We start from the raw sequence: 57225 nt of genomic DNA on the forward strand, positions 1-57225 counted from the left end.
ACCACGACTATCGCGGCCGTTACCGTGAAATGGCGACTGCCCTGGGCTTCGACGGACATATGAAGTGGGCCGAGGCGATGGCGTGATGTGATCACCGCGTCGGCCGCCGTGGCTCAGCATGTCTGGCGTGGAACAGCAGACAGGCCTGACAGGCGTGCCCTGCCACCCGACGCCAAGAGTTTGCTGGCCTCGTCCGAATGGATAGGAAACCGGCGGTTGACGAGCTAAGATCGCGTTCTAGGCCGATCGCGTTGTATGCGATAGAGGTGGCATGAAAACGATCGCTACGTTAACGAACAGGCGCGACGACTACGGGGTCCACGAGGGCTATCTGCTTCTCGCCGACATCTCGGGATATACCGCGTTCCTCACTGGCACCGAGCTGGAGCACGCGCACGAGATCATTCATGAACTGACCACGCTCATCCGTGAGCGCCTCGCGCCTCCCATGCGGTTTGTGAAGCTGGAAGGCGACGCTGTCTTCTGCCACGCGGACACAGAGACGTTTCGGGAAGGTGAGCGGCTGGTCGAGCTGATCGAGGCCTGCTACTTCGAATTCTCCAACCGCTTGCTCGACATGACGCGCGCAACGACTTGCCGCTGCGTGGCCTGCGCGGCCATCGGTTCGCTTGGGCTGAAGTTCGTATCGCATTACGGCAGCTATGTGGTCGAGCGTGACGACCGACGCGAAGACCTCGCCGGACCGGACGTCATCTTGGCGCATCGGCTGCTGAAGAACACGATCAGCGACCACGACGGACCGCCGGCATACGCGTTCTTCACGCACGCGTGTCAGCAGCATCTACCTCCGTCGTTCGAACTGCCGTCACATATAGAGATGTACGAGTCGTTCGGCGAAACCAAAGGCGGTGTGCATGATCTCGATCCGGTCCTGAGCAGGATGCGGGAGGAGCGCCGCTTGTACATCAGCGCTTCCGACGCGGACTTCGAGATCCCGATCGATGTGCCGGTGCCACCGGCGGTCGCCTGGCAATACGTCGTTGATCCAATCGAACGACAGCGCTGGGCCTGCCGGCGGTACAACGAGGATCCAGACCAAGATGAGCGGAACCCAGAAGGTCGCCTCGGGCCTGGCGCGACGTCGCACTGCACCCACGGCCCTGGGCATCTCATGGCCTTCCGCGAGTTCATCGACTGGCGTCCCTTCGCTTACTTCACGTCCCGCGTGACAACGACGGTGGCCGGAGGTCTGCCCCGGTCTCTTATCGAGACGGTCGAATTCATTCCCCTGGGTGATCACCGCACACGGATCATCATTCGCTATCGGGCGACGAATCGGTCCCGCATGTCGCTGCTGGTGGGCCGCGCCACACGTGCGTTGGTCACCGGGTTGTGGCAGCGGAGGGGCAGCGACCTGGTCAGCATCGTCGAGGAAGATGTCGCAGCGCTTCGGCTCGGCGGCAGAGGCGATCCACAACCGCGTGAAGCGCGTACACCAACGACTTGGCGCTGATCCGGAGCTCCTCAAGCGACCGCGCCGAATACCCGCCGGCACGGCGGCACTCGGGCGTCAAGCAGTCGGTCGCCAGAAGCCCTGAAAACCCTGACCTGCGTTCGTGGTTCGGATCGACGACAGCTGTACCGGATCCCCCGCCTCAGCCAGTGATCAATAGGGGTGCAGGCGAGAACAGCGTCCCGAGTGCAATTTGGCAGACATGTCTGACCAGCGGTGACACGATACTGACGTGGAAGCCGGTCGGGACGCCCGCGATGATGGCCTGACAGCGGCGCAAGTGCCGTGCGGCTCGTGCGGGACTTATCTGGCCGCGGCGGCGAAGTTCTGTAGTGAGTGCGGCGCGCCCGTAGCAAATGCCATCCCCTTGGCGGAGTACAAGCAGGTGACGGTGCTATTCGCCGATGTGGTGCATTCCATGGAAATTGCCGCCGCTGTGGGTGCCGAGCGGCTGCGGGAGATCATGGCCGACCTGGTTGATCGTGCCGCCGCAGTGGTCACGCGTTATGGCGGGACGGTCGGTAGCTTCACCGGCGACGGGATCATGGCGGTGTTCGGCGCGCCCGCAGCTTTGGAGGACCACGCTGTTCGTGCCTGCCTGGCGGCATTGGCCATCCAGCAGGAGGCGGAACCGCTCGCCGTCGAAGCCCACGATCGAGACGGTATCGAACTCAAGTTGCGTGTCGGGTTGAACTCTGGAGAGGTGATCGCGGGCGAGGTCGGCTCGGGGTCTTTCGGATACACCGCTGTTGGTGAGCAGGTCGGGATGGCTCAACGGATGGAGTCGGTGGCACCGCCGGGAGGTGTGATGCTCAGTGCGTCAACAGCGCGACTCGTCGCAGGGGCTGTCGATCTCAGTGAGCCTGAGATGGTCTCGGTCAAGGGCAGTGCAGAACCGGTGCGGGCGCAACGCTTGCTTGCAGTCACCTCGGAGCGCCAGCGGGCTCTGTCTACGCAGTCGACGCTCGTCGGGCGCGAGCTGGAATTGCACACTATGACTGGCCTTCTCGAGCGTGCGATGAGTGGGCGGGGGGTGGTCGTCGGCGTGGTGGGGCCGCCGGGCATCGGAAAGAGTCGGCTTCTGCGCGAGATCACGGCTATCGCCGAAAGTCGGGGCGTCACGGTGATTTTGAGCAATTGCGAGTCCCATGGCGCGCAGGTCCCGTTCCATGCGGTCGCGCAAATGATGCGCAAAACGTTCCGAGTGTCTGGTCTCGACGGTGGCGACGCAAGGGTTCGATTGCGGCAGCAGCGTCCAGACATTGACCCCGATGATCTGTTGCTGTGGGAAGACCTCTTGGGCATCGCCGATCCGAGCGCCACGCTGCCTCGGATAGACCCAGACGCAAGGCGGCGGCGACTGGCCGCGTTGATTAACACCGCGAATCTGCGTCGCACGCATCCGGCGTTGTACATCTTGGAGGACGTGCACTGGATAGATGAGGCCAGCGAGTCGATGATGGCCGACGTCCTCGCTGTGATCGGTCAGACATACACGATGTCTGTGTCCACTTACCGGTCCGAATATCAGGGCGCGCTGACCCGCGTACATGGCGCGCACACGATCGCGCTGACCCCGCTGACGGATTCCGAGACCTCTGGGCTGCTCGGGGAACTGCTCGGTCCCGACCCGTCGGTCGGCGACGTGGCCGCCACAGTAGTGTCGCGAGTGGGCGGTAATCCATTCTTCGCCGAGGAAATGGTCCGCGAGCTAGCCCAGAGCGGACAGCTGGACGGCGAGCGCGGCGGATACATATGTCAGACCGATGTTGCCGACGTGACGGTGCCCGCCACGGTGCAGGCGACCATCGGAGCCCGCATAGACCGCCTCAACCCGGTGGCGAAGCGCACCCTGAGTGCGGCGGCAGTGATCGGATTGCGTTTCAGCGCGGACCTTCTCACTATGTTGGCCGCCGACGCCGCCGTCGAGGAGCTCGTGGCGGCTGAACTCATCGACCAGGTGAGGTTCACCCAGGACGCGGAGTATGCGTTCCATCATCCGCTGATACGCGCGGTGGCTTACGAGTCCCAGCTGAAGTCAGACCGCGCCGAGTGGCACCGACGGGTGGCTGCTGTGATCGAAACACGCGAACCGGACGCAGCTGGGGATCATGCCGCGCTCATCGCCGAGCATCTCGAAGCCGCAGGCGAACTCCGGGAAGCCTACGGCTGGCATATGCGCGCAGGGAGCTGGTCGACCAGACGCGACATCGCCGCGTCGCGAACGAGTTGGGAGCGCGCGCGACGGATCGCCGATGCGTTGCCGGACAACGAGCCCGAATGCACCACCATGCGAATTGGCCCGCGCGTCAGGCTGTGTGGTAGTGCCTGGCGGGGAGGTCTGTCGAACGTTGCAGGACTCGTCGAGGAGCTCCGCGAGTTGTGCGCGCGGGTGGATGACCATGCCTCACTCGCGGTCGGCATCACCGCGTTGACATTTCAGCTCGGCGCAGACGGACATCTGCGCGAGGCTTTCCAGCTTGCGTCCGAACAGTTGACGATATTCGAATCCGTCGAAGATCCGACGACGGCCATCGGCGCCGCCGCCGCGGCAGCCTCCGTATTGCACCAATCCGGTCAAGCGATGAAGGTGTTGCGATGGTCGCAGTCCGTGATCGATTGGGCGGGTGAAAATTCCGGTGAACGCGATGACAGGATCTCGAGATCGCCGTTGATCGCACTAGCGTGGGTCTTTCGCGGTATGGCTCGGTGGTATCTTGGCCGTCACGGCTGGCGGCAAGATCTAGACGATGCGGGTGCGATGGCCCCGAAAGCCGATCCGGTCACTCATCCCTCTGTCGTCGGGTGGAGGTACCTTGACGCGATTTCCCACGGCGTACTTAGAGCAGACGGCGAATCGGTGCGTGAACTGGAGGGCGCGCTGCGAATTGCCGAGGCATCGGGCGAGGACACGTCTGTCGGAAACCTCAAGTACGCGCTGGGTCGGGCACTCGTAGAGCGGGATTCTTTAGCGGAGCGGGAGCGCGGAATGGCGATGTTGGGCGAGATTCGCGACATGTGTCTCAACCACGGGTTCTTTCGGATCAGAGTGCCCGTCTTGGACTTCTGCGCGGCACGTGAACGAGCCCGCGTCGGTGACTTCGACGACTCCATTCCGGTGATGCGGCGCGTTACCGACGGCCTACTGCGGGATGGCCAGGTACTGCAAGGTGTTTGGATCTTGGCGAGATTGGCGGAAACGATGCTCGGACGCGGCTCCGACACGGATATCGCCGACGTGCAGGACGTGGTCGAGAGTATGGCGAACTTGGCGGACGAGGTTGGTGGCGCGATCCGTGACATTTGGTTGTTGCGTTTGCGGACACTTCTCGCCCTGGCTCGCGGCGACCAGATCGGCTACCGGGATTACCGGGACCGCTACCGGGCGATGGCAGCGTCCTTGGGTTTTGAGGGCCACATGGATTGGGCTGGAGTTATGGCATAGAGGGGCTCAAGCGGTGGGCCGCCAGAAGCCCTGAAAACCCTGGCCCGCGTTCGTTGTCCGGATCGACGACAGCTGCACCGGATCACCCGCCTCGATCATCTGGCCATTGCCGACGACCATCGCCACATGTCCGTCCCACACTGCGAGGTCACCGGGTCGCAGCGCGTTCTGGTTCACCGCCGCGCCGAGATCCTGTTCCTGAGCCAGGCGCGGGAGGTCCAGCCCGGCCTGGTGGTATGCCCACTGGGTCAGTCCGCTGCAGTCCAGTCCGACGCCGGGTGTGGTGCCGCCCCACACGTACGGGACGCCAAGCTGGGTCAGTGCGTGGCGAACGGCGTTGGCCGCCACCGGGTTCGGTGCGCTCACCGTGCTACCGTCCGGCAGGGTGACCGCAATGCCGTCGCCGAACTCTGCGGGCTCGGGCAGCGCGAGGCCCGCGAGCGAGGCCTCGGTCGGCGCGAGGCCGCCGGACGCTCCTGAGCCACCCGATGTACCAACGCCACCGGAAGTACCGAAGCCGCCGGGCGCACCCGAACCCGCGGGAGCGTCGAAGCCTGCCGACGGCGTGTAGCCGGCCGGTGTCGTCGGCGCGCCTGCCGGTGTCGTCGGCGTCGAGATGCCTGCGGCGTTCCCGTCGAGCTCGGTGCGCAGATCGTCGACGACGGCGACCGCCTCACCGAGTGCCCGGCGGGCCTCCTCCCGTAGCTCTTCGGCGGCTCCCGGTTCATCGAGTCGCGCCTCGATGGCGGCCGCTCGCGCTTCGAAGCGATCGACGATGTCGCGAAGCCGAAAGCGGGCGCGCGCCACTGCATCCGCGGCATCGGCGGCGCCTGCCCGCAACTCCTCGATGCGCAGCGACAGCCGGTCGGCCGCGTCGGCGATCGTGGACATGAACTCGGCCGCGCCGTCCGCGCCCGCACCCGACCAGTCCTCAGCGGCTCGGCTCCAGCCGCCGCGCGTCGCCGCGGCGACATCGGCCAGCAGTTCGCGCACCTCGGCGAGCGAGGAGACCGGATCCCCCTGGTCCGCCCACCCCGGCCCAACCGACGCCGCCACCTCGCGAATCGGCGCCGCAAGCGCTGCGATCAGCCCGCTCGGCATCGTCAGAGGAGACGGCTGCCGCGTCGGTCGGCGTCGGTGTACGCGTCGGCCACCACGCCCGTGCGCGACCGCGCCGAAGCCAGCTCCTCGGCGAGGAACGCAATGGCACGCGTCTCCGCAGCGATCGCGTCGACGAGCGTGTCGAGGAACCGGGCGCCGACCGGACCGAAGGCGGCGACGGTGTCGGCACCAGGCATCGACTTCAGGGCATCGGCGGCATGGGACAGGTCATCGGCTTGATTCGAGCAGTGCGCCCCGAGCGCATGAATGGCATTCGTATCGACAAGCATGGCGATACGACGATCGTGCGCGCCGGGCGGTTCCCTGACGTTAGGGTCGGGCCCATGGACGTTCGCGTCGTCGACCATCCGCTCGCCGCAGCTCGGCTGACCACGCTTCGTGACGAGCGCACCAACAACGCGACTTTTCGCGAAGCGCTGCGCGACCTGACCCTGATGCTGGTCTACGAGGCCACCCGCGACGCGGCGACGGAAAGCATTCCGGTCCGCACGCCGCTCGCCGAGACGACCGGATCGCGGTTGGCCAACCCGCCGCTGCTGGTGCCCGTGCTGCGTGCGGGCCTCGGCATGGTCGATCAGGCGCACGCTCTGATCCCGGAGGCACACGTCGGGTTCGTCGGCGTAGCCCGCGACGAGGAAACTCATGCGCCGACACCGTATCTGGAGTCCCTGCCCGACGATCTGAGCGCTCAACCCGTGTTCGTTCTCGACCCGATGCTCGCCACCGGCGGGTCGATGGTGCACACCATCGGACTTCTGCAGGCCCGCAACGCCGTTGACATCACGGTGATATGCGTCGTCGTCGCACCCGAAGGGATCGCGGCCCTCGAGAAGGCCGCGCCGGACGTCAAGCTGTTCACCGCGACGATCGACGAGCGCCTGAACGACATCGCCTACATCGTTCCCGGCCTCGGCGATGCCGGCGATCGGCAGTTCGGGCCGCGCTAGAACTTTCCGGCCAGGTCGGCCAGCTCTTCGGCCAGCTGTCTGGCCTCGGCCCGCGCGGCGTCGAGGTTTCCGTCGACGGACTTCCGACGAACCTCGATGTAGGACTTGACCTTCGGCTCGGTGCCAGACGGTCGCACCGCCACCCGGACGGTGGTGTCGTCGTCTCCGCCCTCGAGGATCACCGCGTCGGTTCTGCGCTCGTAGGGCCGTACCGCCGCCAAGTCCGTCATCGCGACTTCGAAACCGCACAGCTTCCTGGGCGCGCTTGCGCGCAGCCGGGTCATGACTTCCGCGGCCTCATCGGCTCCGGCCACTGGCCGTGAGACCGAGAGCGTGGTGTGCACGCCGTGCGCACGAGCGAGGTCGTCGAGGGCGTCGAGAACGGTGCGGCCCTGATCGCGAAGAGCAACGACCAGGTCGCAGAACAACACCGCCGCGCTGATGCCGTCCTTGTCGCGCACCGAGGACGGGTCGACGCAGTGGCCGATCGCCTCCTCATAGGCGTAGACCAGGGTGCATTCCGACAAGTCAGCGTCGGCCCGCGAGAGCCACTTGAAGCCGGTCAACGTCTGCACATGCCGGGCACCATGCGTCGACGCAATGCGAGCCAGCATCTGAGACGACACCACCGAGCTCGCCACCACGGCGTGTTCGGCGACCTCGCCCGGATCGATCTGAGAAAGGATGTAATCACCGAGCAGCCAACCGGTCTCGTCGCCCGTGAGCATGCGCCAGCCATCGGGTGTCGGCACCCCGACCGCACATCGATCGGCGTCGGGATCAAGCGCGATGGCGACCTCAGCATCGGCCTCGGCCGCGAGCTTCAGAAGCTCGTCGGTCACTCCCGGTTCCTCCGGATTCGGGAACGGAACCGTTGGGAAGTCCGGGTCTGGAGCGAACTGGCTTTCTACTACCTGTACGTCGGAGAAGCCAGCTCTGACGAAAGCATCGAGCGCATATTCGCCGCCGACACCGTGCAGCGCGGTGAACGCCAGCCGCGCCGATCCATGTGTCCGACGCACCCGCGAGGCGCGATCGACATAGCGCTGAATCAGGTCCATGCCCGACGTCGCCACCGGGACCCGCCGGATCTGGTCGGCGTGGGGGGCCTTGCCGACCATTGCCTCGATCTCCCGGTCGGTGGGCGGGACGATCTGCACCCCGCTGTCGAAGTACACCTTGTAGCCGTTGTGCGACGGCGGATTGTGGGACGCGGTGATCTGGATGCCCGCGCTGGCGCCGAGATGGCGGGCGCCGAACGCCACCACCGGCGTCGGGACCGCGGCGAACATCAAGGTGACCATGAAGCCCTCGGCGGCCAGCACCTCGGCGGCGGCGAGGGCGAATTCCTCGGAGCCGCGCCTCGCGTCTCCGCCGACGACCACGCGTGAGCCGGCATGGTCGCGTTCCTTGAGCACCTGCGCGACGGCCCACGTCGTCCGCAGCACGACCGCGAGGTTCATCCCGTCGGGTCCGCCGCGGATCGGTCCGCGAAGCCCTGCCGTGCCGAAGGTCAGCGGGTGGGCGAACCGGTCTGAGAGCTCTTCGTCGCTGCACGCCTCCAACTCGGCGACGGTCACCGGGTCGGGGTCATGGGCAATCCATTCATGTATTTCCGGTGAGCCGTCGCTCGTCATGGCTCGTGTGTTCCCACTTTTCCTTCGGGGTAAGCCAGCTTCCGCAACACGGGCGCAACCAGCATGAGCAGGTCGAATTCGAGGTCGGTGAGGTTTTCCCGCATGGTCGTGTTCAGCCAGGCGTCGCGCTCGGCGCGGTCGTCGGTGAGCAGCGCCACCCCGTCGTCGGTGATCTCGACCAGCTGGCGACGCCGATCGTCGTCATCGGGGCGGCGCGACACCAGGCCCCGGCTCACCAATTCATTGATGCTGTCGGTGAGCGATTGCACGCGCACGTGCAGGCGCGCGGCCACCTCGGCGGGGGTGCTCACGCCGGTCTGTTTCGCTCCTCGCGTGCGCGTGGTCTGTTTCGCTCCTCGCGTGCGCGTGGTCCGGCTGACCTCGCCGAGCACCTCCAGCTGAGACAGCGTCAACCCGTGATCGGGGCGGTGCCTGCGCATCTGCCTGGTCACGGCCATCATCGACTCCCGCAACTCGGTGGCGGGCGATCCGGCGCGCACGTCGGTCATAACCAAGTTATACCTTGGCAATCCTTCGCTGTCATAGCGAGAACAACCGTGTTGCATGCTAATTTTGTCAAGGGCATACTTGTCATAGTGACGAGAGAGCGACTGAAGCGGACAGGCAATTGGGTGCTGCTGGTCATCGCCACCGTCGCCGTCACCGTGCCGCTGACAATGCTCGGCGTTCCGTCGGCCGCGCTGTTCGCCGCGCTCGTCGTCGGCACCGCGTTGGCGCTGCCTTCGCTGGCGCCCAGCCGGATGCCGCGACACGCGGGCATCGCCGCCCAGGGTGTGCTCGGCGTCTACATCGGCACGATGGTCCACAGCGACGCCGTCAGCGCTCTGGGGCCGGACTGGCCGATCGTGGTCGCCGTCGCGGTCGCCACCTTGGTACTCAGCATCACCGCGGGTGCGCTGCTTGGACTGCACCGCGACGTCAGCCCCCTCACCGGCTCGCTCGCGTTGGTCGCAGGCGGCGCGTCCGGACTGGTGGCGATCGCCCGTGAACTCGGAGGCGACGATCGCGTCGTCGCCGTCGTGCAATACCTGCGCGTGGCATTGGTGACCGCCTCGATGCCCGTCGTCGTCACCATGATCTACCACGCGGACCGCACGCACCACTCCGCGGCCGCCGCTCAGAACGGCTCGGCGCCTTGGTATTCGAGCGTGGCGATGATGGCGGTCTGCATCGTCGCGGGTGCGGCGGGCGGCAAGCTTCTCCGCCTTCCCGGTGCGGGACTGCTGGGGCCGCTCGCGCTGACCGTTGCGCTGCAACTCAGCGGGTTGTCGTTCGGCCTCTCGGTACCCAACGTGTTGGTGCAGATCGGCTACATGGTGATCGGCTGGCAGGCAGGCGTCGTCTTCACGCGTGAGTCGCTGCGGGCGGTCGGCCGGATCCTGCCTGCGGCCATTGCGCTGATCGTGCTGCTCGGTGTCGCCACCGCAGGCTTCGGCGTGCTGCTGGCCGACATCGCAGGCAAGACACCGCTCGAGGGTTACCTCGCGACCAGTCCCGGCGGCGTCTACGCCGTGCTGGCGATCGCCGTCGAAACAGGTTCAGGCGTCACCTTCATCATCGCCGCCCAGGTTTTCCGTGTGCTGCTGATGCTGTTCACCGCGCCGTTGCTGGCCCGAACCGTGATCAAGTTGACCGAGCGTCGCGCTCGACGTCAGAGCCGGGAGATCACCGAGGCGAGCAGGGAACCCGTCCGCGTCGCCGACTGACGGCCCGCTTCCAATACCTCTTCGTGATTCAGCGGCTCGCCCGTCATCCCCGCGGCGGCGTTCGTCACCAACGAAACCGCGAGCACCTCGGCGCCCGCCGCTCGTGCGGCGATCGTCTCGTGCACCGTCGACATGCCGACCAGGTCCGCGCCGAGCGTGCGCAACATCCTGATTTCTGCGGGGGTCTCGTAATGCGGCCCCGGCAGGCAGGCGTAGACACCGTCGGCGAGGTCGGGGTCGACCTCGCGGGCCAGCGCCCGCAGCCGGGGTGAATAGGCGTCGACCAGATCCACGAACTGCGCACCGATCAGCGGCGATCGTGCGGTCAGGTTCAGGTGGTCGCTGATCAGCACGGGCTGTCCAACCGTGAAATCCTCTCTCAGCCCGCCGGCGGCGTTGGTCAGAACCAAGGTGTGGACGCCTGCGGCGCACGCGGTACGCACCGGATGCACGACATGGCTCAGATCGTGTCCCTCATAGGCGTGGAGCCTGCCGACGAACACCAGCACGCGATGACCGCCGGTCCGCGCAGAAATGAGGTCGCCGCGATGCCCTTCGGCGGTCGGGGGAGAGAATCCGGGTAGTTCACCCATCGGAACCACCGCGGTCGGAGCACCCAACTCAGCGGCCGCGGGTGCCCACCCCGAACCCAGGATGACGGCGACATCATGGCCGTCGACTCCGGTGCGTTCGCGGATTGCGGCTGCCGCCTGCTGCGCTACCGCGTCCGGATCGGTCACAGTTCGGCAGCTTAGCTCCCAGTGAGATACTGCCAAGATGCCCACCGCCACCGCCTCCGTCAGCGTCGAAGACGCAGTAAACCGGCGAAGTGGCGACCTTATCGAGCTGTCCCACGCCATACACGCCGAACCGGAGCTGGCTTTCGCCGAGCACAAGAGCTGCGCCAAGGCGCAGGCGTTGGTCGCCGAGTACGGCTTCGACATCACCGCTGCGCCTGCCGGGCTGGACACGGCGTTTCGCGCCGAGTTCGGCAGCGGTCCCTTGGTCATCGGCATCTGCGCGGAATACGACGCCCTGCCGGAGCTCGGGCATGCTTGCGGCCACAACATCATTGCCGCCTCAGCCGTCGGCGCGGCACTGGCACTCGCCGACGTCGCCGACGATCTCGGCCTCAAGATCGTGCTGCTCGGTACCCCGGCTGAAGAGGCGGGCGGCGGAAAAGTGTTGTTGCTCAACGCGGGAACGTTCGACGACATCGCCGCGACGGTGATGATCCATCCGGGCCCGATCGACATTGCGCGAGCGCGTTCGCTGGCGCTGTCCCAGGTCGAGGTGACCTACCGCGGCATGGCGGCCCACGCTGCCGTCGCACCGTATCTGGGTGTCAACGCCGCTGACGCGACCACGCTGGCGCAGACGGCCATTGGGTTGCTCCGTCAGCAGTTCGCGCCCGGCCAGATGGCTCACGGGATCGTCACCGACGGCGGCCAGGCCGCGAATGTCATTCCGGCCCGCGCGGTGCTGCAGTACATCATGCGCGCGACCGACGCGACATCACTGCGCCATCTCGAGGACAAAATGGCCGACTGCTTCCTCGCAGGCGCGATCGCGACGGGCTGCGACTACGAGGTGGAAGAGACCGAACCGCCGTACGACGAACTCGCGCCGGACAGGTGGCTGGCCGACGTTTTTCGCGGCGAGATGGTCCGCCTCGGCAGGGCACCGATAGGTGAGGAGATCGAGGCAGCCGTGCCATTGGGTAGCACCGACATGGGCAACATCACGCAGGTGATGCCGGGTATCCATCCTGTTATCGGAGTGGAAGCCGACGGGGCATCGGTGCACCAGCCCGGCTTCGCCGCCGCTGCCGCCAGCCCGAGCGGGGACAAGGCCGTCGTCGAGGGCGCGGTCATGCTGGCGCGCACGGTCGTCGCGCTCGCCGAAATGCCCACGGAGCGGGATCGGGTGCTCGAATTGCATGCTGAGCGGGTGGCGCCGTGACGCTTCTCGAGGCCGCCGACGACTGGCTCGCCGCCCACTTCGATGACGTGGTGGCCTGGCGCAGGCACATCCACACCCATCCCGAACTCGGCCGACAGGAGTTCGCCACCACGCAGTTTGTGGCGTCGCATCTGGCCGACGCCGGGCTGAACCCGAAAGTGTTGCCCGGCGGCACGGGTCTGATCTGCGACTTCGGTCCCGAGCACGGCCCGCGCATCGCGCTGCGGGCGGATATGGACGCGCTGCCGATGTCCGACCGCACCGGGATGCCGTACGCGTCCGAGGTGCCCAACGTCGCGCACGCCTGCGGGCACGATGCGCATACCGCGGTGTTGCTCGGTGCGGCTCTCGCGCTGAACTCGGTGCCCGAGCTGCCGGTCGGTGTCCGGCTGATCTTCCAAGCCGCCGAGGAGCTGATGCCCGGCGGCGCCATCGACGCGATTTCGGCGGGCGCAATCAACGGGGTGTCGCGCATTTTCGCGTTGCACTGCGATCCGCGGCTGGCGGTCGGAAGGGTCGCGGTGCGGCAAGGACCGATCACGTCGGCCGCCGACCACATCGAGGTCACGCTGCACAGCCAGGGCGGACACACGTCGCGACCGCATCTGACCGGCGACCTCGTTTACGGGCTCGGCACGCTGATCACCGGGGTGCCGGGGGTGTTGTCGCGCCGCATCGACCCGCGCACCAGCACGGTGATGGTGTGGGGCGCCGTCAACGCCGGTGTCGCGGCCAACGCAATCCCGCAGACCGGCATGCTCGCTGGCACCGTGCGCACGGCCAACCGCGACACTTGGCTGACGCTGGAAGCCATTGTCGGCGAGACGATTACGGCACTGCTCGCACCGCTGGGCATCGAGCACATGCTGCATTACAAGCGCGGCGTGCCGCCGGTGGTCAACGAGGAGATCTCGACCCGGATTCTGACCCATGCCATCGAGGCCATCGGGCCCGGGGTGCTGGCCGATACCCGGCAGTCCGGCGGCGGCGAGGACTTCTCCTGGTATCTCGAGGAGATTCCGGGTGCGATGGCGCGGCTGGGGGTCTGGTCGGGCCGCGGCCCGCAGCTCGATCTGCACCAGCCGACGTTCGACATCGACGAGCGTGCGCTTGCGGTGGGCGTTCGCACACTGGTGAACATCGTCGAAGAGGCCGCCGCCTTTTAGTGCGTTGAGACTGCAGCCGTGGCGAGGGCTACTCGCACTTCTTCGCCCCTAGTGCAGTCTCGATGAGGCTAGGACGACGTGCCGGGGCCGATGTTGCGGGACGGCCGGTTGCGCAGATCGCGCACGTATTCCTCCGGCGCACCGGCGATTTCGGCCGCGTCGGCCACCACACCGAGATAGCGCGCCGAGGGAAGCCCGCCTTCCCAGGCGTCGACGACGTACAGCCAAGCCAGCACCGGGTCGGTCGTGGTATCCGACGACAGCCGGTCCACGCGGCACCGGATCTTCTTGTGCACACCCAGCTCGCTTCCCTCCCAGCGGTCCAGGTTCCGCTCGTCGGCATCGGTCATGTCGTAGAGCACGACGAACACCTTCTCCAGCGGATCCTCGACGAGCGTGGCCAGCGCGCCTTCCCAGCCGATGTCCTCGCCGCCGAAGGTGAGCCGCCAGCCGTGCAACCATCCGGTGCCCGCCATCGGCGAGTGCGGTGCCCGCTCCTGCATCTGTTCCGGATGCATGTTCGATCCGTACGCGGCGTAAATCGGCACGGAGAAACTCTAAGGCTTCGCCCAGTGGCTGGGCGGCCAACGGCGCGCTTGGCTAGGTTAAGGCGGTGGCAGCTACCCGAATTGTGATCATCGGCGGCGGCCCCGCCGGGTATGAAGCGGCGCTGGTCGCCGCCGCCCGCGGCCGGGACGCCGCCGAGATGACTGTCGTCGACAGCGACGGCATCGGTGGCGCCTGCGTGCTGTGGGACTGCGTGCCGTCGAAAACGTTCATCGCCTCGACCGGCGTGCGGACGGAGCTGCGCCGGGCCCCTGATCTGGGGTTCGATCTCAAATTCGAGAACGCCGAGATTCAGCTGCCGCGGATCAACGAGCGTGTCAAGAGGCTTGCCGCCGCACAGTCCGCCGATATCGCCGACCGGCTGCAAAGCGAGGGCGTCACCCTCATCGACGGACGCGGCGAACTCGTCGACGACGTGCCCGGCATGGCGCAGCACCGCATCAAGGTCAGCACACCCGACGGCTCGACGAACTTGTTGGAAGCCGATGTGGTGTTGATCGCCACCGGCGCCAGCCCACGCGTGCTGCCCGGCGCGATGCCCGACGGCGAGCGAATCCTCAACTGGCGCCAGCTCTATGACCTCGATGCGCTGCCCGACCATCTCGTAGTGGTCGGTTCCGGCGTCACCGGCGCCGAATTCGTCAACGCCTACACCGAACTCGGCGTGACGATCACGGTGGTGGCCAGCCGCGACCAGATCCTGCCGCACGAGGACTCCGACGCCGCCGCGGTGCTCGAAGAGCTGTGGGAGCAGCGCGGCGTCAAACTGGAGAAGAACGCGCGGGCCGAGTCGGTCGTCCGTTCCGGTGACGGTGTTCTGGTGACGTTGACCGATGGCCGCACCGTCGAGGCCAGCCACGCGTTGATGACCGTCGGGTCGGTGCCCAACACGTCGGAACTCGGCCTGGAGAAGGTCGGGATCGAACTCGGCGAGGGCAACTACCTGACCGTGGACAGGGTGTCGCGCACCTCGGCGCCGGGCATTTACGCGGCGGGCGACTGCACAGGCCTGATGCTGCTGGCTTCTGTTGCCGCGATGCAGGGCCGCATCGCCATGTACCACGCGCTGGGCGAGGCGCTGAGCCCAATCAGGCTCCGCACCGTCGCAGCTGCCGTGTTCACCCGCCCGGAGATCGCCGCCGTCGGCGTGCCGCAGGCCAAGATCGACGACGGAACGGTCGCCGCCCGCACGATCATGCTGCCGCTGGAAACCAATGCGCGAGCCAAGATGTCCAGCCTGCGCCGAGGCTTCGTGAAGATCTTCTGCCGGCCGGCAACCGGGGTGGTGATCGGCGGCGTGGTCGTCGCGCCGATCGCCTCCGAACTGATCATGCCGATCGCGATGGCGGTGCAGGACGGTCTACCTGTCGATGAACTGGCGGAGACGTTTTCCGTCTACCCGAGCCTGTCGGGCTCCATCACCGAAGCCGGCCGACGGCTGATGCGGCACGACGATCTGGACTAGCCGCGGGTAGCCTGGAGAATAGCTACTGACGAGTAACAAGAGGAGGGGTCTCCGCGTGAGCGACCCGATCCCCGCTACGACGGGCAAGGGGCAGACCCTGCTGGGTCCCGAGCAGCGGAAAGAGGCATGGGACCGACTCGGCAGCGAGCAGTTCGACGTCGTCGTCATCGGCGGCGGCGTGGTCGGGGCAGGCGCTGCGCTCGATGCCGCGACCCGCGGGCTGAAGGTCGCCCTCGTCGAGGCCCGCGACTTCGCGTCGGGCACGTCGAGCCGATCATCGAAGATGTTCCACGGCGGGCTGCGCTACCTGGAGCAGCTCGAGTTCGGGTTGGTGCGCGAGGCGCTCCACGAACGTGAGCTGTCGCTGACGACACTCGCGCCGCATCTGGTCAAACCGCTGCCGTTCCTGTTCCCGTTGACCAACCGCTTGTGGGAGCGGCCCTATGTCGCGGCGGGCATTTTTCTCTACGACCAGCTCGGCGGATCGAAATCGGTTCCAGCGCAGAAGCATTTGTTCAAGGCGGGCGCCCTGCGGCTGGCGCCGGGACTCAAGCGGAGCTCTTTGATCGGCGCCATCCGCTACTACGACACCGTGGTCGACGACGCCCGCCACACCATGACGGTCGCCCGCACGGCCGCACATTACGGCGCGGTGGTGCGAACCTCGACGCAGGTGGTTTCGCTTTTCCGCGAAGGGGATCGGGTGACCGGGGTCACCGTCCGCGACTCGGAGGACGGGTCCATGACCGAAGTCCACGGTCACGTCGTCGTCAACGCCACCGGTGTGTGGACCGACGAGATCCAGGCGTTGTCCAAGCAGCGCGGTCGATTCCGGGTGCGGGCGTCCAAGGGTGTGCACATCGTGGTGCCGCGCGACCGCATCGTCAGCGAGGTGGCGATCATCCTGCGCACCGAGAGATCGGTACTGTTCGTCATCCCGTGGGGTACGCACTGGATCATCGGCACCACGGACACCGACTGGAACCTCGACCTCGCGCATCCCGCGGCCACCAAGGCCGACATCGACTACATCCTGACCCACGTCAACAAGGTGCTGGCCACGCCGCTCACCCATGACGACATCGACGGTGTGTACGCGGGGCTTCGCCCGCTGCTGGCGGGGGAGAGCGAGTCGACGTCGAAGCTGTCGCGTGAGCACGCCGTCGCCGTTCCCGCGCCAGGCCTCGTCGCCATCGCGGGAGGCAAGTACACGACCTACCGAGTGATGGGCGAGGACGCAATCGATGCTGCGAGCGAATACGTGCCGACGCGCGTGGCGCCGTCGATCACCGAGAAGGTTCCGCTGATGGGCGCCGACGGCTATTTCGCGTTGATCAACCAGACCGAGCACGTGGGGTCGCTCTACGGGCTGCATCCCTACCGGGTGCGGCACCTGCTGGATCGTTACGGCTCGCTGATCGGCGAGGTGCTGGCGATGGCAGTGGGCAGGCCGGACCTGCTGGCGCCGATCGGCGAAGCGCCGGTGTACCTGCGGGTCGAGGCGTGGTACGCCGCGGTGGCCGAGGGCGCGCTGCACCTCGAGGACATCTTGGCCCGCCGCATGCGGATCTCGATCGAATATCCGCACCGCGGCGTGGACTGTGCGCGCGAGGTCGCCGAAATCGTGGCGCCCATTCTCGGTTGGAGCGCCGAGGACGTCGACCGCGAGGTGAACACCTACATCGCCCGGGTGGACGCTGAGGTGCGGTCGCAGCAGCAGCCCGACGACGAGTCGGCCGACGCACTGCGGGCGGCTGCGCCGGAGGCGCGCGCCGAGATCCTCGAGCCGGTGCCACTCACTTGAGGCGTGCCGCGCCGTTGCCTGACCGGGACGGGGTCGGCCCGGCGCGGGTGCGGCTGCGCGGTGGCTCGGTGCTGGTGGAGCTGGCCGATCGATTCGGTGAGGCTGCCGCGACCAAAGTGCTTGCCGGCGAGGTCGTTTGCGCCGACGGATCTGTCGTCATGGCGTCGACCGTATTGCCACCGAACTCGCATGTGTATCTGTACCGCGACCTGCCCGACGAGGTTTTGGTGCCGTTCGACATCCCGGTGCTCTACCGCGACGAGAACATTGTGGTGGTCGACAAACCGCATTTCTTGGCGACGATGCCGAGGGGCGGCCACGTTGCGCAGACGGCGACGGTGCGGCTACGGCGAGAGCTGGATATGCCCGAACTGTCGCCGGCTCATCGGTTGGACCGGCTGACGGCGGGGGTGCTGTTGTTCACGGCGCGGCGCGAGGTGCGGAGCGCTTATCAGAAGCTGTTCGCGCGCGGTGAAGTACGGAAGACGTATCTGGCGCGGGCGGCGGTCGACCCGTCGCTGGAGTTTCCGCTGACGGTGCGGAGCCGAATCGTCAAGGAGCGCGGTCGGTTACAAGCTTTCGAGGAGCCGGGCGAGCCGAACGCCGAGACGTTCGTCGAGCACCTCGGCGACGGCTTGTATCGGCTGACCTCGCGCACCGGCCGGACACATCAGCTGCGAGTCCATATGGCGTCGCTGGGCCTGCCGATCGTCGGAGATCCGTTGTATCCCCATGTGGTCGACGTGGCGCCCGACGACTTCTCGAATCCGCTGCAGCTGCTCGCGCAGAGCATCGAGTTCACCGATCCGACAGGTGGACGCTTACGTCGATTCGTCAGTCAGATCCCGCCGAGGCGCTTACGCGATCTCGACCACTGATACCGAGTCGCCGACCCCGTTGACGACGTATAGGTGCACGCCATCCGCCGCCGGCACAACGGCCCATGGGGTATCGCCGACGGGGAAAGTGAGAATGACCGTATTCGTGGCGGTGTCGATGACCGACACGGTGTCGCTCCCCGAGTTCGTGACGTAAGCACGGGTGCCGTCGGGACTGATCGTAACTCCTACTGGACCCTGACCGACGGGGACGGTGGCCACCACCGTGTTAGTGGTCGTGTCGATTACGGATACCGTGTTGACCGTCCCGTTAGGAACGTACGCGCGTGCACCATTGGGGGTTACCGCCACCTCGAACGGGCGCCCGCCGCCAACGGGGACTGTCGCGATCACAGTATTGGCGTTGGTGTCGATGACCGACACGCTGTTGCCATCAAGATTCGTGACGTAGACGCGATTTCCGTGGACGGCTACCCCGTCTGGGTTAGTCCCCACTGGGATGGTGGCGATGACGGTGTTGTTAGCGGTGTTGATTACAGACACGGTGTTGTCAGCACCATTCGCGACGTAGGCGCGGCTGCCGTCGGCGGTAAACGCAATGCTGCGAGGGTCGTTTCCGACGGGGATGGTGCCGACGACTGTGTTGTTGGCGGTATTGATGACAGAGACATTGTCTGTAACCCGGTTGGTGACGTAAACAAAGGCCCCATTCGGCGTGACCGCCGCGTCGCTGGGCCATGTGCCCACAGCGATCGTGGTCACGAGGGTGTTGTTCGTTGTGTTGATCACTGTTACGGAGTTGCTCAGCACATTCGTAACGTACGCGCGAGTTCCTGCTGGATTGAGCGCAATTCCTTGCGGACTGTCACCCACGGGAATCGTTGCGATGAGGGTGCCGTCCAGGGTGTTGGCGACGGCGAGGGTGAAGGTTTGGGTGGCGGTGGTGTTGGCGGCGTCGGTGGCGGTGACGGCGACGGTGTAGTTGCCCGGGGTGGTGGGGGTGCCGCTGATGGTGCGGGTGGTGGGGTTGAACGTCAGCCCTGCCGGCAGGCCGGTGGCGGTGTAGGTGAGGGTGTCGCCGTCGGGGTCGGTGAAGGTGCCCGCCGGGATGGTGTAGCTGAAGGGGGTGTCTTCGACGGCGTTCTGGTTGGGGGGCGGGGTGCTCGCGGTGGGGGCGTCGTTGGTGTTGGCCACCGCCAGGGCGAGGGTGGTGCTGGCGGTTTGGCCGCTGGGGTCGGTGGCGGTGACGGCGACGGTGTAGTTGCCCGGGGTGGTGGGGGTGCCGCTGATGGTGCGGGTGGTGGGGTTGAACGTCAGCCCTGCCGGCAGGCCGGTGGCGGTGTAGGTGAGGGTGTCGCCGTCGGGGTCGGTGAAGGTGCCCGCCGGGATGGTGTAGCTGAAGGGGGTGTCTTCGACGGCGTTCTGGTTGGGGGGCGGGGTGCCCGCGGTGGGGGCGTCGTTGGTGTTGGCCACCGCCAGGGCGAGGGTGGTGCTGGCGGTTTGGCCGCTGGGGTCGGTGGCGGTGACGGCGACGGTGTAGTTGCCCGGGGTGGTGGGGGTGCCGCTGATGGTGCGGGTGGTGGGGTTGAACGTCAGCCCTGCCGGCAGGCCGGTGGCGGTGTAGGTGAGGGTGTCGCCGTCGGGGTCGGTGAAGGTGCCGGCCGGGATGGTGTAGCTGAAGGGGGTGTCTTCGACGGCGTTCTGGTTGGGGGGCGGGGTGCTCGCGGTGGGGGCGTCGTTGGTGTTGGCCACCGCCAGGGCGAGGGTGGTGCTGGCGGTTTGGCCGCTGGGGTCGGTGGCGGTGACGGCGACGGTGTAGTTGCCCGGGGTGGTGGGGGTGCCGCTGATGGTGCGGGTGGTGGGGTTGAACGTCAGCCCTGCCGGCAGGCCGGTGGCGGTGTAGGTGAGGGTGTCGCCGTCGGGGTCGGTGAAGGTGCCCGCCGGGATGGTGTAGCTGAAGGGGGTGTCTTCGACGGCGTTCTGGTTGGGGGGCGGGGTGCCCGCGGTGGGGGCGTCGTTGGTGTTGGCCACCGCCAGGGCGAGGGTGGTGCTGGCGGTTTGGCCGCTGGGGTCGGTGGCGGTGACGGCGACGGTGTAGTTGCCCGGGGTGGTGGGGGTGCCGCTGATGGTGCGGGTGGTGGGGTTGAACGTCAGCCCTGCCGGCAGGCCGGTGGCGGTGTAGGTGAGGGTGTCACCGTCGGGGTCGGTGAAGGTGCCCGCCGGGATGGTGTAGCTGAAGGGGGTGTCTTCGACGGCGTTCTGGTTGGGGGGCGGGGTGCCCGCGGTGGGGGCGTCGTTGGTGTTGGCCACCGCCAGGGCGAGGGTGGTGCTGGCGGTTTGGCCGCTGGGGTCGGTGGCGGTGACGGCGACGGTGTAGTTGCCCGGGGTGGTGGGGGTGCCGCTGATGGTGCGGGTGGTGGGGTTGAACGTCAGCCCTGCCGGCAGGCCGGTGGCGGTGTAGGTGAGGGTGTCGCCGTCGGGGTCGGTGAAGGTGCCCGCCGGGATGGTGTAGCTGAAGGGGGTGTCTTCGACGGCGTTCTGGTTGGGGGGCGGGGTGCCCGCGGTGGGGGCGTCGTTGGTGTTGGCCACCGCCAGGGCGAGGGTGGTGCTGGCGGTTTGGCCGCTGGGGTCGGTGGCGGTGACGGCGACGGTGTAGTTGCCCGGGGTGGTGGGGGTGCCGCTGATGGTGCGGGTGGTGGGGTTGAACGTCAGCCCTGCCGGCAGGCCGGTGGCGGTGTAGGTGAGGGTGTCGCCGTCGGGGTCGGTGAAGGTGCCCGCCGGGATGGTGTAGCTGAAGGGGGTGTCTTCGACGGCGTTCTGGTTGGGGGGCGGGGTGCCCGCGGTGGGGGCGTCGTTGGTGTTGGCCACCGCCAGGGCGAGGGTGGTGCTGGCGGTTTGGCCGCTGGGGTCGGTGGCGGTGACGGCGACGGTGTAGTTGCCCGGGGTGGTGGGGGTGCCGCTGATGGTGCGGGTGGTGGGGTTGAACGTCAGCCCTGCCGGCAGGCCGGTGGCGGTGTAGGTGAGGGTGTCGCCGTCGGGGTCGGTGAAGGTGCCCGCCGGGATGGTGTAGCTGAAGGGGGTGTCTTCGACGGCGTTCTGGTTGGGGGGCGGGGTGCCCGCGGTGGGGGCATCGTTGACCGGGGTGATGTTGATGGTCAAGGTGCCGGTGTCGGTGTGCGCACCGCCGAACAGCAGCCCGCCAAGGCCGTGGACATGCGGCCGCCAGGCTTTGTCGCTGACGGTGTAGGTGAACACGTCTTGACCGCTGGCGTTGGCCACTGGCGTGTATGTGTAGGAACCGTCGGCGGCGAGAACGAGCGTGCCCTTACTGCTCGTGTAGGTGCCGGGATTGGTGACTGTGAGCGTCTCGAAGGTGCCGTCGGGATTCCCTAGACGGTCGTTGGTCAACACGTTGCCCGTCGCCGGGTTGACTTCGCCAGTTGTGACAACATCCGGGACAGCGTCCGGGCGGCGGTTGCAAAAGCTGAGCTGAATTTCGCGGCGCGCCCATGCCAGCACACCGAGCAGCAGCGGCGGCTCGGGCGGAGCGACGGGGCCGGGAGCGAGGAACGGCGCCAAAGCGGCTGATATGAAGCGCGTCACGACGCCCACCGGATTGATCAGAGGTGGGGTGGGCGGTGCCTGAATATGAGCGACAGAGGGCGCCACGACGTCTTGCTGCCCATTGTCGACAATTGCTTGTCGCTGAACCCCCTCGGGGACAACGGCGTTCGGCGTAAAGATCTGGCGGTTCTGCGGACCTCCACTGGACGGAAGGCTGACCAGTGCCTTGATCTCATTCGCAACGCTGACGGGAAGGGATGTCACGGAGGGCGCGAGCTCGCGGCTCTCGGCGTTGGATGCGAGCCGCGGCGTGACCGACGACCCGGAATCGGCAGTCGGATGCCCCTGTGGTGCAGCGCCTTGCGCGGGTGCGGGATTCTTGGGCAGGTTGTTTGTCACTGCCGATGCGACGTTTTCGATCACTGTCGACAGCCGAGGCAGACGTGGTTGCGCACTGTCCGTGCGTGACCTCTGCGCTCCACCCGTCGCGTTGAAGATCATCTTCGGAACGTCGGCGATTCGCTCCAACGGCGACCGAGGTCGGCTCGAGTTCCCGGGGGCCGCAGTCGGCGAAGGAGAAGGGGGTGTGGTGCCAGCGCCGTCGCCATCGTTGTGGTTCGTGTCGCCATCCTGCGATGTGTCCGGCGACGGGTCCCCTTCGGTGGCATAGGCGACGCCGAGTCCAAGACCGTGCCCGGAAGCCATCGCCGCTCCGATCCCGAGCGCTACCGCCAGCGCGCCGACGCGGCCGACGTACGCCGCGTAGGCCGGATTCTTGTCGCCGGCGTTGATGTGCTCGGTCATGGTGTTCCCCCAGGTGCATGAAGCAGGATCGGTATCGCCTCGTCGGCTCCTAGCCCTGAAGCTGAGTTCAAGCTGAGAAGTTGAGCAAAAACTAACGTATGAGAAATCAGTTCGCTAGCGCTTTAAACGAACAATTGCGAAGTTCGTCAAATTTGTGGGCAACTCAGAGGATTGCCGGTCCATCCATGGTGGCCAGCGGCCTAAAGAGCTGATCTTACAAGCGAGTTTTGTTGCATCGGCAAGATCAACGGCGCCATCGAAGGTAACAAGTGAGGTTGATCTAAGTAACAACGGTGTCGTATGCGACGTTGCTGAGGCATGCGAAATTCAAGATCAGCAATGTGACATGGCCGAGTGTCAAGCAAAGCTTTCAGGTGTTTCTCAGCTAGCCGCCCGGCCCGGTCGTTGACGGTGGACTGACGGCGAACCACTATCGACCAATGACGACTGTTGGCAGGCTGTGGCAATACCCGGTCAAGTCGATGCAGGCGGGGAAGTAGAACATTGAATGCCGTAGTCACCGCCGAGCAGATGGCAGCGCTCGCTGCGCGCCCCGCCGACGCACCGGTCGTTATGGTCAATCTTCTGAAGTTCACGGCCGACGGCGGCCGGGAGAGCTACGCGCGCTACGCACAGGAGGTGGTACCGCACCTCCAGCGGGTGGGCGGCACGGTGCGCTACGCGGGCAGCGCACCGACGCACGTCATCGGCGATGACGAAAAGCCTTGGTGGGATGCAATTCTGGTGGTCGAGTACCCGTCGCCTGCCGCCTTCATCGACATGGTGACCAACGAGGACTACCTCAAGATCCATGACTACCGGGCGGCCGCGCTCGATCGCGGCGACCTGATCGCCACGTCGAACTGGACGATGGCCGACTAGCCATGTACCTCGTCACCGGGGCCGGTGGGGGCACAGGCAGTGTCAGCCGCGCGGTGGTCGAATTGCTCGTCGAGGACGATCGGCCGGTGCGTGCGATGGTGCGCCGGGACGACGAGCGTGCCAGGGGACTTCGCGACCTCGGCGCCGACGTCGTCGTCGGCGACCTGACCAACCCGCAGGACGTCGCGACCGCGATGACAGGCGTCGACCGGATGTTCTTCAACATGAGCGTCTCGCCGGATTATCTGACGGCGACTTCAATCGTGTGCGCGGTCGCGCTCGAAGCGGCGCCCGTCGAGGTCATCGTGAACATGTCACAGATGACCGTGTCGCAGATGACGCTCACCAGCACAACGGAATCCAATCAGCACCGGCTGCACTGGCTCGCCGAACACATCATGAACTGGTCGAGGGTGCCGGTGGTGCACGTGCGGCCAACGGTGTTCATGGAGAACCCGCTGCTCACCATGTTGGCGGCGGCCTCGATACGCGAACGCGGCACGCTCGTGCTGCCGTTCGGTGCCGGGCGGACGTCACCGATCGCCGCCGCCGACGTCGCCCGAGTGGTGGCGACGATATTGCGTGACCCCGCAGGCCGCATCGGTGACGTCTACGAGTTGACCGGACCCGAGGTTCTCGGTGTCGACGACATCGCCGAGCAATACTCGCGGGCTCTGGGCCGGCCGGTGACGGCTGTCGACACGCCACTCGACGAGTGGACGAAGCAGGTGCTTACCCCGATGGAGTTGCCGCCGCACGTTGGTCAGCACATCGCGACGATGGCGCGGCTGCACCGGGAGGGTCGCTACGACCGCAGCACTGATGACGTCGCGTCGATCACCGGTGCCCCTGCCCAAACGGTGGAGCAGTACGTAGCGGCGCACGCCCACGTGTTTAGCTGACCCCGTGGATCGCACCTCATTCGACCGCCTCTTCGACATGACCGACCGCACCGTCATCGTGACCGGCGGCACCCGCGGAATCGGCCTGGCCCTCGCGGAGGGATTCGCCCTCGCCGGTGCACGTGTCGTCGTGGCCAGCCGCAAACCTGACGCCTGCGAGCAAGCTGCCTCGCATCTGCGCGACCTCGGCGGGCAGGCCATCGGGGTGCCGACGCATCTCGGCGAGGTCGAGGCGCTCGGCACGCTGGTGCAACGCACCGTCGACGAGTACGGCGGCGTCGACGTTGTCGTCAACAATGCCGCAAACCCGTTGGCGCAGCCCCTCGGGGCGATGACCGTGGACGCGATGACGAAGTCGTTCGAGGTGAACCTGCGAGGGCCGGTGTTCCTCGTCCAGGAGGCGCTGCCACACCTCGAAAGTAGCCGGCACGCCGCGGTGTTGAACGTGGTGTCCGTCGGCGCGTTCATCTTCTCGCCGATGCTCTCCATCTACTCGTCGATGAAAGCCGCGATGATGTCATTCACCCGCTCGATGGCCGCGGAGTTCGCGCCGCACGGCATTCGCGTCAACGCGGTCGCCCCTGGTCCGGTGGACACCTACATGATGCAGCAGAACCCGCAGGAGGCCGTCGACGCGATGGTCGGTGGGACGTTGATGAAAAGGCTCGCCACGCCTGACGAGATGGTTGGCCCGGCGCTGCTGCTGTGTTCGGATGCGGGCAGCTACATGACCGGCAGCGTGATCATCGCTGACGGTGGCGGAACTCCTCGCTGAAGCGGGCCACCGCACCGCCGCTCGACGCCAGGATCTGACTGCGGTTCTCGACGTGCAGCGCCGCCTCGAGGCTGCCTGCGTCGAGGTTCGCCCACAACACCTGCTTGGTCGACTCGAGTCCGAATTCGCCGTAGCCGCAGAGGGTTTCGGCTATGGCAAGAGCATCGTCGAGTAGCGCCGGATCCTCTGACAAGCGGGTCACCAGACCGAGTCGCAGCGCCTCATGGGCGTCGATGACGCGCGCGGTCAGGACCATGTCGAACGCGGGTCCCGCACCGATGATGCGCGGCAGCGTGTAGCTGACGCCGATGTCGCATCCGCCGAGGCCGAGTTTGATGAACTGCGTGCAGAACCGCGCTGACTCGCCTGCGATTCGGATGTCGCAGGCCGCCGCGATACCGAGGCCGCCTCCGTATGCCGGGCCGTTGACGGCGGCGATCACCGGTTGGCGCAGCCGGTGAATGCGCGTTGTCAGTTCGGCGATGCGTTCCTGCCAGCGCATACCCGACCGCGGGAACTCCAGGTGAGAGCCTGCGTTCGGTGGGCTGGGATCGGTCAGGTCCAGACCCGAACAGAAACCACGGCCTGCGCCGGTGAGCACCACGACCCGGCATTCGTCGCTCGCAGCGATCTCGTCGATGGTGGCGTGCAGCGACTCGACAAGGTCTCGTGACAACGCGTTGAGCTTCTCCGGTCGGTTGAGCGTGATGACGGCGATCTCGGGGCGCGGGTACATCAGATCCAGAAGCGGCATTTGCTTATTGCTCCTCACGTGCGCGTAGCCACACGTTATTACGTTGATGGGCAGGCTATGTCGACATACACCGTGGATCCAGGATGCACGGCGGTGACCGAGCACTCCGAGAGCGACCTGTTCACTGCCCCGTTGACCTGCACCGTGTAGCCGTCGGCCTCCAGGCTCTTCACGGTGTCGGCCGCTGTTCCGACGCCACTGGGAGCTGCGCCTGCGTCTGCCGCGAATCCCAACGCACCCAACACCAGAACGCCGGCTGCGACTGTGGAAATTGCGAACTTCATGCCAACTGGAACGCTGCTGCGTACTCAGGTATTTCTCAGCTACGACGCCGCCGTCAGGGGCGGCTGCGCCATCCGGCGACGCCGACGGCGATCATCCGCAGCTGCTTGATCGCTGTGCGCTTGATCTCATCGAGCGCAGACTGGTCTCCGGCATCCTCGATGGCCTCGGCGATGACGATCATCGCGTTGACGAACAGCGTCGCCAGGATGTTGAGATCCTCGCTGCTCCACTCGTTCAACCCCGGAAAACGGGCGAGGTCGATGGCGAGCTCCGAGGTGATCAACCGGATCTCGGTACGGATCGCGTAGCGCAGCACGCTGACGCCACTGTTCCGTTCCCGTCCGATGAAAAGCCAGTGTTCACGACGGGCGGCGACGCCCGCGATGAGGATGTCGACCGAGGACTCGATGACGCGGTTGGGATCGAGCTTGCCTGCGCGGGCGCCACGCAACATGTCGCGCAGAGATCGGAAGGACTCGTCGATCAGGACAAGGCCGAGGGCCTCCATCGACTCGAAATGGCGGTAGAACGCCGCAGGTGCGATACCGGTGGCGCGGGTGACCTCACGCAGGCTCAGCGCGCTGAAGCTGCGGTCGGAGAGCAACGCAAGCGACGCGGCGATGATCGCGCGCCTGGTGGCTTCCTTGCGCTCTTCTCGCGATGGGGTGTCGCGCGAACGCTTGTATGTTCGACTTGACCTGCTCGTATGTGAGTTAGGCGAACGGCTGTTCACTCTGTGAAACCTACCACAATCAGCATCGATTCTATTGACGCGGTCCACTGTACTCACGCACCGTATACACATGTTCACTCAAACTTTGACACGCCGAGCGCGACGGTCGCCCCTGCTGGAGCTGCTGACCGGCCCCCACGGCGTTGACCGATACACCGAGCTCGTCGACCCGACCTGGACCGATGGCGAGGCCCGCGCGAAGGTCGTCGCGGTGCGGCGCCAGACCCCGCGCAGTGTCACGCTGACCCTCGAACCGAACCGGGCGTTCACCGGGTTCCGGGCCGGCCAGCACATCAACCTGACCGTCGAGATCAACGGGCGCAGGCGCACCAGGTGCTACTCGCCGGCGAGCGCCGAGAGCGCGCACCACATCGAGTTGACGATCGGCCGTCACGACGGCGGGCTGGTGTCGACCTACCTGTGCGACCACGCCCGACCCGGCATGATCGTCGGCCTCGACTCCGTCGGCGGCGACTTCACACTGCCCGCCGTCCCTCCGCGACGCATCCTGTTCGTGTCCGGCGGCAGCGGCATCACACCGGTGATGTCGATGCTGCGGACCCTGCGGACCGACGGGTTCGAAGGCGACATCGCGTTCGTCCACTATGCGCGCAGCGCCGAGGAAGCGTGCTACGCCGACGAACTCGCCACCATGACCGGAGTCCGCGTGCTGCACGGCTTCACCCGTGACGGCGCAGGCGATCTGACAGGCCACTTCGACGCCGATCATCTGGCCGCCGCGATGCCGGATCCCCCGGAAAACACAGCCGTCTACGTGTGCGGCCCGCCCGCACTGGTGGACGCCGTCCGAGCACACTGCCCCGACGCGCGGTCCGAGAGCTTCGTGCCGCCGACGTTCAGTGTTCCGGCCGACTCCACCGGCGGCCGAGTGTCGTTCACCGACAGCGGTGTCGATGCCACCGACGACGGCCAGCCGCTGCTGGTGCAGGCCGAGAACGCCGGACTAACGCCCGAAAGCGGATGCCGGATGGGCATCTGTCACAGCTGCACCCGCCGCAAGACCAGCGGCGCGGTACGCAATTTGATCACCGGGACTGTCTCGAGCACCGACGAGGAGGACGTGCAGATCTGCGTGTCCGCACCCGTCGGCGACGTCGAGATCGCCCTCTAGATAAGGAGAATCATGACTGCACCAACGATTACGCAGAAGACGCTCCAGAAGACGGTCGCAGGCAAGACCGTCACCCTGACCCCCGAGCAGGCCGAGGCGTTCGGACGCGAGCTCGACGCACTCAAGGAGCGCGTGATCGCCGACCTCGGCGAGCGCGACGTCGACTACATCCGGCGAATCATCAAGGCCCAACGCGGCCTCGAGGTCGCAGGCCGGGCCCTGCTCTTCGGCGGCATCTTCCCGCCGTTCTGGCTCGCGGGCACCGCAATGCTGGGAATCTCGAAGATCCTCGACAACATGGAGATCGGCCACAACGTCATGCACGGCCAGTACGACTGGACCGGCGACCCGGCGCTGGCGAGCAAGAAGTTCGAATGGGACACCGCGTGCCCTGCCGATCAGTGGCGCCACTCGCACAACTACATGCACCACACCTACACCAACATCGTCGGCATGGACCGCGACGTCGGCTACGGCATCCTTCGGATGAGCAAGGATCAGCGGTGGAGCCCGTACTTCCTCGGCAACCCGGTTTACGCCTTCCTCCTGATGGTGCTGTTCCAATACGGCGTCGCACTGCACGAGCTGGAGACCGAGCGGATCCGCTCAGGCGAGATCACCGTCGCTGAGAAACGCGAAGTCCTCAGCGCGATCTGGGGCAAGACCAAGAAGCAGACGCTGAAGGACTATGTGGCCTTCCCGCTGCTGGCCGGGCCCTTCGCGCCATGGGTGTTCGCGGGCAACATGACCGCCAACCTGATGCGCAACGTCTGGTCGTACATGATCATCTTCTGCGGCCACTTCCCCGAAGACGTCCAGGAGTTCTCGATCGAGGAGACGAAGGCCGAGACCCGCGGCGGATGGTACTTCCGCCAGATACTCGGATCGGCAAACCTCACCGGCGGCAAGCTCTTTCACATCTTGAGCGGCAATTTGTCGTTCCAGATCGAACATCACCTGTTCCCCGACGTCCCCGCCCACCGTCACGCCGAGATCGCACCCGAGGTGCAGGAGATCTGCCAGCGCTACGGCATCCCCTACAACAAGGGGTCGCTGCCCAAGCAGTTCGGCACCGTGGTGCGCAAGATCGTCAAACTGGCTCTGCCCTAACGCTGACAGTTGGGGCACCAGAAGGTGACCCGGTCACCGCTCCAGTCCGACTCGATGGCCGTGCCGCACCGTCGGCACGGCTCATCGGCGCGTCCGTATACCCAGACCTGTCGTCCGCGCCGGGTGTCGCCGGTGGTGGTGCGGTTGGAACGGAACCGGTTCAGCCACAACATATCTCGCGCACGCTGAGCCAACCGCAAGGGATCTTTTACCGAACTCACCGGAGTCGTCGGCAGGTGCCCGAACACAAAGCACAACTCGTTGCTGTACACGTTGCCCAGGCCGGCCATCACCTGCTGATCCAGCAGCACCTCCGAAAGCGGCCGGTCCGGGTCGGCGGTCAGATTCGTTACGGCGAGGTGTGGGTCCCAGTCGGGGCCGAGGAGGTCGGGGCCGAGATGCGCGACGGCGTCCTCGTCGTTGGTCCGCTCGAGAATCTCCAGCACGCCGAGGTCGATGCCCGCCGCCTGCACATCGCCCGCCTCGAGGATGATGCGGATGCGATGTCCCGCGCGGCTCGGCCTTGCTGCGCTGCCGACACGCCAACTGCCGTCCATTTTCAGATGCGAATGGATGCTCGCCTGCCCGACCCGGATGAAGAGGTGCTTCCCGCGGCTGACGACTTCGTCGACCCGCTGGCCAGTGAGGTCGACCGCGGCATAGCGCGGAACACGGACATCGCAGCGCGTCAACGTCTTTCCTTCCAATGCTTCGCGCAGCTTGGACGCCGTGTGAAAGACGGTGTCACCTTCGGGCATCGCTAGCCCGCCATCCGCAGCGAGACGTCCCACAACCGCTCGGCATTGGCCGGGTCGACGGCGTAGCGCGCGACGCCACCGGTTCCCGGCGCTCCGCGGCGGTCGACGACCGGTGCCTGCGCGCAGTCCTCGAAGTAGCGGCCGCCGATGCCATCCAGCAGCGGTGACGCCGCCAGCAGCACCGACGTCGCGGCGCCTTGCTCGACGGTCTTGAGCTTCAGTAGTTTCGCCGCCGCGGCGGCATGGCCGGGATCGACGTGGCGTCCGAGCGCGGTGTCGAAGATCGCACCCGGCATCAACGCATTGGAGGTGATGCCGTCATCGGCCCAGCGTCGCGTCGCCTCGACGGCCAACAGCACATTGGCAGTCTTCGATTGCCCGTATGCACTGAACGGGTTGTAGTCGCGGAAGGCGAAGTCGATGTCGTCGAAGACGACCGGCGAGCGCAGGTGTCCACCGGAGCTGACCGAGACGATCCGCGCTCCGCCGGCGGCGGCGAGTGCCTCGTGCAGCCCGACGGCGAGCGCGAAGTGGCCGAGATGGTTTGTGGCGAAATGTATCTCGTGTCCGCTGGAAGACAGCGTCAGCTCGGGAACCGCCATCACGCCCGCGTTGTTCACCAGGATGTGCAGCGGTCCCGCCCACGCGCGGACGAAGGCGGCGACGCTGGAGAGCTCGCCGAGGTCGACGGCGCCGACGGTGACGGCATCATTGCCGGTGCTCTCCCGGATCTCGGCGGCGACGTTCTCGCCGGCAGAGGTGTTGCGCACGGCCAGAGTGACCGCGGCGCCCGCGGCCGCCAGCGCCCGTGCGGTCTCGACGCCGATGCCCGACGAGGCGCCGGTGACGATCGCCGTCTTGCCGGTCAGGTCGACGCCCGCAACGACGTCGGCCGCCGTCGTTTCGAATCCGAACGGAGTGGTCAACGGGTCACTCATGGCGCCCGCCTGCCGTGGCGATGGCCTGCTCCGCCTCGCGCGCGATGCGACCGACGAGCGCCGCGGCACCCTCCGAACCGGTGATCACATCGAGGGCTTCGCCCGCCCAGATCGGCACGTAGTCGAGGTCGCCGCGGTCCACACCCTCGCGGTAGGCCGTTTTCGTGGCGTCGTCGATGTCGTCGTCGCGGCCCCGCCACGCGTCGGTTACCTTGTTGCGCAGCGTTCGCGCGGGATATCGCGCCGGCCACGGCGAATCGCGGACGACATCGAGCGCGCGTCCCTGTGTGGTGTCCTCGGCGCCCGCGGCAATCATCGCCGTGATCTCTTCAGAGGAGATCAGCGCTTCGTGAGTAGCTTCGAACCGGGTGCCGATGACGGCGCCGGCGGCGCCGAGCACGAGTGCGGCGGCCAAGCCTCGGCCGTCGCCGATGCCACCGGCCGCCAGCACCGGAACTGATTCCGCGATATCGACGACTGCGGGCACGAATGGCAGCGTTGCCCGGCCGCCGCCGTGCCCGCCTGCTTCGGAGCCCTGCGCCACGACGATGTCGGCACCCACGTCCAGTGCTCGACGGGCTTCTGCAAGGTCGGTCACCTGAATGATGACCGGGATGCCCGCCGCCCGGATCGCGTCGGTGAACGGGGCGGGATCGCCGAACGACAGCATGATCGCCGCGGGGTTCTGCGCTATCGCCGCATCGATGATCGCCGCATCGACCGCCCACGATAAGAAGCCGATGCCCCAGGGTTTGTGCGTGCCTGCCCGCGCCAGGTCGCACTCCCTCGCCAGCCAGGTCAGGTCGCCGACCCCGGCGCCGATCACGCCGAGCCCGCCACCCTCGGACACCGCCGCCGCCAGGGCGCCGCCCGCCACTCCGCCCATCGGAGCCAGCACCACGGGATGGTCGATGCCGAACTTCTCGGTCAAGGCTGTGCGCATCCCCATGCTCAGCACTCTAGGAAGCCTGCCGTCAGCGCAGTCGCAGACCCCGAGGTGTGCGCGCGAAACCGGCTCCGGTGAGCGCCGCGACGACGGTCGCCTGGTCGCCGTTCGCGTCCGGGGCCAGGACCGGTTCGCCGTTGATCTTCTCCACCAGCAGGGACTGCACCCGGCCAGAGCCGACCAGATCGGCGAGTGCACCCGCGGCCGCATGATGTGCCTCCGGATCTGCGGTGAAGCTGAGTAACGTCCGGCCCCCGCGCTCGACGAACCAGGCGAGCTCGCCGTCGACCAGAGCCACAAGCGCACCTGCCTTGCGGCCCGGCCGGTGCGCGCTCTCCGGCCATGGCAGTGCCGCGCCGTAGGGATTGGCGGGGTCGGCCGCCGCCAGCACCACGGTCTGGTACTCCCTGCGTTCCGGTTCGACGCTGTCGAGATAGGACCGCAGCCGATCCACGGTCGACGCGACTGCGAACTGCGCGCCGCCCAGCGACTCGACGAAGTACCCGCGCTGGCATCGGCCGACATCCTCGAATGCGGACAACACCTTGTAGAGCGTCGCGAATCCGCCGGGGATGCCCTCGCCCGCGACCGCACCTTTGGTTAGCACCCCGTGCCTGTTGAGCAGAAGCTCGGCTTGAAAGTGTGCCCGCACAGTCGAATCCAGCTCAGCGGCAGGCAGTGCGGACCAGCGTCCCGCGACGGTGGGATCGGAGGCACGGGTCTGCGCATGGGCGACGCTGTATCGGCTCAACCGCGGCGGTCGCTTGGACCCCTGGCGGTGCGCGGGCCGACCCGACCGACGTCCGGTGCCGCCCAGCAGCGCGCGCACCGGCGCGAACGTGTCGCCGGTCACCCAGCCTGCCCAAATCAGTTCCCACAGAGCCTGTTTGAACTGCTCGTCAGCTGCGCCCGCGGAGCCGGCAGTTGGGCTGGAGCCTGCGAGCTGGCGGAAGAAGTACGCGCCGCCGCCACCGAGCAACTCCATGATCGCGCGGTGGGTGTCGGTGAAGTCGACCTCGGTCGGCTGCGCAAGCGTCAGCGGCGCGGAGTCGGCGGGATGGAAGGCGATCCAGCCGTCTGCGCTGCCGATCGGGCCTGCGCCCGACCACGTCACCTCGCCTGATGCGAGCAGTTCGTCGAGCATCGCGGGCTGGTAGTCGCGGACGCGGGCCGAGAACACGAGCGGTTCGACCGCCGACGCGGGCATCGGCACACCGGCGACCTGGTCGATCACCGATGCCAGCCCGTCGACGCCGGAAGCCCGTTCGAGTCCGACCTGCTGCCACGCGGGCAGGAAGCGCGCATAGGCGGTGGTGCTGACCGGCTCCACCTGCGCCCGCAGCGCCGCAAGCGACCGCCGCCGCAGAATCTTCAGCACGCCTGCGTCACACCACTGGTCCCCCGATTCGGCGGTATCGGTGAACTCCCCGCGCACCAGCTTGCCATCGATCGCCATGCGGCCCAACACATCTGCCGTGATGCGCTGACCAAGCCCGAAGCGGGTGGCCGCCTCGTGGGTGGTGAACGGGGCTCGCGTGCGGGCGTATCGACCGAGCAGTTCGCCCAGCGGATCGTCGACGCCTTCGGTGAAGGTCAGCGGGACACCGACGGGTACGGCGACACCCACGCCGTCGCGCAACAGGCCGATGTCCTCGATGGCCACCCACCACGTCTGCCCGGCGAACGACACGGTGAGCGCACGCTTCGTCTCGCGCAACCCTTCCAGCCAGCCGCCGACGTCATCGGCGGTGCACCGCTCGGCGATCTCGGCCTCGGTCAGCGGGCCCAGCATCCGCAGCAGGTCGGCGACACCCTCGGCATCACGGGCGGCACGGTCCTCGCTGAGGTGCTGCAATTGCGCTGCGGTGCTTGCGATCACCTGCGGGTCGAGCAGCTCTCGCAGCTCGACACGGCCAAGCAACTCGGCCAGCAGCATGCTGTCCAGCGACAGCGCCGCGGCGCGCCGTTCGGCCAGCGGGCTGTCGCCCTCGTACATGAACGCCCCGACGTAGCCGAACAACAGCGAAGCCGCGAACGGTGACGGTGTCTGGGTCTCCACCTCGACCACCCGCAGCCTGCGCTGGGCGATGCGACCCATCAACTCGGTCAGCGTCGGCACGTCGTAGACGTCCTGCAGGCATTCGCGCACGGTCTCCAGCACGATCGGAAAGTCGGGGTACTTGCGGGCCACGTCCAGGAGTTGGGCGGCGCGCTGCCGCTGATGCCACAGCGGAGAACGCTTCCCCGGATGCCTGCGTGGCAACAGCAGCGCGCGTGCCGAGCATTCGCGGAATCGCGAGGCGAACAACGCCGATCCGCCCACCTCGGCGGTGACGATCGGCTCGATCTCGTCGGCGTCGAACACGAACAGCTCGGCGCCTGGCGCGACGTCCTCGGTGTCCGGCAGTCGCACGATGATGCCGTCGTCGGAGGCCGTCGGCTTCTCGTCGATGCCGTAACGCTCCCGAAGCCGGCGTGACACCGCAAGCGCCAACGGACCGTGCACCCGCAACCCGTACGGGGAGTGCAGGATCACTCGCCAGTCGCCGAGCTCGTCGCGGAATCGCTCCACCACGAATGTCACATCCGTCGGCACGGTTCCGGTGGCCTGGCGCTGGTCGTTCAACAACTGCCACAGGTTGTCGGTGGCGTAGTCGTCGAACCCCATTGCCGCGCACCGGTCGGCGAACTCTTCCTGAGGCAGACCGGACAGTTCTCCGGTGAACTTCCCGATCGCCGCGCCGAGCTCGGCGGGCCGACCGACTCCATCGCCCCGCCAGAACGGCAGCCGCGCCGGTTGCCCCGGCGCCGGGATGACAAGCACCCGATCGTGGGTGATCTCGGTGATCCGCCAGCTGGTGGCGCCGAGGGAGATGACATCGCCGGGCCGCGACTCGTAGACCATCTCCTCGTCGAGTTCACCCACCCGCGAAGGCTTTTCTGATTCCGCGCTTGACGCCAGATAGACGGTGAACAGCCCGCGGTCGGGAATCGCTCCGCCGGAGGTGACGGCCAGCCGCTGTGCGCCAGGCCTGGCGGTCAGGGTACCCGCATCGCGGTCGTACACCAGCCGTGGCCGCAACTCGGCGAACTCGGTCGACGGGTACTTGCCCGACAGCAGGTCGAGCGTCGCTTCGAACGCGCTGCGCGGCAGCGTCGCGAACGGCGCGCTTCGCCGTACCGCGTCGAACCACAGGTCGGCATCGAGCGGCTCGAGCGCGCAGGCGGCCACCGTGTGCTGAGCCAGCACGTCGAGCGGGTTCGTCGGCACCCGCATCGTCTCGATTTCGCCGGAGAGCATCCGCCGCACCGTCACCGCGCAGCCGATCAGGTCGGAGCGGTGCTTGGGGAACAGCACGCCCTGCGAGATCTCGCCGACCTGGTGTCCCGCCCGTCCGATGCGCTGCAGCCCGCTGGCCACCGACGTCGGCGTCTCCACCTGGATCACGAGATCGACTGCCCCCATGTCGATGCCGAGCTCGAGACTCGAGGTGGCGACCACGGCCTTCAACCGCCCGGTCTTGAGGTCGTCCTCGACGATCGCCCGCTGCTCCTTGCTGACCGACCCGTGGTGCGCCTTGGCCAGCAACAGCTCGGCGCCGGAAGCCAGCCCGCTGCCCATGATGTGAGCCGGCGCGCCGCCGCCCACCTGCGGGTTGGGGCCGTCAGGCAAGTCGACACCAAGCCGTTCGGCGTGGATTTCGTTGAGCCGCGACGTGAGTCGCTCGGCCAGCCGCCGCGAATTGGCGAACACGATCGAACTGCGGTGCGCCTCGATCAGGTCGACGATCCGCTCCTCGACGTCAGGCCAGATCGAGTTGTTCTCGAGGTTGGCCATATCGGGCACCGGTACCTGCACCGACAGGTCGAACGTCTTGGCCGCGGGCGGGGCGACGATCGTCGCAGGGGCCTGCCCGGACAGGAACCGCGCCACCTCTTCGGGCGGGCGCACGGTCGCCGACAGCCCGATGCGCTGCGCGGGCCTGTCCAGTAATTGATCCAGCCGCTCGAGCGAGAGGGCGAGGTGGGCGCCCCGCTTGGTGGCGGCGACCGCGTGCACTTCGTCGACGATGACCGTCTGAACTGCCGCGAGCGAGTCACGCGCAGCCGACGTCAGCATTAGAAACAGCGATTCGGGTGTGGTGATCAGGACGTCGGGCGGCCTGGCGATGAGCTCTCGCCGTTGGCCGGGCGGAGTGTCCCCGGAGCGGACGCCGACGCTGATCGCCGGCGGTTGTTGGCCGTGCCGCTCGGCGATGCGGGTGATGCCGGTCAGCGGCGTCCGGAGGTTGCGTTCGACGTCGACGGCCAGCGCCTTGAGCGGCGATACGTAGAGGACGCGGGTGCCCGAGCCTGCGGGCCGCGGCTTCTCGGCGAGCCGGTCGATCGCCCAGAGGAAGGCGGCCAGCGTCTTACCGGACCCCGTCGGCGCGATGACCAGCGTGTTGTCGCCGTCGGCGATGGCCGACCAGGCCTCGGCCTGGGCATCAGTCGGCGCCGCGAAGGTGCCGGTGAACCACTCCCGGGTCAGCGCGCTGAACCGGGAGAGCGGGTCGCGGACAGAGGTCACCTTGTCATCGTGCCAACCGCCACCGACAAAGTGCGACGGTCGGCGTTCGCCGGGCGCGAGAATGAGCCATGGCCGGTGCCCATGCGATCGTCCTCGGCGCCAGCATGGCGGGACTGCTGGCCGCACGGGTGCTTGCCGACTCGTATCGGGCGGTCACCCTGGTGGAGCGCGATGAGCTGCCAGAGGCCGTCGGCAACCGACGCGGCGTGCCGCAGGGCCGGCACGCCCACGGACTGCTGGGCCGCGGCTCGCTGATCCTCGCGGACCTCTTCCCCGGTTTCGAGGCCGAACTCGTCACCGCAGGCGTACCGGCGTTCGACTATCGCGACCTGTCGAGGGCGTCGTTCCTTCTCGCGGGACATCGCGCACCGACCCGGGGCGCCTTCTCGACCGTGCCGCCGCTCTACTTTCCCAGCAGGCCGTTGCTGGAGAGCCTCGTCCGGCGCAGGGTGCGCGAGATACCCAACGTCGAGTTCCTGACGGCGCACGATGTCGTCGACCTGACGTCGACATCCGACCGTGTCACCGGCGCGCGGGTGATGCCCCACAACGGCGCGGGCGAACGCGTGCTGGACGCCGATCTCGTCGTCGACGCGACCGGCCGGGGGGCACGCACACCGGCCCTCCTCGAAGACCTCGGATACGGCCGCCCGACAGAGGACACGGTGACCGTGCACGTCGTCTACTCCAGCCAGTTGCTGCAGATGCCGCCGGGTGCCCTGCGGGAAATGGTGGTGGCCACCACGCCGGAGCCTGGAAGGCCCACCGGGATGGCTCTTTTCGGCTACGAGAACGACACCTGGATGTTCACCGCGTTCGGTATGGCCGGCCGTGAGCCGCCGACCGACCCCGTCGACCGGCTGGCCTTCGTCGAGGCGATCACGCCGCCGCACATCATGCGCGCATTGCGGGATGCGGTGCCGCTCAGCGACATCTGTCGGTACCGCTACCCGGAGAATCGATGGCGGCGCTACGACAAGATGAGGCGGTTCCCCGAGGGGCTGCTCGTCATCGGCGACGCGGTCGCCAACTTCAATCCGATCTACGGCCAGGGGATGACCGTTGCGGCGTTACAGGCCCTGGCCTTGCGCGACAGCCTCTCTCGCGGCCCGCAGCAGTTGGCGCGACGGTACTTCCGTGCGGCGGCGAAGCCGATAGCGGTGGCGTGGCGGTTCGCGACCGGCGCCGACCTCAGCCAACCCGAAGTCCAGGGCCACCGCTCGCTGCCGACGCGGATCGCGAACGGCTATGTGCAACGGCTGCTGACGGTGTGCGAGTCCGACATCGCCTGCGCAGAACAGCTCATCCGGGTCACCGGACTCATCGACCCGCCCACTCGGCTGCTGCGCCCGAGAATCATGTACCGCGTCGCTCGAACGCGACCGCCTCGCTGAGCGCGTCCGGGATACCTGGCACGCGACCGACCATGTCGAGCAGCGCATGCGCGCAGGTGTCGGCGATCTGGCCGGCGTCGATGGACGGATCCATGATGCGCTGCCTGCACATCTCCATCGTCATCGCGAGCCAGCCGTACATGGTCATCCGCACGTCGCGCTCCACCTTGGAGTCCAGCCCACTGCCGAGGGTGTGGTTCATCCGGTCCATCAGCCGGTTGACCTGACGCTCGTTGTCGGTGTCCTCGATGCCGCGCAGGACCGGGTCGGAGGTGCCCATGCCGACGTAGGCCGCCCACGCGCCGTGCGGGTGCTGCTCGTCATAGCGCAGATAGGCCAGCACGCCCGCGCGCAGCTGCACGAACAGCGTCTGGCCCGCGATCGCCGGGGTGTTCGTCGCCTCGAACAGCCGGTCGCCCTCGGCCTTCACCACCGCGGCGAAGAACGCGCGCTTGTCGGGGAAGTAGTGGTACATCAGCGCGCGTGACACACCTGCGCGTTCGGCGATCTCGTCGATGCGGACTTCGTCGTAGGGGCGTTCACCGAACACCTTGGCGCCGAGGTCCAACAACTCACTCCGACGATCGTCGGGGGAGAGCCGCCGCCCGGGTTCAGCCACCCGGCCAGTCTAATTTGCGCGTGTACAACATCGGCTCAGACTGCGCCCGTACTGTGGCGCCGTGGCCGAGATACGCGTCGAACGCATCATCGCCGCGCCTCTAGAGCACGTCTTCGACTGGGTCGCCGATCCGGCCCATCTGACCGAAGCCAGGCTCATCCTCTGGGCCGGCTGGGCGAAGGGAACGCAGGCTGCTGGGCTGGGCGCCGTTCGGAACGCGATCGCGGCAGGTATGTGGCTGCGCGAGGAATACACCGCCTATGACGCGCCGCGGAGCTACTCGTACCTGATCGTCCATTCGGTGCCGGCCCTCAACCACGATGGCGGCACACTGACGCTCACTCCCTCAGTCGATGGCACACACATCGACTGGGTCACCGCGTTCACCCATCCGGTATGGGTGGGCGGCAAGGCGCTGGAGGCGGTGACGGCGCGGGCGATTCGGTCGGGCTTCGTCGAGATCCTCGACAGCTGCGCGAAAGCCCTCGAAACGCCCTAGCCGAAGTGCACGCCCTGGGCCAAAGGCAGCTCGGAAGAGTAGTTGACGGTGTTGGTCGCCCTGCGCATGTAAGCCTTCCATGCGTCCGAGCCGGACTCGCGGCCGCCACCGGTCTCCTTCTCGCCGCCGAAAGCTCCGCCGATCTCGGCTCCCGAGGTCCCGATGTTGACATTGGCGATGCCGCAGTCGGACCCCTCGGCCGACATGAACCGTTCGGCCTCGCGCATGTCGGAGGTGAAGATCGCCGATGAAAGTCCCTGCGGGACAGCATTGTTCAACTCGATCGCCTCGTCCAGGTCGTCATAGGTGATCACGTACAGGATCGGCGCGAAGGTCTCCTGGTGCATCAGCTCCGTCTGCGAAGGCATCCGCACCACGGCGGGGGCGACGTAGTAGGCGTTGTCGCCGAAATCGTGGCGCTCGCCGCCGAACACCTCACCGCCTTCGGCGCTGGCCAGCTCGAGCGCGCCGACCATGTCCCGGTATGACGTCTCGTGGATCAGCGGCCCGACGAGCGTGCCGTCGGCCTGAGGGTCGCCAATGGGCAGCTGGCGGTAGGCCGACACGATCCGCTCGACGAGGGAGTCGGCGACCGAGGAGTGCACGATCAGCCTGCGCAGCGTCGTGCAGCGCTGCCCCGCGGTGCCCGCCGCGGAGAAGACGATGCCGCGTAGGGCCAGCTCGAGGTCGGCCGACGGCGTGACGACGGCGGCGTTGTTGCCGCCGAGTTCCAGCAGCACGCGGCCGAACCGCTGGGCCACCCGCGGACCGACCTGGCGGCCCATCCGCACGGAACCGGTTGCGCTGAGCAGAGCGACGCGCGGGTCGTCGACCAGGCGTTCGCCGACCTCACGCCCACCCATGATCAGCCGGCTCACCGCGCGCGGCGCGCCGACGTCCTGCGCGGCCCGCTCGGCCAGCGCCTGGCAGGCGAGTGCCGTGAGCGGCGTGAGCTCCGACGGCTTCCACACCACGGTGTCACCGCAGACGAGGGCGACGGCGGCGTTCCACGACCACACCGCGACGGGAAAGTTGAAGGCGGTGATGACACCGACGACACCCAGCGGGTGCCAGGTCTCCATCAGCCGGTGTCCCGGCCGCTCCGAGGCGATGGTCCTGCCGTACAGCTGACGCGACAGACCGACGGCGAACTCGCAGATGTCGATCATCTCCTGCACCTCGCCGAGGGCCTCCGAGGTGATCTTTCCCGCCTCGATGGTGACCAGCGCCGCGAGATCACTCTTGTGCTCCTTGAGCAGCTCGCCCAGGCGTGCGACCAGCGCGCCACGAACCGGTGCGGGGGTGGTGCGCCACGACGTGAACGCCTGCGCCGCTTCGGCGATCGCGGCCTCGGCCTGCTCCGGTGAGCTCTCCGGCACGGTGAACAGCACGTCGCCGGTGATCGGACTGCTTGCATGCACGCCGTGGGCGCCGGTCTCACCGAGTTCGACGCGTGAACCGACCGCCTGCAGGGCGTCACGGGCCTTCGCGCGAAGGTCGTCGGCCGTCGGGAGCGGTGATGTCTGAACGCTGGTCATGAGGATGCGACTTTCTCGTAGAGCTCGTAGGGATCGTGAATGTGGTGCCCGATCTGTCCCGCCATCCAATCGACGGTGTATTGATCCCGATCTTCCTGATTATCGGAGCCGTCCGGCTTCTGCGCGTCGATATCGAGATTCGATCGGAAAATCCCGGCCGCGGATGCGGGCAGGAAATCTTCATAGACAACGGGTTTGGACGGGTTGTCACCGTGGTAGTACGCCAGCCCGGCCGTCGCCATCCGGTCGTGGGTGGTGGGGAAGTAGTCGCCCCACACCTTCGCCGGATTCGGCGTGGCCATGGCCGCGTCGAAGCGACGGCGTCCCTCGGGGGTCAGTGCGACCCCCCGCGACTCCACCTCGCCGAACCGCACGCGCAGGGTGCCGTCGGCGACGCTGCCGTCGGCGTCGCGGAAGCGGCGAGGCTCGGCTAGCGCCCGAAACGACGTCTGGCGTAGCAGCACATCGGGACCGTCCCAGCGCGGCGGGCCCTGGATGGCGCCGGTCATCGTGATGCCGCGCGCCGTCATCCGTCGGTACAACTCGTCGATGTCGAGGACGCGCGGCGTCAGGTGGTTGATGTGGGTGGAGGCAACCCCTGCGATGTCGGCGGCGACGGCCGACACCGCGGTCAGCTGCTCGTACCAGCCGCGATCGATCGGTTCACGGGAGAGCGCGAATGCGGCGACCGCCGAGGCGACGAACCGCCGCGCCCGGTCGGGTTCGGCGCCGCCTGCTTCGGCGATGCACCTGGCCTCGGCGATCAAGGCGGAGTCGAACAGCCGGCGCCCGGCAAGGAACCGCTCGACCCGCGCGCGCATCTCGGGGGAGAAGAAGCGGGTGTCGGCCGTGGCCAGCATGGACGTGAAAATCCGAAACGGATTGCGCGCCAGCTGATCCGCGTCGATCGGCCGGAACGCCGTCGACATGACAGGTACGGGTGGGGTGGCATCACGGAGATCGTAGAACCCGACGGGGTGCATTCCGAACGCCGCGAACAGGTCGGCGACATCGGCGAGTTCGCGGACATTGCCGACACGGATCGCACCGTGACGTTCGGCGGACACCCGCTGCGAACCGCCGAGTTCGCGGTTCACCTCAGCGCTGACCTCGAGAAGGGTGGTGTACGCGGGCACCTCCGTGCCGTACATCCGGGACAGCGCAGCGGCGAATTCGGCGCGCAGCCGCCATGTTTCGATTGGTTTGCTCATTGCCCACGCCCGAAAGGATAGGGTGCGGCCATGAGCGAAGAGCTCGATGAGATCGACCGGATCCTGGCCCGCGAACTCGTCGCAGATGGCCGGGCCACGCTGGCGCAGCTCGCGGCGACGGCGGGACTTTCGGTGTCCGCGGTCCAGTCACGCGTGCGACGGCTCGAGGCGCGGGGCGTGGTGACGGGATACACCGCCCGGATCAACCCCGAGGCCGTTGGGCACATGCTGTCGGCGTTCGTGGCCATCTCTCCTATCGATCCCTCTCAGCCCGATGATGCGCCCGCCCGTCTCGAACACATCGAGGCCATCGAGTCGTGTCACTCGGTGGCGGGCGAGGAAAGCTATGTCCTCCTGGTGCGTGTCGAGTCGGCGCGGGCGCTGGAAGACCTGTTGCAGCAGATCCGCACGGCCGCCAATGTGCGCACTCGAAGCACCATCATCTTACAGACTTTTTACGCAGGACGCGAGCATATCCCGTAATTCTTCCGGTCAGCTGGCGTATCAACCGTAAAAGATGCGCTAAGATCGTCGGCATGACCGCCGTGATGACCCCTGCCGAAAAGACAGCCGCCGTCCCCGCCATCCGCTCGGCCGACGTGCGCGAGGTGCTGGCTCGCAGCATCCTCGCCGACGGTCTCGATTTCGTACTCGACATCGAGCGCTCGTCCGGCTCGAACCTCGTCGACGCCCGAACCGGCGAGCGCTACCTCGACATGTTCACGTTCTTCGCGTCTTCGGCGCTGGGGATGAACCATCCAGCACTGGCCGAGGACGAGGCGTTTCGCGCCGAGCTCGCCGCCGCGGCGGTGAACAAGCCGAGTAACTCCGACGTGTACAGCGTTCCGATGGCGCGCTTCGTCGACACGTTCGCCCGCGTGCTGGGCGACCCCGCCCTTCCGCACCTGTTCTTCGTCGACGGCGGGGCGCTGGCCGTCGAGAACGCGCTGAAGGTGGCGTTCGACTGGAAGAGCAGGCTCAACGAGTCGCGCGGCCTGGCCGGTTCGTCCTCCTCGCGTGCGGGTGACCCCGAGCTCGGCACCAAGGTGCTCCATCTGCGCGGCGCCTTCCACGGCCGCAGCGGGTACACGCTGTCGCTGACCAACACCGACCCGAACAAGGTCGCGCGGTTCCCGAAGTTCGACTGGCCGCGCATCGATTCGCCGTACGTCCGCCCCGACGCCGATATGGATGCGCTGGAGGCCGAGTCACTGCGGCAGGCGCGCGCGGCCTTCGAGGCCAACCCGCACGACATCGCCTGCTTCATCGCCGAGCCCATTCAGGGCGAGGGCGGCGACCGGCACATCCGTCCCGAGTTCTTTGCCGCGATGCGCGAGCTGTGCGACGAGTTCGACGCGCTGCTCATCTTCGACGAGGTGCAGACCGGCTGTGGTTTGACCGGAACAGCCTGGGCCTACCAGCAACTGGGCGTGACGCCCGATGTGGTCGCGTTCGGTAAGAAGACCCAGGTATGCGGAATCATGGCGGGCCGCCGCGTCGACGAGGTCGCCGACAACGTGTTCGCGGTCAGCTCGCGGATCAACTCGACATGGGGCGGCAATCTGGTGGACATGGTCCGCTCGCGCCGGATCCTCGAGGTCATCGAGTCCGACGGGCTGATGGCGCACGCCGCAGACGCGGGGCGCTACCTGCACGCCCGGCTCGACGAACTCGCCGCCGAGTTTCCCGAACTGGTGCGCGACGTGCGCGGCCGCGGGCTGATGCGCGCATTCAGCCTGCCGTCGGGTGAGCAGCGCGACGAGCTGATCCGCAGGCTGTGGGACCGCCGCGTGGTGATGCTGGCCAGCGGAGAGGACAGCGTCCGGTTCCGGCCCGCGCTGACGGTGTCGTACGCCGAGATCGACGAGGCGGTCGCGACGGTGCGCGAGGCGCTGCGCTAAAGGGCCGTGGGCGCCGACGGCTCGGTGAGCCGTCGGATGATCGATCGCAGCCGCGGCAGCTCCGACCCGCCGACGAGCGCACAGCCGTGCAGTTGCGCGAGTTTGACTGCAGCCGGGGTGAACGCGTGGTTGGTGACGACCATGGTCTTGGTACACCCGTGCATCGGCGCGCCGGCGACGACCTCCTGCACGGCACCCGAGCCGACTGGTCGTGACTGCCGTTTGCACTGCACCGCAAGGCGTTCGGGCCGGTGCCCGACGATCAGGTCGACGCCCCAGTCCCCGGTTACCGCGGTCATGATCACGGGTACGCCGCACGACCGGGCGATGCGCGCCACGTGATCCTCGAACTCCATGCCGGACATGGCCAACGCCGCAGGGGCTTCTCGGGGGCCGGGGGTGAACGCGCCCGTGACGGCCGCCAGCAGGAACCGCGGCGCGGCGGCGAGCAGCACAGGCACAACGGCCGCGGCGACGAGGCTCCATGCCAAATCGACACCGAGTTGGTAGGCGGCCAGACCGGATGCGACACCGACGGCCGAGTACACCTTCGCCCTGGTGCCGATCACGACGCGAATGCTAGGTCCGCCGACCGACAAGCAGCGGTTACGCAGGGTCGCGGGCGTGTCGATTCGCCACGCCGCGAGCCGAGGTTTATCGCCGCGTAACCAGGGGAATTAGCTAGCCGTGTACCGCACAACGGACGACCTGCGCCACGGCGACACCGCCGTTCGCGAAGGTGTGATCGATGCCGTCCGCTTCGGCGCGGGCGTCGTGGTGGCCGCGCTCGTGCTGATGGCGGTCGCCGAGGTGTGGATCGGCACCTGTGGAGCATCGACCTTCGATGCGCTTGCCTGCGGTACACCGCAAACTACCGTTCTCGCCCTCGGCGCCCCCCTGATCCTGTTGGCAGGCGGCTTGCGCGCATTCCACCGGACTTACGTGGTTCGGCGGAGCCACGGCATCGCATGGCCGTGGCAGGGGGCGGGTTGGTTCCTCATGGCCGCGATGCTGCTGGTTCTTGCCAAGAGCGTGCCACTCATCGCGATGCCCTGACTGAAAGGCATTGCATGCCCGACAATTCACAGCAATCGCTGAACGCCGTCGCGCTGGTGTGCAGCCTGAAAGCCAGTCCAGCCCCGTCGAGCAGCGAGCTGATGGCCGAGCACGTCTGTCAGCAGTTGCGCAGTCACGGAGTGAAGACCGACACGCTGCGTTGTGCCGACTACTCCATTTCGCCCGGTGTCGAGGCCGACATGGGTGACGGCGACGAATGGCCGAAGATCCGGGAGCGCGTGCTGGCGGCCGACATCGTGCTGCTGTCGACCCCTGTCTGGCTCGGACATCCGTCGAGCATCACCCAGCGTGTGCTCGAACGCCTCGACGCCGATCTGTCCACGGCCGACGACGAAGGCAGGCCGATCATGTACGGCAAGGTCGCTCTCGTTTCTGTCGTCGGCAACGAGGACGGTGCTCACAAGGTGTTCGCCGACTGCGCGCAGGGCCTCAACGACGTCGGCTTCTCGTTCGCGGCTCAGGCGAACACGTACTGGAACGGCGAAGCGATGCAGAGCAAGAACTACAACGACCTCGACGAGGTGCCCGAGCCCGTGGCGAAGACGACGGCGTCGGCCGCGCGAAACGCCGCCCATCTGGCTGGGCTGTTGAAGACGAAGCAGTTCCCGGCCCAGCAGTGATGTCAGATTCGCGGCCAACGCCTTCGGGTAGTTCTACCGTGGGACACATCCCCCTATTGCGGGCAAGAAGTGTGGCGGAAGGAGCAGCCATGAAAAGCCCAGAAGATCCCGTCGACCATGCGAGGACCACCCGGCCGCATGCCGGGGAGTCGATGACCGACACGAAGAACATGCCGGCGCTGATCGTCATCGGCGTGGCGCTGGCGTCCTTCGTCGGCGCTCTGGCCGCGCACGCGACGAACCATCACAGCACCGGCCTGGTGTTCGGTTCGGTGTCGGCCGTGCTGCTGGCCATTGGGCTGGTGTGGTTGGCCGTCGAGCACCGACGGGTGCGCGGCATCGAACAACGCTGGTATGCCGAACATCCCGACGCGCAGAAGCAGCGCCCGAGCAGCTGAGCGCCAGGCACGAGAAAAGTCCCAGCCGGTTTCCCGGCTGGGACTTCTCGTCAGTGCCAACTGCTACTGGTTGGACTCTTGCCGCTTCTCGGCTGCCTTTGCGCTGCCGCGCGCGGCGTCGGCCTCGGCTTCCTTCTTGGCGGCGTCCTGCTGGGCGTCGGCCTTGTCCTGCTGAGCCTTGCCCTCGCGGACCACGTCATCACGGCCGGTCACGGTGCCGACCGCTTCTTTGGCCTTGCCCTTGACGTCTTCGACGGCGCCCTTGACGCCTTCCGCCGGGCCACTGTTCTTCTCGGTCATGTTTCACCTCTCCGCTGACGATCAGCTGGGGTTTTGCCCACTTCGTAGGCGACACACAGGACCACTTGCCCGTGCACCGGTTGGGTTCCCGAGGCGCCGAAAGGCTAAACGCCGCCGTTGCGCAGCACGGCCGAATACTTGGTGTAGCGGGGACGTAGATGCACCGATTTCTCGCCGACCCGCGCCACGTCCTCCCAGGCGGCCAGGAATGTGCCGCGGTGCCGCCAGCGCATCAGTTGTGCCAGCAGGACGGGCGCTTTGGCGGTGCTGCGCTCGTAGCCGAGGAACGACGAAACGGTTCTGGGGCTGATCACCAGACCGAGCACTCGAGGGGCCGTCGGATTGTTTTGCATGTCACCGGAGATCGCCAACCGGACGTCGACGACCGTGCCCACCTGGTGGTTCACCGCGTCGACGACCCGCAGCCCGAGAAACCTACTCAACTGCATGCGTGCCTCCCGGGATATGGCGGATCAGTGGTGGTCACACAGCCACCGCTCGACCCAATTCACGTCGAAGGGCCGGAGAAGTGATCACGAAACGCGACAGAGCCGCTGTGAATCCGATATGCGAAGCGCTTCTGATCCACTTCGCGAACAGTCGAGCGCTAGAGGTTTGTGCCTTTTCACCTGCGGTAATGCGCCGAACATGGCTTCGACCACTTCCGCGCGCTCACTGCTGGTGTGGCACGTGCACGGCTCCTGGCTGGAGTCGCTGGTCGCGGGCGCGCATCGCTATCTGGTGCCGGTCAACGAGGCCAGGGACTCCGACGCTCGCGGTCTGGCGGGACGTCACTGGCCGCGCGCAGAGGAAGTCGCCGTCAGTGAATTGCGCGGTGCCGATGTGGATCTGATCATCCTGCAACGTCCAGAAGAACTGGAACTCGCCGAGTTATGGCTGGGTCGCCGACCGGGCATCGATGTTCCCGCGGTGTATGTCGAACACAACGCGCCGCGCCCGTCCCCGGTCGACAGCGTTCATCCGATGGCATCCCGCACCGACATCCCGGTGGTGCACGTCACCGACTTCAACCGGCTGATGTGGGACAACGGCGCCGCCCCCGCCCTGGTGATCTCGCACGGAATCGCCGACCCGGGTCACTTCTACACAGGTGACGTCCCCGCGGCGGCGAGCATGATCAATGAGCCGTTGCGCAGGTGGCGCACCGTGGGCACCGACCTGCTGATCCAACTCGGTGCGCACGTGCCCATCGACGTCTGGGGCATCGACACACTCGAGCTCAATCGCCGACCGCGACAGGGGATCAGGGCCAAGGGAGACGTACCCACCAGTCGCCTCATGCGCGAGGTCGCTCGTCGGCGCGTCTACCTGCACCCCGCACGATGGACGTCGCTCGGTTTGTCGCTCGTGGAGGCGATGTACCTCGGCATGCCCGTCGTCGCGGTGGCGTCCACAATGGCGCCCTCCGTCGTCCCGGACGACGCCGGCGTGGTCAGCGCCGACGTGCGCACGCTGGCGCAAGCACTTCGGGGCTTCGTAACCGATCATGCTGCAGCGACCTTGGCCGGAAAGGCCGCCCGTGAATACGCAATAGCGCACTTCGCAATCGATCGCTTCCTCGCCCAGTGGGACGAAGTGATCGAGGAACGGTGTGCATGACCTCGATGAGAGGAGACCGATGAAAATAGCGATGGTCTCCGAGCATGCGAGCCCGTTGGCCGTGCTTGGGGGAACAGATGCAGGTGGACAGAACGTGCACGTCGCCGAGTTGTCGGCCGCGTTGGCGCGTCGAGGGCACGACGTGACGGTGTACACCCGTCGCGACGACCCCGACCTGCCAGAGGAGGTCGAAGTACCTCACGGTTACACGGTGGTTCATGTGCCCGCCGGGCCCGCAGAGCAGTTGCCCAAAGACGAACTGCTGCAGCACATGGGTCCGTTCGCGCAGTATCTCGATGCGCACTGGGACGCCTACCGGCCGCACGTCACGCACGCACACTTCTGGATGTCGGGCATCGCGACCCAGTTGGCGGCTCGGCATCTGGGGTTGCCCGCCGTGCAGACCTTTCATGCGCTCGGTGTGGTGAAGCGTCGACATCAAGGCGCCAAGGACACCAGTCCCCCCGACCGGTTGCGGCTCGAGGCGATGGTGGCCAGGTCCGCCACCTGGGTGGCCGCGACCTGCAGCGACGAGGTCTTCGAGTTGATGCGGATGGGCCGGTCACGTGCGCGGACGTCGGTGGTGCCGTGCGGAGTCGACAAGGACGTGTTCACACCCGATGGGCCGATAGCGACGAAGTCTGCCAAGCATCGGATTCTCAGTGTCGGTCGTCTGGTGCCCCGAAAGGGTTTCGACGACATGATCCGGGCGATGCCGTCCATTCCGAACGCCGAACTGATCATCGCGGGCGGCCCGGATCCGACCGAACTGGCCGGCGATCCCGAGGCGAAGCGGCTGCGAGCCCTGGCCGAGGAGCTGGGCGTCGCGCGTCGCGTGCACCTCTACGGCGCCGTTGCCAGAGCGGCCATGCCGGAGCTGTTCCGGTCGGCTGACGTCGTCGCCTGCACCCCGTGGTACGAGCCGTTCGGCATCGTGCCGCTGGAGGCCATGGCCAGCGGAGTCCCTGTGGTCGCTTCGGCGGTCGGCGGAATGCAGGACACGGTCGTGCACGATGTCACGGGAAGGCTGATCGCGCCGAGGAAGCCCCGCGAGATCGCCGATGCCATCAATCCTCTGCTGCGAGACGCTTTCCTGAGGCAGAGCCTCGGACTGGCCGGCCGCGACAGGGTGTGCGCCCGCTACACCTGGGATCAGGTCGCCGCGGACACCCTGCGCATCTACGACATGGTGGCGCAGGCGGATCATCCGCAGGTGTCGACCGGATGATCTGTGTGCAGTCAACCGGACTCGACGCGCCTGAGCGCCCGCTCGACCCCGGCGGGCAGCGGCCTGCGAAGGTTGACCACCGCGGGCAGGCGCGCCACCGCCTGCAGGGCACCGCGGGCGTGCTCGCCGTCACGCATCGCCGCGGCGAACAGCCTGCCGGTGGCCTTGAGACAGTGCCCCATCGGGCGGCGCAGCCATGTGGTCAGCACATCGTTGCGGAGTTCGCGGGCCTTGCGGGCCGACGAACTGCCGCGGACCGCGGACGGCTGGTGGTAGGCGGTCAGCTCAGGGCAGTAACACAGTTCCCAGCCGCGCGCGGCGAGATCCATCGCCAGCAGCTGCTCTTCGCCGTAGAAGTGCAGCAGCTCGCTGAAGCCCCCCGCGGCGACGAAAGCGGATTTGCGCACGATCGCCGCGCACGTCATGAAGCCCAGAATCGATGGACCCGGCAGGTCCGGCCGTCGGCCCAATGCGCTGTTGGCAAGTTCGGCAACCATCGGATCGTCGCGGTGCTGGGGGAGCACGATGGTGCGCGCGGCCAGCAGGCCGACGGTGGGGTACCGGTCGAAGATGCCCTCGGCGATCTTCACAGCACTTGGCTCCCACCACGAATCATCGTCGCAGAAGGCGACATTCGGAGTGCGACATGCCGCGACGCCGATGTTGCGCGCGACCACGCCCCGATTCGCCTTCAGCTCGATCGCCAGTACGCGGCCTTCCGAATGACGCGCGAAGCGACGGATGACCGCAACCGAGTCGTCCTCGGAGCCGTTGTCCACGGCGATGATCGGGCATTGCGTGGTGTTGAGCAGACGCGTGATCGTCGTCGTGAGCTCGGCGGCTCGGTTACGGCTGGCGATCACGAACGAGGTCCGCATGACCTGGCTGGCTACCCGCGGGCGGGACGGGGAAACGCCGATGCGTGAGATCAGACTCGCTCTCCTAACCGGGGGCGCCGGCTTCCTCGGCGGTCATCTCTGTGAGCGCCTGCTCGCCGACGGCGCCGAGGTCATCTGCGTCGACGACCTGTCCACCAGTGCGCCGAGTGCGGCGACGTTGTTGCAGGACCGCCCCGGCTACCGCTTCGTCCGCCACGACATCAGTGACCCGTCGACCGGGCTGCCACTGCGTCCAGCGCCCGACACGGTGTTTCACCTCGCCTCGCCCGCGTCGCCGCTCGACTACCTGCGGTTACCCGTGCAGACGCTGCGCGCGGGTGCGATCGGCACGGCCAACGCCCTCGACGTCGCCGAACGGTGCAATGCCCGCCTCATCCTGGCCTCGACGAGCGAGGTCTACGGTGACCCCCTCGAACACCCGCAACGAGAAACCTACTGGGGCAACGTCAATCCGACCGGTCCGCGCAGTGTCTACGACGAGGCGAAGCGATTCGCGGAGGCGCTGACCTTCGCCTATAGCCGCGGGCGGTCAGCCGATATAGGAGTGGCCAGGATCTTCAACACCTACGGCCCACGCATGCGGTCCGACGACGGCCGCATCGTGCCCACCTTCTGCAGGCAAGCGCTGAACGGTGAGCCGATCACGGTGAACGGCACCGGCAAGCAGACGCGCTCGCTGTGCTACGTCGACGACACGGTGGACGCACTGGTCAAGCTGGCGCGCTCCGATCGACCGGGGCCGATCAACATCGGTAACCCGGTGGAGTTGTCCGTACTCCAGATAGCCGAGACCATCCGCGATCTGGCGGGCAGCGCATCGCCGATCGAACACCGGCCCGCGATGGAGGACGATCCGCGCCGACGGTGTCCCGATATCAGTCTCGCGACGGAGCAGTTGGGTTGGCAGCCGCGCGTGCCCTACCGAGAGGGCCTAGCGCAGACGATCGATTGGTTCAGGAGGCGGTCATGCGCATCCTCGGCATAAACGCGGTGTTCCATGACTCGGCGGCCGCGCTCGTCGTCGACGGGCAGGTGGTCGCCGCCGCGGAGGAGGAGCGGTTCACCCGTCGTAAGCACGGGAAGTCGGCGGTGCCGTTCTCGACGTGGGAGCTGCCGGTCGAGTCGGCGCGCTGGTGCCTGTCGCAGGCGGGCCTCGAGCCGGCACAGCTGGACGCGGTGGGTTACAGCTACGACCCGCGGCTGATGCACGGGCGCACAGACGATCTCGCCGGCTTGGATCGTGACTGGGAGTATCTGCGAACGTTGTACGCCGAACGCGCACCACGTTTCCTGCAGACCGCCCTGCCGGGCCTCGACCCGGGCGTTGTGCGCTATGTCCGACATCACGTCGCCCATGCCGCCTCGACGTCGCTGGCGTCGCCCTACCCGGACAGTGCGGTGCTCGCGATCGATGGACGTGGTGAACGGACGTCGATGTTGGCAGGCGAATACCGGGACTTGAAACTCGATGTCTTTGCCACGCAGCAACTGCCGCATTCCCTCGGGCTCTTCTACGAGGACCTCACCCAGCACCTGGGCTTCAAGCGGTCCAGCGACGAGTACAAGGTGATGGCCATGGCGTCGTACGGGAAGCCGCGATACTTCCAGCACCTGCAAGAACGGGTGTACGCCACAGGCGACGGCGGATTTCGCACCGAGCCGGTCGACTGGGAGTCCTTCAGTCCCCGCGGCGAGCACAATTTCGACCTGGCATGCAGCGTGCAGCGGGTGGTCGAGGAGGTCCTGCTGGACCTGGTGGGCTGGCTGCGCAGCCGGACCGACCACGAAAACCTCTGTCTGGCAGGTGGAGTGGCGCTCAACTGCGTGGCCAACACCAAGATCTACGCCGAAGGCGGGTTCAACGACGTGTGGGTGCAGCCCGCCGCGGGTGACTCCGGTACGGCGCTCGGCGCGGCGCTGGCCGTGGCGGGCGAGGCCGGCGAGCCGATCGCCCCTATGCCATCGGCGGCGCTGGGCCGCGGCTGGTCGGACGACGAGATCGCCGCCGCACTGAACGAGGCTGCGGTCACCTACGAGCGCCCGGAAGATCTCGCCGCCACCGTGGGTAAGGCGCTCGCGGACAATCAGCTGATCGGATGGTTCCAGGGGCGCTCGGAATACGGACCTCGGGCGCTGGGGCACCGCTCGCTGCTGGCGGACCCACGCCACCCCGAGAACCTCGAACGGCTCAACACCGTCAAAGGTCGCGAGCAGTTCCGGCCGGTCGCTCCCATGGTGCTCGCCGAGTCGGCGCACGAGATCTTCTCCGGCGGCCCCATCCCCAGCCCGTACATGCTGTTCGTCCACGACGTGGCAGAGACGTGGCGGTCGCGGATTCCCGCCGTCACGCATGTCGACGGCACGGCCCGAATCCAGACTGTCGACAAGAGCCACGCGCTGTTGCACGCAACGATCAGCCATTTCGCGAAGCACACCGGGGTGCCGGTCGTCGTGAACACGAGCTTCAACACCGCGGGCCGCCCCATGGTCGACAGCCCACGCGATGCGCTCGAGTGCTTCGGCAGCTCACCCATCGACATGCTCGCGATCGGTCCCTTCATCGTGAGAAGGCCGCGATGACAGTTGATTTCGCCATCGTCATCCCGACCGTCGGGCGGGAGTCGCTGCATCGTCTGCTCGCTGAACTGGACGGCTCGTCGGGTCCACAGCCGTCGGAGATAGTGGTCGTCGACGACCGAGCAGACGCCACACCGCCGCTGCGGGTATCCACCCACCTGCCGGTCAGGGTGCTTCGCAGCGGTGGTCGGGGCCCCGCCGCGGCACGCAACACCGGCTGGCGCAGCACCAAGGCGCGCTGGATCTGCTTCCTGGACGACGACGTTGTTCCGCAGTCGAACTGGCTGGCAGCTGCGGCCGACGACATCGCGGACGCGGAGCGGGTGGGAGCCGTCGGATCGCAGGCCGTCATCGACGTTCCCGTGGTTGCCGGGCGCCGCGCAACCGACGACGAACGGCGCACGCAACGGCTCGGCGGAGCGCTGTGGATCACCGCCGACATGATGTTCGAGCGCTCGGCGCTCGTCGGCGTCGGCGGTTTCGACGAGCGGTTCCCACGGGCCTACCGGGAGGACTCCGACCTCGCCTTGCGAATCACCCGCGGAGGCAGGTTGATCGTCGACGGTGAGCGACGGTCGACTCATCCGGTCGCTCCGTCGACATGGCTCAGCAGCGTGCGCGCTCAAGTCGGTAACCGCGACAACGCGTTGATGCGACGCAAGCACGGACCCGCGTGGCGCAAGCAGGTGGGTGAAGGCCGGGGCCGCGTCCCCGGCCACGCGGTGACGACGGCCGCAGCATTGTGGGCGGTGGCGCTCATCGTCACGGGACAATGGCGCATGGCCGCCCGGGCTTTCATCCTGTGGGCGCTCTTGACGGCGGAGTTCGCGGTGCGGCGCATACTGGCGGGCCCGCGGACGATCGCCGAGATCGCATGCATGGTGGTGACTAGTGTTCTCATTCCGCCGGTGGCGGTGTTTCACCGGATCCGCGGCCAGTGGGAGTTCCGCTCCGCGCGAGGGGATCCGCCGCTGGCCGTGCTGTTCGACCGTGACGACACCATCATCGAGGACCACCCGTACCTCAACGATCCGGACGGAGTGACACCGGTTCCGGGTGCATCCAACGCTCTGCGAAAGCTACGGGACCGCGGGCTGCTGCTCGGTATCGTCAGCAACCAATCCGGTGTGGCGAAGGGTTTGATCACCCACGACGAGTTGGCTGCGGTGAACACACGGGTGGACGAGGTTCTCGGCCCGTTCGACGCGTGGCAGGTCTGCGTGCACGATGACGGCGACGGCTGCGGTTGCCGCAAGCCTGCGCCGGGGATGGTGGTGGCCGCGGCCGATGCACTCGGCGTGGATGCGACGCGGTGCGTGGTCATCGGCGACACCGGGGGCGACGTCAACGCCGCGCTCGCGGCAGGCGCCGATGCGGTGCTGGTTCCGACCGAACGCACCCTGCGTCACGAGATCAGTGACGCGCAGATGCGCGCGCGGGTCGCCGCCGATCTTCCCGCCGCGGTGTCACTGGTGTTGAGGGAGTGCCGATGAGCCACGCCCTCGTCGCCCGACTCGACAGCGCCGGTGATGTGCTCATCACCGGGCCCGCGGTGCGAGCAATCGCGGCTGCCAACGACTCGGTGACCTTCCTGTGCGGGCCACGTGGCCGCGAGGCCGCGGAGCTGCTGCCCTCGGTGGACGAGGTGATCGAGTGGCAGGCGCCGTGGGTCGACTTCGACTCGCCGGAACTCACTGCTGGACACGTTGATGCACTGATCAAGCAGCTGCGCGACATTCGGCCGGACCGGGTGTACATCTTCACGTCGTTTCACCAGTCACCGCTTCCGCTCGCCCTCATCTGCCGCATGGCAGGGGCGCCGTGGGTCGGTGCGATCTGCGAGGACTATCCCGGCACGCTTCTCGACCTGCGACACCGCGTGCCCGACGGGATTCCGGAACCGGAGCGGGCGCTCTCGCTCGCCCGCGCGGGCGGCGCTCCGCTGCCAAGCGGCGACGACGGTGCGCTGCGGATAAAATCTCCTGGGCCTGCCGCCCACCTTGCCGACATCGTCACGGCCGCACCGTTTGTCGCCTTTCATCCCGGCGCCGCGGTCCCGGCGCGGCGACCGACCGCCGATCGCAGCGCCGCAATGGTGCGGGCCCTCGTCGGCAGCGGCTACCGGGTTCTCGTGACCGGCGCGCCCGACGAGAAGAGCCTGACCGCGGAGGTCGCGGGTGACGTGGCCGTCGACCTCGGCGGTCATACCACCTTGGCGACACTCGCCGCGGTCTACGCCTGCGCGCAGGTCGTCGTCGTACCGAACACCGGACCCGCGCACCTGGCCGCAGCGGTGGGCGTGCCGGTGGTGTCGCTCTTCGCGCCCGTTGTGCCCGCGTCGCAGTGGTTGCCGTACGGGCACAACGTGATCTGGCTCGGTGACCAGGACGCACCGTGCCAGCTGACCCGGGCCCGCGAATGCCCGGTGGCCGGCCACCCGTGTCTGGACGGCATCACCGACGCCGAACTGCTCGCCGCGGTCGCTCGATTGGAGGAGAACTCATGATCCACAGCCACATGCAGGCATTGGGTGAGGCCGTGGGCCGCATCGGCCCCGAGGCTTCGCGACTCGCACTCTGGGGCAGGCAGCTTGCCGGCGTGTTGACCGGCGGCGGGCGGTTACTCGCCTGCGGCAACGGAGGTAGCGCCGCCGAGGCGCAACATCTGACCGCCGAGCTGGTCGGCCGGTTCCGTGACGAACGAGCCCCCCTGTCGGCCATCGCGTTGCACGCCGACACCTCCGCACTTACCGCCATCGGCAACGACTACGGAATCGACGAGGTGTTCGCCCGCGGTGTGCGTGCACACGGCAGACCCGGCGACGTGCTCGTCTCCCTATCCACCAGCGGTACCAGCAGCAATGTGTTGACCGCCGTCAAGGCCGCGCACGAGGGTGGCCTGACCACCTGGGCACTGACCGGTCCGGCGCCGAACCCGTTGGCGGCGATGTGCGATGACGCGGTCTGTGTCGAGGCGAAGTCCACGGCGACAGTGCAGGAGATCCATCTTCTGCTCGTGCACGCGTTGTGCATCGCGATCGACGACGTGTTGATCGGCGAGGGGAGGCACAGTGCCTAGGCCGCTGGTCGTCATCGGCGACGTGATGCTCGATGTCGACGTCGAGGGCTCGGCGAGCAGGCTGAGCCCGGAAGCGCCGGTGCCGGTCGTCGACACCGATCGGGTCTGGCGCCGCCCGGGGGGCGCCGGACTGGCCGCGGTACTGGCGGCGCGCACCGATTCCCCCGTGGTGCTGGTGACGGCGCTCGCCGATGATGCCGACGGACACGCGCTCCGCGAACTCCTCGACGAGGCGGGGGTGGACGTCGTTGCGCTGCCGCTGAACGGAAGCACTGTGTGCAAGACGAGAATCCGCGCGCGGGGTCAGTCGATGCTGCGCCTCGACCACGGTGACGGGACCGCGGCAACGGAGCCGCTTCCGCGGCGCGCTGTCGACGTGCTCGAGGAGGCCCGCGCCATCTGCGTGGCGGACTACGGCCGTGGCGTCGCCGCCCATCCGGAGATCCGCGAGGCACTCACCCGGGCCTGCGAACACATTCCGGTGGTGTGGGACCCACATCCGCGGGGGGCGTCGCCGATTCCCGGTTGCTGGTTGGTGACGCCGAACCAGGCCGAAGCACAGGACGCGTCGGCGGCGTCGCTGCTGCAGCAGTGGTCTGCCCGAGCGGTCTCGGTGACCATGGGCGCGAGCGGTGCCCTTCTGGCCACAGGTGACGGGTCGGTGCATGTCCCGACACACGGGGTGTCGGCTGCCGGTGATCCCTGCGGTGCGGGGGACCGGTTCGCCGTCGCGGCCGCGCTGGCGTTCGCCGAGAACGCCGATGCGCACGAAGCGGTCACCGCCGCCGTCGGCGCAGCAACGGATTTCATCGCGGCGGGCGGTGCCGTCGGGGTATCTCGCCCGGCGCCGGTGGGTGCGCGGGGGAGCGGCAACGCGGCCGGTGGCGTGGAGGCCGTCCGTCGAAGGGGCGGCAGGCTGGTGGCCACCGGCGGATGCTTCGACCTGCTGCATACCGGTCACGTCCGTCTGCTGCACGAGGCCCGCCAACTCGGCGATGCCCTCGTGGTGCTGCTCAACTCCGACGATTCGGTTCGGGCTATGAAGGGGCCGACGAGGCCGGTGATGGCCGCAGCGGACCGTGCGCGGGTGCTGTCGGCACTCGAATGCGTCGACGAGGTGATCATCTTCGACGAGCATTCGCCCGAGACGGCGTTGGAGCAGCTTCGGCCCGACGTGTGGGTCAAGGGCGGTGACTACGTGGAGGCCGATCTGCCAGAGGCCGCGGTGGTGCGAAGGCACGGCGGTGAGGTCGTGCTACTGCCCACGGTGGCGGGCTACTCCTCATCCAAACTGATCGCAGCGGCGCGGTCATGATCTTCAGTCAAAGGAGCCAAATCATGACATTGGGCAACATCCTCATCACCGGGGGCGCATCCGGCCTCGGCGCAGCGACCGTGAAAGCAGTTGCACGCCACGGCGGTACACCGTTGGTGATCGACCAGCGAAACGTCGAAGGGGACATCGCGTTCGAGCCGGCCGACCTCGCCGACACCGCCGCGGTCGATGCGGCGGTGCGCGCCCTCGCCGATCGGGTCGGCGACCGCATCGACGGTGTGTTCACCGCCGCGGGCATCGACTCGTGCGGCAAGCTCGACGACGTCGCGGCCAAGGAGTGGGAGCGGGTCATCCACGTCAACCTGCTGGGCACCGCCGCGGTCATCCGGGCCGCGTTGCCGTACCTGAAGACGACCGGCGGCCGAATCGTCACGTGCGCCTCGACATTGGGCATCAAGGCGGTCAGCGACGCCACCGCGTACTGCGCCTCGAAGTTCGGGGTCGTCGGGTTCAGCAGGGCACTCGCCGCCGAGCTCGCCGGCGAAGTCGGTGTCACGACACTGATTCCCGGCGGAATGCACACGCCGTTCTTCGACGGTCGCACCGAGCAGTACAAGCCGCCGCCGGACGCGAAACTGAACAAGCCCGAAGACGTCGCGGAGACGGTCGTCTTCGCACTGAT

The 57225-nt window shown here is 67.3% G+C and carries 52 protein-coding genes (2 of these 52 cut by a window edge); 31 read left to right on the forward strand and 21 right to left on the reverse strand.

Translation table 11 applies throughout. The features are described from left to right. From C6A82_RS06365 to C6A82_RS06375, 3 genes are all read left to right on the forward strand, one after another. A protein-coding gene (locus C6A82_RS06365; RefSeq protein WP_105343829.1) for an adenylate/guanylate cyclase domain-containing protein crosses the window boundary here: on the forward strand, positions 1–86 show its 3' end. The gene continues 3076 nt to the left of window position 1, outside the view; the window shows 86 of its 3162 coding nt (coding positions 3077–3162); its start codon lies beyond the left edge, outside the window; the stop codon is at positions 84–86. A 185-nt stretch (positions 87–271) separates the two neighbouring features. Continuing rightward, on the forward strand, positions 272–1474 hold the full coding sequence (locus C6A82_RS06370; protein WP_105343827.1) for a DUF2652 domain-containing protein: 1203 nt from the start codon (positions 272–274) through the stop codon (positions 1472–1474). A 232-nt stretch (positions 1475–1706) separates the two neighbouring features. Continuing rightward, entirely contained in the window at positions 1707–4919 is a 3213-nt protein-coding gene (locus C6A82_RS06375) for an AAA family ATPase (protein WP_311101718.1), read from the forward strand. A gap of 6 nt (positions 4920–4925) precedes the next feature. On the opposite strand, the gene C6A82_RS06380 is transcribed toward C6A82_RS06375, so the two are convergent. Both C6A82_RS06380 and C6A82_RS06385 read right to left on the reverse strand, forming a co-directional pair. After that, a complete protein-coding gene (locus C6A82_RS06380; RefSeq protein WP_105341568.1) occupies positions 4926–6020 on the reverse strand; it encodes a C40 family peptidase in 1095 nt (364 codons plus the stop codon). A gap of 2 nt (positions 6021–6022) precedes the next feature. Beyond that, positions 6023–6388 carry a hypothetical protein gene (locus tag C6A82_RS06385; protein WP_142405824.1) on the reverse strand — a complete coding sequence of 122 codons (366 nt, stop codon included), beginning with the start codon at positions 6386–6388 and terminating at the stop codon, positions 6023–6025. On the opposite strand from C6A82_RS06385, the gene upp reads away from it, so the two are divergent. Then, positions 6365–6988, forward strand: a complete 624-nt coding sequence (gene upp, locus C6A82_RS06390; RefSeq protein ID WP_105341564.1) for a uracil phosphoribosyltransferase — start codon at positions 6365–6367, stop codon at positions 6986–6988. The two genes, C6A82_RS06385 and upp, sit on opposite strands and share 24 nt — an antisense overlap. Here the strand turns inward: upp and C6A82_RS06395 are convergent. Further along, complete coding sequence (locus C6A82_RS06395; protein WP_311101719.1) at positions 6985–8625, reverse strand: phospho-sugar mutase; 1641 nt, start codon at positions 8623–8625, stop codon at positions 6985–6987. The genes upp and C6A82_RS06395 overlap by 4 nt on opposite strands. Then, a complete protein-coding gene (locus C6A82_RS06400; protein ID WP_105343651.1) occupies positions 8622–9134 on the reverse strand; it encodes a MarR family transcriptional regulator in 513 nt (170 codons plus the stop codon). The genes C6A82_RS06395 and C6A82_RS06400 overlap by 4 nt, the downstream gene beginning before the upstream one ends. Before the next feature lie 87 nt (positions 9135–9221). On the opposite strand from C6A82_RS06400, the gene C6A82_RS06405 reads away from it, so the two are divergent. After that, complete coding sequence (locus C6A82_RS06405) at positions 9222–10352, forward strand: AbrB family transcriptional regulator (RefSeq protein ID WP_255419220.1); 1131 nt, start codon at positions 9222–9224, stop codon at positions 10350–10352. On the opposite strand, the gene C6A82_RS06410 is transcribed toward C6A82_RS06405, so the two are convergent. Then, positions 10298–11092: a purine-nucleoside phosphorylase gene (locus tag C6A82_RS06410; protein WP_105343649.1), complete on the reverse strand. Its 795-nt coding sequence runs from the start codon at positions 11090–11092 to the stop codon at positions 10298–10300. The two genes, C6A82_RS06405 and C6A82_RS06410, sit on opposite strands and share 55 nt — an antisense overlap. A 37-nt stretch (positions 11093–11129) precedes the next feature. Between C6A82_RS06410 and C6A82_RS06415 the strand changes: the two genes are divergently transcribed. Then, on the forward strand, positions 11130–12314 hold the full coding sequence (locus C6A82_RS06415) for a M20 family metallopeptidase (RefSeq protein WP_105343647.1): 1185 nt from the start codon (positions 11130–11132) through the stop codon (positions 12312–12314). Next, positions 12311–13480 carry an amidohydrolase gene (locus C6A82_RS06420; RefSeq protein WP_105343644.1) on the forward strand — a complete coding sequence of 390 codons (1170 nt, stop codon included), beginning with the start codon at positions 12311–12313 and terminating at the stop codon, positions 13478–13480. The genes C6A82_RS06415 and C6A82_RS06420 overlap by 4 nt, the downstream gene beginning before the upstream one ends. Before the next feature lie 68 nt (positions 13481–13548). Here the strand turns inward: C6A82_RS06420 and C6A82_RS06425 are convergent, their stop codons facing one another. Then, on the reverse strand, positions 13549–14028 hold the full coding sequence (locus C6A82_RS06425; RefSeq protein ID WP_105343642.1) for a gamma-glutamylcyclotransferase: 480 nt from the start codon (positions 14026–14028) through the stop codon (positions 13549–13551). 65 nt (positions 14029–14093) lie between these two features. Between C6A82_RS06425 and C6A82_RS06430 the strand changes: the two genes are divergently transcribed. Genes C6A82_RS06430 through C6A82_RS06440 form a run of 3 tightly spaced genes read left to right on the forward strand, consistent with a single transcriptional unit; the run spans position 14094 to position 18194 of the window. Further along, entirely contained in the window at positions 14094–15512 is a 1419-nt protein-coding gene (locus C6A82_RS06430; RefSeq protein WP_199193673.1) for an NAD(P)H-quinone dehydrogenase, read from the forward strand. Between the two features lie 55 nt (positions 15513–15567). Next, a complete protein-coding gene (locus C6A82_RS06435) occupies positions 15568–17316 on the forward strand; it encodes a glycerol-3-phosphate dehydrogenase/oxidase (protein ID WP_105343638.1) in 1749 nt (582 codons plus the stop codon). Further along, the gene (locus C6A82_RS06440) at positions 17313–18194 is read left to right on the forward strand and encodes a pseudouridine synthase (RefSeq protein WP_105343635.1); all 882 of its coding nucleotides are present in this window, start codon (positions 17313–17315) and stop codon (positions 18192–18194) included. The genes C6A82_RS06435 and C6A82_RS06440 overlap by 4 nt, the downstream gene beginning before the upstream one ends. Here C6A82_RS06440 and C6A82_RS06445 read toward each other — a convergent pair. Next, complete coding sequence (locus tag C6A82_RS06445; RefSeq protein WP_311101720.1) at positions 18174–22523, reverse strand: putative Ig domain-containing protein; 4350 nt, start codon at positions 22521–22523, stop codon at positions 18174–18176. The two genes, C6A82_RS06440 and C6A82_RS06445, sit on opposite strands and share 21 nt — an antisense overlap. Before the next feature lie 504 nt (positions 22524–23027). Here C6A82_RS06445 and C6A82_RS06450 point away from each other — a divergent pair. The 3 genes from C6A82_RS06450 to C6A82_RS06460 are packed head-to-tail and all read left to right on the forward strand — an operon-like array spanning position 23028 to position 25082. Further along, on the forward strand, positions 23028–23405 hold the full coding sequence (locus C6A82_RS06450) for a DUF1330 domain-containing protein (RefSeq protein WP_311101721.1): 378 nt from the start codon (positions 23028–23030) through the stop codon (positions 23403–23405). A 2-nt stretch (positions 23406–23407) separates the two neighbouring features. Next, positions 23408–24307, forward strand: coding sequence for an NAD(P)H-binding protein (locus C6A82_RS06455; protein WP_105345139.1), 900 nt, complete (start codon positions 23408–23410; stop codon positions 24305–24307). A gap of 4 nt (positions 24308–24311) precedes the next feature. After that, positions 24312–25082 carry an SDR family NAD(P)-dependent oxidoreductase gene (locus tag C6A82_RS06460; protein ID WP_105345141.1) on the forward strand — a complete coding sequence of 257 codons (771 nt, stop codon included), beginning with the start codon at positions 24312–24314 and terminating at the stop codon, positions 25080–25082. Here C6A82_RS06460 and C6A82_RS06465 read toward each other — a convergent pair. From C6A82_RS06465 to C6A82_RS06475, 3 genes are read right to left on the reverse strand one after another with little or no spacing between them, the layout of a single operon-like run. Next, positions 25051–25836, reverse strand: coding sequence for an enoyl-CoA hydratase/isomerase family protein (locus C6A82_RS06465; RefSeq protein ID WP_105345142.1), 786 nt, complete (start codon positions 25834–25836; stop codon positions 25051–25053). The two genes, C6A82_RS06460 and C6A82_RS06465, sit on opposite strands and share 32 nt — an antisense overlap. A 38-nt stretch (positions 25837–25874) precedes the next feature. Further along, on the reverse strand, positions 25875–26120 hold the full coding sequence (locus tag C6A82_RS06470; RefSeq protein WP_105345144.1) for a hypothetical protein: 246 nt from the start codon (positions 26118–26120) through the stop codon (positions 25875–25877). Positions 26121–26173: 53 nt separating this feature from the next. Next, on the reverse strand, positions 26174–26854 hold the full coding sequence (locus C6A82_RS06475) for a TetR family transcriptional regulator (protein WP_105345146.1): 681 nt from the start codon (positions 26852–26854) through the stop codon (positions 26174–26176). A 70-nt stretch (positions 26855–26924) separates the two neighbouring features. On the opposite strand from C6A82_RS06475, the gene C6A82_RS06480 reads away from it, so the two are divergent. After that, on the forward strand, positions 26925–27986 hold the full coding sequence (locus tag C6A82_RS06480) for a ferredoxin reductase (RefSeq protein ID WP_105345148.1): 1062 nt from the start codon (positions 26925–26927) through the stop codon (positions 27984–27986). A gap of 12 nt (positions 27987–27998) precedes the next feature. After that, positions 27999–29096, forward strand: a complete 1098-nt coding sequence (locus C6A82_RS06485) for an acyl-CoA desaturase (RefSeq protein WP_105345149.1) — start codon at positions 27999–28001, stop codon at positions 29094–29096. On the opposite strand, the gene nei2 is transcribed toward C6A82_RS06485, so the two are convergent. From nei2 to C6A82_RS06505, 4 genes are read right to left on the reverse strand one after another with little or no spacing between them, the layout of a single operon-like run. Then, entirely contained in the window at positions 29093–29854 is a 762-nt protein-coding gene (nei2, locus tag C6A82_RS06490) for an endonuclease VIII Nei2 (RefSeq protein WP_105345151.1), read from the reverse strand. The genes C6A82_RS06485 and nei2 overlap by 4 nt on opposite strands. Positions 29855–29856: 2 nt before the next feature. Beyond that, positions 29857–30792 carry an SDR family NAD(P)-dependent oxidoreductase gene (locus C6A82_RS06495; protein ID WP_105345153.1) on the reverse strand — a complete coding sequence of 312 codons (936 nt, stop codon included), beginning with the start codon at positions 30790–30792 and terminating at the stop codon, positions 29857–29859. Further along, positions 30785–31741 (reverse strand): nitronate monooxygenase family protein, encoded by a 957-nt coding sequence (locus C6A82_RS06500; RefSeq protein WP_105345155.1) that lies wholly within the window; start codon positions 31739–31741, stop codon positions 30785–30787. Before C6A82_RS06500 ends, C6A82_RS06495 begins: the two co-directional genes overlap by 8 nt. 25 nt (positions 31742–31766) lie before the next feature. After that, positions 31767–36308 carry an ATP-dependent helicase gene (locus tag C6A82_RS06505; protein WP_105345157.1) on the reverse strand — a complete coding sequence of 1514 codons (4542 nt, stop codon included), beginning with the start codon at positions 36306–36308 and terminating at the stop codon, positions 31767–31769. 68 nt (positions 36309–36376) lie between these two features. Here C6A82_RS06505 and C6A82_RS06510 point away from each other — a divergent pair, with 68 nt between their 5' ends. Next, complete coding sequence (locus C6A82_RS06510; protein WP_105345158.1) at positions 36377–37702, forward strand: NAD(P)/FAD-dependent oxidoreductase; 1326 nt, start codon at positions 36377–36379, stop codon at positions 37700–37702. On the opposite strand, the gene C6A82_RS06515 is transcribed toward C6A82_RS06510, so the two are convergent. Continuing rightward, positions 37665–38321 carry a TetR/AcrR family transcriptional regulator gene (locus C6A82_RS06515; protein ID WP_105345160.1) on the reverse strand — a complete coding sequence of 219 codons (657 nt, stop codon included), beginning with the start codon at positions 38319–38321 and terminating at the stop codon, positions 37665–37667. The genes C6A82_RS06510 and C6A82_RS06515 overlap by 38 nt on opposite strands. Before the next feature lie 61 nt (positions 38322–38382). Here C6A82_RS06515 and C6A82_RS06520 point away from each other — a divergent pair, with 61 nt between their 5' ends. Beyond that, on the forward strand, positions 38383–38820 hold the full coding sequence (locus C6A82_RS06520; RefSeq protein WP_105345161.1) for an SRPBCC family protein: 438 nt from the start codon (positions 38383–38385) through the stop codon (positions 38818–38820). Here C6A82_RS06520 and C6A82_RS06525 read toward each other — a convergent pair. Together C6A82_RS06525 and C6A82_RS06530 are read right to left on the reverse strand one after the other, a co-directional pair. Continuing rightward, a complete protein-coding gene (locus tag C6A82_RS06525; RefSeq protein ID WP_311101722.1) occupies positions 38817–40358 on the reverse strand; it encodes an aldehyde dehydrogenase family protein in 1542 nt (513 codons plus the stop codon). The genes C6A82_RS06520 and C6A82_RS06525 overlap by 4 nt on opposite strands. Then, complete coding sequence (locus C6A82_RS06530) at positions 40355–41569, reverse strand: 2-oxoadipate dioxygenase/decarboxylase family protein (protein WP_105343169.1); 1215 nt, start codon at positions 41567–41569, stop codon at positions 40355–40357. The genes C6A82_RS06525 and C6A82_RS06530 overlap by 4 nt, the downstream gene beginning before the upstream one ends. Positions 41570–41599: 30 nt before the next feature. Here C6A82_RS06530 and C6A82_RS06535 point away from each other — a divergent pair, with 30 nt between their 5' ends. Both C6A82_RS06535 and lat read left to right on the forward strand, forming a co-directional pair. Beyond that, the gene (locus tag C6A82_RS06535; protein ID WP_105343171.1) at positions 41600–42052 is read left to right on the forward strand and encodes an Lrp/AsnC family transcriptional regulator; all 453 of its coding nucleotides are present in this window, start codon (positions 41600–41602) and stop codon (positions 42050–42052) included. 65 nt (positions 42053–42117) lie between these two features. Then, positions 42118–43470 carry an L-lysine 6-transaminase gene (gene lat / locus C6A82_RS06540; protein WP_199193653.1) on the forward strand — a complete coding sequence of 451 codons (1353 nt, stop codon included), beginning with the start codon at positions 42118–42120 and terminating at the stop codon, positions 43468–43470. Here lat and C6A82_RS06545 read toward each other — a convergent pair. Further along, complete coding sequence (locus C6A82_RS06545) at positions 43467–44039, reverse strand: restriction endonuclease (RefSeq protein WP_105343189.1); 573 nt, start codon at positions 44037–44039, stop codon at positions 43467–43469. The two genes, lat and C6A82_RS06545, sit on opposite strands and share 4 nt — an antisense overlap. Positions 44040–44157: 118 nt before the next feature. On the opposite strand from C6A82_RS06545, the gene C6A82_RS06550 reads away from it, so the two are divergent. The 3 genes from C6A82_RS06550 (at position 44158) to usfY (ending at position 45565) form a co-directional block, all read left to right on the forward strand. After that, positions 44158–44526, forward strand: coding sequence for a hypothetical protein (locus tag C6A82_RS06550; RefSeq protein ID WP_105343174.1), 369 nt, complete (start codon positions 44158–44160; stop codon positions 44524–44526). A 14-nt stretch (positions 44527–44540) separates the two neighbouring features. Continuing rightward, on the forward strand, positions 44541–45167 hold the full coding sequence (locus tag C6A82_RS06555) for a flavodoxin family protein (protein WP_105343176.1): 627 nt from the start codon (positions 44541–44543) through the stop codon (positions 45165–45167). An 89-nt stretch (positions 45168–45256) separates the two neighbouring features. After that, positions 45257–45565, forward strand: a complete 309-nt coding sequence (usfY, locus tag C6A82_RS06560) for a protein UsfY (protein WP_105343177.1) — start codon at positions 45257–45259, stop codon at positions 45563–45565. A gap of 63 nt (positions 45566–45628) precedes the next feature. Here the strand turns inward: usfY and C6A82_RS06565 are convergent, their stop codons facing one another. Continuing rightward, positions 45629–45865, reverse strand: coding sequence for a CsbD family protein (locus tag C6A82_RS06565; protein ID WP_105343179.1), 237 nt, complete (start codon positions 45863–45865; stop codon positions 45629–45631). Between the two features lie 104 nt (positions 45866–45969). Beyond that, positions 45970–46314 (reverse strand): hypothetical protein, encoded by a 345-nt coding sequence (locus C6A82_RS06570; RefSeq protein WP_105343181.1) that lies wholly within the window; start codon positions 46312–46314, stop codon positions 45970–45972. 199 nt (positions 46315–46513) lie between these two features. Here C6A82_RS06570 and C6A82_RS06575 point away from each other — a divergent pair, with 199 nt between their 5' ends. Then, complete coding sequence (locus C6A82_RS06575) at positions 46514–47485, forward strand: glycosyltransferase (RefSeq protein WP_105343182.1); 972 nt, start codon at positions 46514–46516, stop codon at positions 47483–47485. Positions 47486–47504: 19 nt separating this feature from the next. Continuing rightward, entirely contained in the window at positions 47505–48713 is a 1209-nt protein-coding gene (locus tag C6A82_RS06580) for a glycosyltransferase (RefSeq protein ID WP_105343184.1), read from the forward strand. Positions 48714–48724: 11 nt separating this feature from the next. Here the strand turns inward: C6A82_RS06580 and C6A82_RS06585 are convergent, their stop codons facing one another. Then, positions 48725–49591 (reverse strand): glycosyltransferase family 2 protein, encoded by an 867-nt coding sequence (locus C6A82_RS06585; RefSeq protein ID WP_105343186.1) that lies wholly within the window; start codon positions 49589–49591, stop codon positions 48725–48727. Between C6A82_RS06585 and C6A82_RS06590 the strand changes: the two genes are divergently transcribed. The 7 genes in view from C6A82_RS06590 to C6A82_RS06620 are tightly spaced (at most 23 nt apart) and all read left to right on the forward strand, a layout consistent with a single transcriptional unit that may run on beyond the window. Next, on the forward strand, positions 49590–50597 hold the full coding sequence (locus C6A82_RS06590) for a UDP-glucuronic acid decarboxylase family protein (protein WP_105343187.1): 1008 nt from the start codon (positions 49590–49592) through the stop codon (positions 50595–50597). The genes C6A82_RS06585 and C6A82_RS06590 overlap by 2 nt on opposite strands. After that, positions 50579–52192, forward strand: coding sequence for a carbamoyltransferase C-terminal domain-containing protein (locus C6A82_RS06595; RefSeq protein ID WP_311101723.1), 1614 nt, complete (start codon positions 50579–50581; stop codon positions 52190–52192). The genes C6A82_RS06590 and C6A82_RS06595 overlap by 19 nt, the downstream gene beginning before the upstream one ends. Next, positions 52189–53682, forward strand: coding sequence for an HAD-IIIA family hydrolase (locus C6A82_RS06600; protein ID WP_105346980.1), 1494 nt, complete (start codon positions 52189–52191; stop codon positions 53680–53682). The genes C6A82_RS06595 and C6A82_RS06600 overlap by 4 nt, the downstream gene beginning before the upstream one ends. Beyond that, entirely contained in the window at positions 53679–54695 is a 1017-nt protein-coding gene (locus tag C6A82_RS06605; RefSeq protein ID WP_105347002.1) for a glycosyltransferase family 9 protein, read from the forward strand. The genes C6A82_RS06600 and C6A82_RS06605 overlap by 4 nt, the downstream gene beginning before the upstream one ends. Continuing rightward, on the forward strand, positions 54692–55267 hold the full coding sequence (locus tag C6A82_RS06610; protein WP_199193869.1) for an SIS domain-containing protein: 576 nt from the start codon (positions 54692–54694) through the stop codon (positions 55265–55267). The genes C6A82_RS06605 and C6A82_RS06610 overlap by 4 nt, the downstream gene beginning before the upstream one ends. Next, positions 55260–56582 (forward strand): PfkB family carbohydrate kinase, encoded by a 1323-nt coding sequence (locus tag C6A82_RS06615; RefSeq protein ID WP_233217041.1) that lies wholly within the window; start codon positions 55260–55262, stop codon positions 56580–56582. Before C6A82_RS06610 ends, C6A82_RS06615 begins: the two co-directional genes overlap by 8 nt. Positions 56583–56605: 23 nt before the next feature. Next, positions 56606–57225 carry the 5' portion of an SDR family oxidoreductase gene (locus C6A82_RS06620; protein ID WP_105347003.1) on the forward strand. 67 nt of this gene lie beyond the right edge of the window, so only the first 620 of its 687 coding nucleotides appear in the window; it begins with the start codon at positions 56606–56608; its stop codon lies beyond the right edge, outside the window.

The sequence above is a fragment of the Mycobacterium sp. ITM-2016-00318 genome, from assembly GCF_002968285.2.
Lineage (GTDB): Bacteria > Actinomycetota > Actinomycetes > Mycobacteriales > Mycobacteriaceae > Mycobacterium.

Excerpts from the sequence above, each read along its gene's own strand:
- C6A82_RS06370 (WP_105343827.1), top strand. The coding sequence starts at position 272 with ATGAAAACGATCGCTACGTTAACGAACAGGCGCGACGACTACGGGGTC.
- C6A82_RS06380 (WP_105341568.1), bottom strand. The coding sequence starts at position 6,020 with ATGCCGAGCGGGCTGATCGCAGCGCTTGCGGCGCCGATTCGCGAGGTG.
- upp (WP_105341564.1), top strand. The coding sequence starts at position 6,365 with ATGGACGTTCGCGTCGTCGACCATCCGCTCGCCGCAGCTCGGCTGACC.
- C6A82_RS06385 (WP_142405824.1), bottom strand. The coding sequence starts at position 6,388 with ATGGTCGACGACGCGAACGTCCATGGGCCCGACCCTAACGTCAGGGAA.
- C6A82_RS06395 (WP_311101719.1), bottom strand. The coding sequence starts at position 8,625 with ATGACGAGCGACGGCTCACCGGAAATACATGAATGGATTGCCCATGAC.
- C6A82_RS06400 (WP_105343651.1), bottom strand. The coding sequence starts at position 9,134 with ATGACCGACGTGCGCGCCGGATCGCCCGCCACCGAGTTGCGGGAGTCG.
- C6A82_RS06415 (WP_105343647.1), top strand. The coding sequence starts at position 11,130 with ATGCCCACCGCCACCGCCTCCGTCAGCGTCGAAGACGCAGTAAACCGG.
- C6A82_RS06445 (WP_311101720.1), bottom strand. The coding sequence starts at position 22,523 with ATGACCGAGCACATCAACGCCGGCGACAAGAATCCGGCCTACGCGGCG.
- C6A82_RS06455 (WP_105345139.1), top strand. The coding sequence starts at position 23,408 with ATGTACCTCGTCACCGGGGCCGGTGGGGGCACAGGCAGTGTCAGCCGC.
- C6A82_RS06465 (WP_105345142.1), bottom strand. The coding sequence starts at position 25,836 with ATGCCGCTTCTGGATCTGATGTACCCGCGCCCCGAGATCGCCGTCATC.
- C6A82_RS06470 (WP_105345144.1), bottom strand. The coding sequence starts at position 26,120 with ATGAAGTTCGCAATTTCCACAGTCGCAGCCGGCGTTCTGGTGTTGGGT.
- C6A82_RS06480 (WP_105345148.1), top strand. The coding sequence starts at position 26,925 with ATGTTCACTCAAACTTTGACACGCCGAGCGCGACGGTCGCCCCTGCTG.
- C6A82_RS06485 (WP_105345149.1), top strand. The coding sequence starts at position 27,999 with ATGACTGCACCAACGATTACGCAGAAGACGCTCCAGAAGACGGTCGCA.
- nei2 (WP_105345151.1), bottom strand. The coding sequence starts at position 29,854 with ATGCCCGAAGGTGACACCGTCTTTCACACGGCGTCCAAGCTGCGCGAA.
- C6A82_RS06495 (WP_105345153.1), bottom strand. The coding sequence starts at position 30,792 with ATGAGTGACCCGTTGACCACTCCGTTCGGATTCGAAACGACGGCGGCC.
- C6A82_RS06500 (WP_105345155.1), bottom strand. The coding sequence starts at position 31,741 with ATGGGGATGCGCACAGCCTTGACCGAGAAGTTCGGCATCGACCATCCC.
- C6A82_RS06510 (WP_105345158.1), top strand. The coding sequence starts at position 36,377 with ATGGCCGGTGCCCATGCGATCGTCCTCGGCGCCAGCATGGCGGGACTG.
- C6A82_RS06525 (WP_311101722.1), bottom strand. The coding sequence starts at position 40,358 with ATGACCAGCGTTCAGACATCACCGCTCCCGACGGCCGACGACCTTCGC.
- C6A82_RS06530 (WP_105343169.1), bottom strand. The coding sequence starts at position 41,569 with ATGAGCAAACCAATCGAAACATGGCGGCTGCGCGCCGAATTCGCCGCT.
- C6A82_RS06535 (WP_105343171.1), top strand. The coding sequence starts at position 41,600 with ATGAGCGAAGAGCTCGATGAGATCGACCGGATCCTGGCCCGCGAACTC.
- lat (WP_199193653.1), top strand. The coding sequence starts at position 42,118 with ATGACCCCTGCCGAAAAGACAGCCGCCGTCCCCGCCATCCGCTCGGCC.
- C6A82_RS06555 (WP_105343176.1), top strand. The coding sequence starts at position 44,541 with ATGCCCGACAATTCACAGCAATCGCTGAACGCCGTCGCGCTGGTGTGC.
- usfY (WP_105343177.1), top strand. The coding sequence starts at position 45,257 with ATGAAAAGCCCAGAAGATCCCGTCGACCATGCGAGGACCACCCGGCCG.
- C6A82_RS06565 (WP_105343179.1), bottom strand. The coding sequence starts at position 45,865 with ATGACCGAGAAGAACAGTGGCCCGGCGGAAGGCGTCAAGGGCGCCGTC.
- C6A82_RS06570 (WP_105343181.1), bottom strand. The coding sequence starts at position 46,314 with ATGCAGTTGAGTAGGTTTCTCGGGCTGCGGGTCGTCGACGCGGTGAAC.
- C6A82_RS06575 (WP_105343182.1), top strand. The coding sequence starts at position 46,514 with ATGGCTTCGACCACTTCCGCGCGCTCACTGCTGGTGTGGCACGTGCAC.
- C6A82_RS06580 (WP_105343184.1), top strand. The coding sequence starts at position 47,505 with ATGAAAATAGCGATGGTCTCCGAGCATGCGAGCCCGTTGGCCGTGCTT.
- C6A82_RS06590 (WP_105343187.1), top strand. The coding sequence starts at position 49,590 with ATGACCTGGCTGGCTACCCGCGGGCGGGACGGGGAAACGCCGATGCGT.
- C6A82_RS06585 (WP_105343186.1), bottom strand. The coding sequence starts at position 49,591 with ATGCGGACCTCGTTCGTGATCGCCAGCCGTAACCGAGCCGCCGAGCTC.
- C6A82_RS06595 (WP_311101723.1), top strand. The coding sequence starts at position 50,579 with ATGCGCATCCTCGGCATAAACGCGGTGTTCCATGACTCGGCGGCCGCG.
- C6A82_RS06600 (WP_105346980.1), top strand. The coding sequence starts at position 52,189 with ATGACAGTTGATTTCGCCATCGTCATCCCGACCGTCGGGCGGGAGTCG.
- C6A82_RS06605 (WP_105347002.1), top strand. The coding sequence starts at position 53,679 with ATGAGCCACGCCCTCGTCGCCCGACTCGACAGCGCCGGTGATGTGCTC.
- C6A82_RS06610 (WP_199193869.1), top strand. The coding sequence starts at position 54,692 with ATGATCCACAGCCACATGCAGGCATTGGGTGAGGCCGTGGGCCGCATC.